54 protein-coding genes and 1 tRNA gene (2 of these 55 only partly in view) are annotated in these 57,671 nt (G+C 59.4%); 23 read left to right on the top strand and 32 right to left on the bottom strand.

Annotation, left to right across the window (positions count from 1 at the left end; translation table 11 throughout):
- The 9 genes from ugpC to edd form a co-directional block, all read right to left on the bottom strand.
- Positions 1–614 carry the 5' portion of a sn-glycerol-3-phosphate ABC transporter ATP-binding protein UgpC gene (gene ugpC / locus KHO07_RS06320; RefSeq protein ID WP_212626725.1) on the bottom strand. Its footprint begins 547 nt before the window's first position, so 614 of the gene's 1,161 nt are visible here — the first part of the coding sequence; the start codon lies at positions 612–614; the stop codon falls past the left edge of the window.
- Between the two features lie 2 nt (positions 615–616).
- On the bottom strand, positions 617–1,462 hold the full coding sequence (locus tag KHO07_RS06315; RefSeq protein WP_056852625.1) for a carbohydrate ABC transporter permease: 846 nt from the start codon (positions 1,460–1,462) through the stop codon (positions 617–619).
- Positions 1,455–2,363 (bottom strand): sugar ABC transporter permease, encoded by a 909-nt coding sequence (locus KHO07_RS06310; protein WP_034149180.1) that lies wholly within the window; start codon positions 2,361–2,363, stop codon positions 1,455–1,457. The genes KHO07_RS06315 and KHO07_RS06310 overlap by 8 nt, the downstream gene beginning before the upstream one ends.
- A 157-nt stretch (positions 2,364–2,520) precedes the next feature.
- Entirely contained in the window at positions 2,521–3,822 is a 1,302-nt protein-coding gene (locus tag KHO07_RS06305; protein WP_212626724.1) for an ABC transporter substrate-binding protein, read from the bottom strand.
- Between the two features lie 118 nt (positions 3,823–3,940).
- Positions 3,941–5,200 carry an AGE family epimerase/isomerase gene (locus tag KHO07_RS06300; RefSeq protein ID WP_212626723.1) on the bottom strand — a complete coding sequence of 420 codons (1,260 nt, stop codon included), beginning with the start codon at positions 5,198–5,200 and terminating at the stop codon, positions 3,941–3,943.
- Positions 5,201–5,431: 231 nt separating this feature from the next.
- Positions 5,432–6,901 carry an ATP-binding protein gene (locus KHO07_RS06295; RefSeq protein ID WP_150733667.1) on the bottom strand — a complete coding sequence of 490 codons (1,470 nt, stop codon included), beginning with the start codon at positions 6,899–6,901 and terminating at the stop codon, positions 5,432–5,434.
- On the bottom strand, positions 6,891–7,622 hold the full coding sequence (locus KHO07_RS06290; protein WP_212626722.1) for a response regulator transcription factor: 732 nt from the start codon (positions 7,620–7,622) through the stop codon (positions 6,891–6,893). The genes KHO07_RS06295 and KHO07_RS06290 overlap by 11 nt, the downstream gene beginning before the upstream one ends.
- A gap of 164 nt (positions 7,623–7,786) precedes the next feature.
- A complete protein-coding gene (locus KHO07_RS06285; RefSeq protein ID WP_150733669.1) occupies positions 7,787–8,737 on the bottom strand; it encodes a glucokinase in 951 nt (316 codons plus the stop codon).
- A complete protein-coding gene (gene edd, locus KHO07_RS06280; protein ID WP_212626721.1) occupies positions 8,734–10,560 on the bottom strand; it encodes a phosphogluconate dehydratase in 1,827 nt (608 codons plus the stop codon). Before edd ends, KHO07_RS06285 begins: the two co-directional genes overlap by 4 nt.
- 220 nt (positions 10,561–10,780) lie before the next feature.
- Here edd and gap point away from each other — a divergent pair, with 220 nt between their 5' ends.
- The 9 genes from gap to KHO07_RS06235 all read left to right on the top strand — a co-directional run bounded on the left by gap (position 10,781) and on the right by KHO07_RS06235 (position 21,815).
- Positions 10,781–11,782, top strand: a complete 1,002-nt coding sequence (gap, locus tag KHO07_RS06275) for a type I glyceraldehyde-3-phosphate dehydrogenase (protein WP_150733671.1) — start codon at positions 10,781–10,783, stop codon at positions 11,780–11,782.
- 122 nt (positions 11,783–11,904) lie between these two features.
- Positions 11,905–12,369, top strand: coding sequence for a methylglyoxal synthase (locus KHO07_RS06270; protein WP_212626720.1), 465 nt, complete (start codon positions 11,905–11,907; stop codon positions 12,367–12,369).
- Positions 12,370–12,446: 77 nt separating this feature from the next.
- Positions 12,447–12,965 (top strand): RNA polymerase sigma factor, encoded by a 519-nt coding sequence (locus tag KHO07_RS06265; protein WP_212626719.1) that lies wholly within the window; start codon positions 12,447–12,449, stop codon positions 12,963–12,965.
- Positions 12,966–13,067: 102 nt separating this feature from the next.
- Positions 13,068–14,033 (top strand): FecR domain-containing protein, encoded by a 966-nt coding sequence (locus KHO07_RS06260; RefSeq protein WP_150733674.1) that lies wholly within the window; start codon positions 13,068–13,070, stop codon positions 14,031–14,033.
- A 122-nt stretch (positions 14,034–14,155) separates the two neighbouring features.
- Positions 14,156–16,747, top strand: coding sequence for a TonB-dependent receptor (locus KHO07_RS06255; protein WP_150733675.1), 2,592 nt, complete (start codon positions 14,156–14,158; stop codon positions 16,745–16,747).
- 116 nt (positions 16,748–16,863) lie between these two features.
- Positions 16,864–17,472 (top strand): biliverdin-producing heme oxygenase, encoded by a 609-nt coding sequence (locus KHO07_RS06250; RefSeq protein WP_212626718.1) that lies wholly within the window; start codon positions 16,864–16,866, stop codon positions 17,470–17,472.
- A 160-nt stretch (positions 17,473–17,632) separates the two neighbouring features.
- Positions 17,633–18,022, top strand: a complete 390-nt coding sequence (locus KHO07_RS06245; RefSeq protein WP_212626717.1) for a YbaN family protein — start codon at positions 17,633–17,635, stop codon at positions 18,020–18,022.
- A gap of 188 nt (positions 18,023–18,210) precedes the next feature.
- The gene (locus KHO07_RS06240) at positions 18,211–20,349 is read left to right on the top strand and encodes a methyl-accepting chemotaxis protein (protein ID WP_212626716.1); all 2,139 of its coding nucleotides are present in this window, start codon (positions 18,211–18,213) and stop codon (positions 20,347–20,349) included.
- Positions 20,350–20,465: 116 nt separating this feature from the next.
- Entirely contained in the window at positions 20,466–21,815 is a 1,350-nt protein-coding gene (locus KHO07_RS06235; RefSeq protein WP_212626715.1) for a CoA transferase, read from the top strand.
- A gap of 119 nt (positions 21,816–21,934) precedes the next feature.
- Here KHO07_RS06235 and arcD (KHO07_RS06230) read toward each other — a convergent pair whose 3' ends face one another.
- Positions 21,935–23,362, bottom strand: a complete 1,428-nt coding sequence (gene arcD, locus KHO07_RS06230) for an arginine-ornithine antiporter (RefSeq protein ID WP_212626714.1) — start codon at positions 23,360–23,362, stop codon at positions 21,935–21,937.
- A gap of 422 nt (positions 23,363–23,784) precedes the next feature.
- Here arcD (KHO07_RS06230) and arcD (KHO07_RS06225) point away from each other — a divergent pair, with 422 nt between their 5' ends.
- The 12 genes from arcD (KHO07_RS06225) (at position 23,785) to KHO07_RS06170 (ending at position 38,369) form a co-directional block, all read left to right on the top strand.
- Positions 23,785–25,212, top strand: coding sequence for an arginine-ornithine antiporter (gene arcD / locus KHO07_RS06225; RefSeq protein WP_075945426.1), 1,428 nt, complete (start codon positions 23,785–23,787; stop codon positions 25,210–25,212).
- A 33-nt stretch (positions 25,213–25,245) separates the two neighbouring features.
- Positions 25,246–26,502: an arginine deiminase gene (arcA, locus tag KHO07_RS06220; RefSeq protein ID WP_150733681.1), complete on the top strand. Its 1,257-nt coding sequence runs from the start codon at positions 25,246–25,248 to the stop codon at positions 26,500–26,502.
- Between the two features lie 69 nt (positions 26,503–26,571).
- Positions 26,572–27,582, top strand: coding sequence for an ornithine carbamoyltransferase (locus KHO07_RS06215; protein ID WP_150733682.1), 1,011 nt, complete (start codon positions 26,572–26,574; stop codon positions 27,580–27,582).
- Positions 27,583–27,772: 190 nt separating this feature from the next.
- On the top strand, positions 27,773–28,702 hold the full coding sequence (arcC, locus tag KHO07_RS06210) for a carbamate kinase (RefSeq protein WP_150733683.1): 930 nt from the start codon (positions 27,773–27,775) through the stop codon (positions 28,700–28,702).
- Positions 28,703–28,714: 12 nt separating this feature from the next.
- Positions 28,715–29,077, top strand: a complete 363-nt coding sequence (locus KHO07_RS06205; protein ID WP_150733684.1) for a DUF5064 family protein — start codon at positions 28,715–28,717, stop codon at positions 29,075–29,077.
- 163 nt (positions 29,078–29,240) lie between these two features.
- The gene (locus KHO07_RS06200) at positions 29,241–30,749 is read left to right on the top strand and encodes a sigma-54-dependent transcriptional regulator (RefSeq protein WP_150733685.1); all 1,509 of its coding nucleotides are present in this window, start codon (positions 29,241–29,243) and stop codon (positions 30,747–30,749) included.
- A 416-nt stretch (positions 30,750–31,165) separates the two neighbouring features.
- The gene (gcvH, locus tag KHO07_RS06195) at positions 31,166–31,549 is read left to right on the top strand and encodes a glycine cleavage system protein GcvH (protein ID WP_046819590.1); all 384 of its coding nucleotides are present in this window, start codon (positions 31,166–31,168) and stop codon (positions 31,547–31,549) included.
- 11 nt (positions 31,550–31,560) lie between these two features.
- Complete coding sequence (gene gcvP, locus KHO07_RS06190) at positions 31,561–34,428, top strand: aminomethyl-transferring glycine dehydrogenase (RefSeq protein ID WP_212626713.1); 2,868 nt, start codon at positions 31,561–31,563, stop codon at positions 34,426–34,428.
- 202 nt (positions 34,429–34,630) lie between these two features.
- Positions 34,631–36,007: an L-serine ammonia-lyase gene (locus KHO07_RS06185; protein ID WP_212626712.1), complete on the top strand. Its 1,377-nt coding sequence runs from the start codon at positions 34,631–34,633 to the stop codon at positions 36,005–36,007.
- 36 nt (positions 36,008–36,043) lie between these two features.
- Positions 36,044–37,168 (top strand): glycine cleavage system aminomethyltransferase GcvT, encoded by a 1,125-nt coding sequence (gcvT, locus tag KHO07_RS06180; protein ID WP_212626711.1) that lies wholly within the window; start codon positions 36,044–36,046, stop codon positions 37,166–37,168.
- A gap of 403 nt (positions 37,169–37,571) precedes the next feature.
- Positions 37,572–37,784, top strand: coding sequence for a cold shock domain-containing protein (locus KHO07_RS06175; protein ID WP_003175786.1), 213 nt, complete (start codon positions 37,572–37,574; stop codon positions 37,782–37,784).
- 96 nt (positions 37,785–37,880) lie between these two features.
- Positions 37,881–38,369 (top strand): RDD family protein, encoded by a 489-nt coding sequence (locus tag KHO07_RS06170; RefSeq protein WP_212626710.1) that lies wholly within the window; start codon positions 37,881–37,883, stop codon positions 38,367–38,369.
- A 76-nt stretch (positions 38,370–38,445) separates the two neighbouring features.
- Here KHO07_RS06170 and nadA read toward each other — a convergent pair whose 3' ends face one another.
- The 19 genes from nadA to KHO07_RS06075 all read right to left on the bottom strand — a co-directional run bounded on the left by nadA (position 38,446) and on the right by KHO07_RS06075 (position 53,588).
- The gene (nadA, locus tag KHO07_RS06165) at positions 38,446–39,504 is read right to left on the bottom strand and encodes a quinolinate synthase NadA (RefSeq protein WP_150733690.1); all 1,059 of its coding nucleotides are present in this window, start codon (positions 39,502–39,504) and stop codon (positions 38,446–38,448) included.
- A gap of 272 nt (positions 39,505–39,776) precedes the next feature.
- A tRNA-Lys gene (locus KHO07_RS06160) sits at positions 39,777–39,852 on the bottom strand.
- Between the two features lie 63 nt (positions 39,853–39,915).
- The gene (gene queC / locus KHO07_RS06155; protein ID WP_150733691.1) at positions 39,916–40,608 is read right to left on the bottom strand and encodes a 7-cyano-7-deazaguanine synthase QueC; all 693 of its coding nucleotides are present in this window, start codon (positions 40,606–40,608) and stop codon (positions 39,916–39,918) included.
- Between the two features lies 1 nt (position 40,609).
- Positions 40,610–41,257 (bottom strand): 7-carboxy-7-deazaguanine synthase QueE, encoded by a 648-nt coding sequence (gene queE / locus KHO07_RS06150; protein ID WP_212626709.1) that lies wholly within the window; start codon positions 41,255–41,257, stop codon positions 40,610–40,612.
- A gap of 166 nt (positions 41,258–41,423) precedes the next feature.
- Entirely contained in the window at positions 41,424–42,257 is an 834-nt protein-coding gene (gene ybgF, locus KHO07_RS06145) for a tol-pal system protein YbgF (protein ID WP_150733692.1), read from the bottom strand.
- Positions 42,258–42,263: 6 nt separating this feature from the next.
- Positions 42,264–42,761, bottom strand: a complete 498-nt coding sequence (gene pal / locus KHO07_RS06140; protein ID WP_003178634.1) for a peptidoglycan-associated lipoprotein Pal — start codon at positions 42,759–42,761, stop codon at positions 42,264–42,266.
- A 52-nt stretch (positions 42,762–42,813) separates the two neighbouring features.
- On the bottom strand, positions 42,814–44,115 hold the full coding sequence (gene tolB / locus KHO07_RS06135; RefSeq protein WP_075945440.1) for a Tol-Pal system beta propeller repeat protein TolB: 1,302 nt from the start codon (positions 44,113–44,115) through the stop codon (positions 42,814–42,816).
- Complete coding sequence (gene tolA / locus KHO07_RS06130; RefSeq protein ID WP_075945441.1) at positions 44,112–45,191, bottom strand: cell envelope integrity protein TolA; 1,080 nt, start codon at positions 45,189–45,191, stop codon at positions 44,112–44,114. The genes tolB and tolA overlap by 4 nt, the downstream gene beginning before the upstream one ends.
- Positions 45,191–45,643, bottom strand: a complete 453-nt coding sequence (gene tolR / locus KHO07_RS06125) for a protein TolR (RefSeq protein ID WP_162279067.1) — start codon at positions 45,641–45,643, stop codon at positions 45,191–45,193. Before tolR ends, tolA begins: the two co-directional genes overlap by 1 nt.
- A 24-nt stretch (positions 45,644–45,667) precedes the next feature.
- Entirely contained in the window at positions 45,668–46,363 is a 696-nt protein-coding gene (gene tolQ / locus KHO07_RS06120; protein WP_034149144.1) for a protein TolQ, read from the bottom strand.
- A complete protein-coding gene (gene ybgC, locus KHO07_RS06115; protein WP_150733694.1) occupies positions 46,353–46,820 on the bottom strand; it encodes a tol-pal system-associated acyl-CoA thioesterase in 468 nt (155 codons plus the stop codon). The genes tolQ and ybgC overlap by 11 nt, the downstream gene beginning before the upstream one ends.
- 126 nt (positions 46,821–46,946) lie before the next feature.
- Positions 46,947–48,008, bottom strand: a complete 1,062-nt coding sequence (gene ruvB / locus KHO07_RS06110) for a Holliday junction branch migration DNA helicase RuvB (RefSeq protein WP_056852660.1) — start codon at positions 48,006–48,008, stop codon at positions 46,947–46,949.
- A complete protein-coding gene (ruvA, locus tag KHO07_RS06105; protein WP_075945444.1) occupies positions 48,009–48,617 on the bottom strand; it encodes a Holliday junction branch migration protein RuvA in 609 nt (202 codons plus the stop codon).
- Positions 48,618–48,730: 113 nt separating this feature from the next.
- Positions 48,731–49,255, bottom strand: a complete 525-nt coding sequence (ruvC, locus tag KHO07_RS06100; RefSeq protein ID WP_150733695.1) for a crossover junction endodeoxyribonuclease RuvC — start codon at positions 49,253–49,255, stop codon at positions 48,731–48,733.
- A gap of 157 nt (positions 49,256–49,412) precedes the next feature.
- Positions 49,413–50,159: a YebC/PmpR family DNA-binding transcriptional regulator gene (locus KHO07_RS06095; protein WP_046042206.1), complete on the bottom strand. Its 747-nt coding sequence runs from the start codon at positions 50,157–50,159 to the stop codon at positions 49,413–49,415.
- 123 nt (positions 50,160–50,282) lie between these two features.
- Positions 50,283–52,058 carry an aspartate--tRNA ligase gene (gene aspS / locus KHO07_RS06090; protein WP_150733696.1) on the bottom strand — a complete coding sequence of 592 codons (1,776 nt, stop codon included), beginning with the start codon at positions 52,056–52,058 and terminating at the stop codon, positions 50,283–50,285.
- A gap of 98 nt (positions 52,059–52,156) precedes the next feature.
- Entirely contained in the window at positions 52,157–52,378 is a 222-nt protein-coding gene (locus KHO07_RS06085) for a zinc ribbon domain-containing protein (protein WP_075945722.1), read from the bottom strand.
- Positions 52,379–52,513: 135 nt separating this feature from the next.
- Positions 52,514–52,852 carry a ribbon-helix-helix domain-containing protein gene (locus KHO07_RS06080; RefSeq protein WP_150733697.1) on the bottom strand — a complete coding sequence of 113 codons (339 nt, stop codon included), beginning with the start codon at positions 52,850–52,852 and terminating at the stop codon, positions 52,514–52,516.
- A 265-nt stretch (positions 52,853–53,117) separates the two neighbouring features.
- A complete protein-coding gene (locus KHO07_RS06075) occupies positions 53,118–53,588 on the bottom strand; it encodes a Dps family protein (RefSeq protein WP_075945449.1) in 471 nt (156 codons plus the stop codon).
- A gap of 308 nt (positions 53,589–53,896) precedes the next feature.
- Here KHO07_RS06075 and KHO07_RS29350 point away from each other — a divergent pair, with 308 nt between their 5' ends.
- Entirely contained in the window at positions 53,897–54,499 is a 603-nt protein-coding gene (locus tag KHO07_RS29350; protein WP_056852666.1) for a cold-shock protein, read from the top strand.
- A gap of 60 nt (positions 54,500–54,559) precedes the next feature.
- Here the strand turns inward: KHO07_RS29350 and KHO07_RS06065 are convergent, their stop codons facing one another.
- Together KHO07_RS06065 and KHO07_RS06060 are read right to left on the bottom strand one after the other, a co-directional pair.
- Positions 54,560–54,766, bottom strand: a complete 207-nt coding sequence (locus KHO07_RS06065) for a SlyX family protein (protein ID WP_075945450.1) — start codon at positions 54,764–54,766, stop codon at positions 54,560–54,562.
- Between the two features lie 3 nt (positions 54,767–54,769).
- Positions 54,770–55,195 carry an HIT domain-containing protein gene (locus KHO07_RS06060; RefSeq protein ID WP_075945723.1) on the bottom strand — a complete coding sequence of 142 codons (426 nt, stop codon included), beginning with the start codon at positions 55,193–55,195 and terminating at the stop codon, positions 54,770–54,772.
- A gap of 916 nt (positions 55,196–56,111) precedes the next feature.
- Here KHO07_RS06060 and KHO07_RS06055 point away from each other — a divergent pair.
- Positions 56,112–57,428, top strand: a complete 1,317-nt coding sequence (locus KHO07_RS06055; protein WP_075945452.1) for an OprD family porin — start codon at positions 56,112–56,114, stop codon at positions 57,426–57,428.
- Positions 57,429–57,640: 212 nt separating this feature from the next.
- Here the strand turns inward: KHO07_RS06055 and KHO07_RS06050 are convergent, their stop codons facing one another.
- Positions 57,641–57,671 carry the final stretch of a mechanosensitive ion channel family protein gene (locus KHO07_RS06050; RefSeq protein ID WP_212626708.1) on the bottom strand. It continues 812 nt past the right edge of the window, so only the last 31 of its 843 coding nucleotides appear in the window; its start codon lies off the right edge, out of view — the gene reads right to left on this strand; it ends in the stop codon at positions 57,641–57,643.

Genomic DNA, 57,671 nt, shown 5'->3' with positions numbered 1-57,671 from the left:
TTGTCGCCCAGGGTCATCGCTTCGATCTGGTCGTGGGTCACATAGACCGTGGTGGTTTTCAGGCGCTGGTGCATCAGTTTCATTTCGGTGCGCATCTCGACCCGCAGCTTGGCGTCGAGGTTGGACAGCGGTTCATCGAACAGATAAATCTTCGGCCGACGCGCCAGGGCCCGGCCCATCGCCACACGTTGTTGTTGGCCACCGGAGAGCTGGCCGGGCTTGCGATTGAGCAAGTGTTCAATCTGCAGCAACTTGGCCACGCGAGTGACTTCCTCATCGATAGCCGACTGGCTCATCTTGCGGATTTTCAGGCCGAACTCGATGTTCTCGCGCACGCTCATGGTCGGGTACAGCGCGTAGGACTGGAACACCATGGCGATGTCGCGATCCTTGGGGCTCATGCCGCTGACGTCCTGGTCGCCGATCATGATCGCGCCGCCGGTGATGGTCTCGAGGCCGGCGATGCAGTTCATCAGGGTCGACTTGCCGCAGCCCGATGGGCCGACAAGGATCAGGAACTCACCGTCCTTGATCGACAGTTCGATGTTCTTCAGGGTGTCCGGCAGGCCGGCGCCATAGGTCTTGTTTACATTGCGAAGTTCGAGCGTAGCCATGATTACCCCTTGACTGCGCCGGCCGTCAGCCCGCGCACGAAATACTTGCCTGCGACCACATAGACCAGCAGGGTCGGCAGCCCGGCGATCATCGCCGCTGCCATATCAACGTTGTATTCCTTGGCCCCGGTACTGGTGTTGACCAAGTTGTTCAGCGCCACCGTGATCGGTTGCGAATCACCGCTGGAGAACACCACCCCGAACAGGAAGTCGTTCCAGATCTGCGTGAACTGCCAGATCAGGCAGACCATGATGATCGGCGTCGACATCGGCAGGATGATCCGGCGGAAGATGGTGAAGAAACCCGCACCGTCGAGGCGCGCCGCTTTCACCAGTGCATCGGGAATGCTGATGTAGTAGTTACGGAAGAACAGCGTGGTGAACGCCAGGCCGTAGACCACGTGCACGAACACCAGGCCGGTGGTGGTGCTCGCCAGGCCCATCTTGCCGAGGGTGAACGAGGCCGGCAGCAGCACGGTCTGGAACGGCAGGAAGCAGCCGAACAGCAGCAGGCCGAAGAACAGCTGCGAACCACGGAACCGCCACATCGACAACACGTAGCCGTTCAAGGCCCCGATGGCCGTGGAGATCAGCACCGCCGGAACGGTGATCTTGATCGAGTTCCAGAAGTAACCGTCAACCGTGGCCCAGGCCTTGACCCAGCCGATGCCGCTGACCACGGTCGGCCAGCTCAACAGGTTGCCGGTGCTGATATCTTCCGGGGTCTTGAAGCTGGTCAACAGCATCACCACCAGCGGAATCAGGTAAAGCAGTACGGCGAGGATCAGCACCGCGTAGATCGCGATACGGCTCAGGCTGATCGCAGGTTTGGCAGCGAGACTAGTCATGACGCTTGGTCCTCAGCTCGGAGTACAGGTAAGGCACGATGATTGCGAGAATCGCACCGAGCATCAGAATCGCACTGGCCGAGCCCATACCCATCTGGCCGCGACTGAAGGTGAAGGAATACATGAACATCGCTGGCAGGTCCGAGGAGTAACCCGGGCCACCGGCGGTCATCGCCGCCACCAGGTCGAAGCTCTTGATCGCGATGTGCGCCAGAATCATCACTGCACTGAAGAACACCGGACGCAGGCTTGGCAGCACCACTTTCCAGTAGATGCGCGGCATGCTCGCGCCATCGATCTGTGCGGCACGGATGATCGATTGATCAACGCCGCGCAGGCCGGCGAGGAACATCGCCATGATGAAACCGGAGGCTTGCCAGACGGCAGCGATGACCAGGCAATAGACCACGCGATCCGGGTCGATCAGCCAGTCCAGGCGGAAGCCTTCCCAACCCCAGTCACGCAACAATTTGTCCAGGCCCATGCCCGGGTTGAGCAGCCATTTCCACGCGGTACCGGTCACGATCATCGAGAGCGCCATCGGGTACAGGTAAATGGTGCGGATGAAGCCTTCGCGACGGATGCGCTGGTCGAGAAACACCGCCAGCAGTACGCCGATCACCAGGGTGATGCCGATGAACATGCCGCCGAACAGCGCCAGGTTCTTGCTCGCCACCCACCAGCGGTCGTTGTCGAACAGCCGTGCGTATTGCGCCAGGCCTGCCCACTTGTAGTTCGGCAGGAAGGTCGAGGTGGTGAACGACAGAACGAACGTCCACAGGATGTAGCCATAGAAGCCCACCAGAACGATGAACATGCTCGGCGCCAGCACCAGTTTTGGGAGCCAGCGCTGCAATGCATCGAACGGCGAGGCCTTGCTGAACACAGCAACAGAACTCATGGGGAAATCCAGTACGAGGGAATAAAAACTACAGGCAGATCCCTTGGCAGGAGCCGGCTTGCTGGCGATAGCGGAAGATCAGTCGATGAATCCGTTGACTGACACTCAGCCATCGCCAGCAAGCCGGCGCCTACACAGGGGCCGGCGTTGCTTGCGGTTATTTGGCCGACTGAACCGCCGCGCCCAGTTTCTTGGCCGCATCGGCCGGGTCGGCTTTCGGGTCGTTGATGTAGTTGGTCACGACGTCGAAGAACGCACCCTGTACCGCCAGCGTGGTCGCCATGTTGTGCGCCATGCTTGGTTGCAGGCCGCCGGACTTGGCGTCAGCCAGGAAGTCCTTGGCGGCGGTCTGGGCGCAGGAGTCGAAACCGAGTTTCTCCATGTCGTTCAACATGTCGTTGCGTACCGGAATCGAACCTTTGTTGATGCTGAAGACTTTCTGGAAGTTTTCACCCAGCACGACTTTGGCGATGTCCTGCTGACCGGCCGCAGTGCCTTTGTCTTTCTGCTTGAACACCGCCAGGGAGTCGATGTTGTAGGTGAACGCCTTGTCGGTACCCGGGAACGCTACGCACTCGTAGTCCTTGCCGGCGACTTTCTTGGCGGCGGTCCATTCGGACTTGGCCCAGTCACCCATGATCTGCATGCCGGCCTTGCCGTTGATGACTTTGGCCGCTTCCAGGTTCCAGTCCTGGCCTTTGCCGTCGGCGTCCATGTAGGTCGCGACTTTCTTCAGTTCGGTCAGCGCCTTGACCATTTCCGGACCGGTAAGCGCTTTGTTGTCCAGGTCGACCAGGGCTTTCTTGTAGCCATCGACACCCATGACCGACAGCACGACGGCTTCGAACACGGTGCTGTCCTGCCAAGGCTGGCCGCCGTGGGCGAGCGCAATGAAACCGGCAGCCTTGAGCTTGTCGCCCGCGGCGTAGAATTCTTCGAGGGTGGTCGGGTTCTTGGTGATACCGGCTTTCTTGAAGACTTCCGGGTTGATCCACAGCCAGTTCACACGGTGAATGTTCACCGGCACGGCCACGTAATCACCTTCGTACTTCACGGTATCGGAGACTTTCTTGTCGAGCAGGCTGTCCCACTTCTCTTCTTTGGCAACGTCCTTGAGGGCGTCGGTATCGAGCAGACCGGTCGACGCCCATTCCTGGATGTCCGGGCCCTTGATTTGCGCAACGCCTGGCGGGTTACCCGCTACCGCGCGGCTTTTCAGCACGGTCATGGCCGTCGCACCGCCACCGCCAGCCACGGCGCCGTCTTTCCAGGTGAAACCGTCTTTTTCGACTTGGGCCTTGAGTACATCAACGGCAGCCTTTTCACCACCAGACGTCCACCAGTGCACGACTTCCACCGAACCTTTGGAATCGGCAGCGGAAACACTGAGAGGCAGAATTGCGAGCGGGAACAGGGAGGCGACAGAAATGACAGTAGCGAGGCGAGAAATCGCATTCATCTGAGATGTACCTTTCTTGTTGTTATGCATGCAAGTCTGGTGCTTGCGCTGCATAGGAGTTTAAACAGGGGATGTCCCTTCGCAGGTAACGAAGGGACGCGTGAATGTCACCACATGGTTACACAGGTTCGGCCCGGGACGATTGCGCCAGAGCCGTTGCCATGCTGGGTGACAAGGGCAGACGAGGGATCAGTACGGCTTGCCAGGCGTGATAAAGGTCCGGTTTGCCGGCCCAGATATCGGCGCTTGGGCGGTTCAGCGGATCGAGTTCGTGGTGCCAGCTGCCGCCTTCACGGTCGATGAAATGAATGTCACAGAATTCCCAGAACAGTCGGTACCAGCGTTCGAATTGCTCGTCACCGGTACGCTGCAGCAGCGCACTGGCGGCGGCACTGGCTTCGCAATGAGTCCAGTGCAAGCGATGGCGGACCACGGCTTTGTTGTCCCAGTCGAGGGTGTAGACGATGCCCGGCGCGCCGTCGACGTCCCAGCCGTGGAGGCAGTTTTGCTCGAAGAGTTTTTGTGCGTCGGAGGCCACCCATCCGGGTGTCAGCATGCCCGCCTGAACCCGCGCCGCTTCCAGATGCAGCAGTAACCGTGCCCATTCAAAACCATGGCCCGGGGTGGTGCCGTAAGGGCGGAAACCGTCAGCCGGATTGTCGTGGTTGTACTCGCGCAGGGGCTGCCAGTCGCGGTCGAAATGTTCGATCACCAGGTAGTTGTTGCTGGCGGCGTGGCCGTGGATCACGCGCTCGACGATGCGCTGTGCACGGCTCAGCCAACGGTTGTCGTCGGTGACATCGGCAAGGGCGAGGAAAGCCTCGGTGGCGTGCATGTTGCTGTTGGCGCCGCGATAGGCCTCCTCTTCACTCCAGTCGCGATTGAAGGATTCGCGCATGGCGCCCTCATTCTCGCTCCAGAAGTAGGTGTCGATAATGTCGATGGCATCATCGAGCAAGGCTTGCGCGCCGGGCCGTTGCGCAACCACGGCGGAACTGGCGGCCAGCGCGACGAAGGCATGCAGGTAGGCGTTCTTGCCGGTGTTGCCGTCGCGATGTTCAGCCACCGCAAACCAGCCACCGTGCACGGCATCACGCAGCGGGCCGCGCAGGGCCTCGACGCCATGATCGACCAATTCGGCAAACCCCGGCAGGCCTTGAATGTGGGCCATGGCGAAGCTGTGGGTCATGCGCGCGGTGTTCATGGTTTCGGCTTGTGCGTCGGCGGGCAGATGACCGCGCTCGTCGAGATTGCCGAAGCCTTCAGACAGCTTCGAAGCCTTGGCGAACGCCAGCAGGCGCAGGCCTTCGGCGGCAAGCCATTGCTGGTGAGCAGGTGCGTTCAGCCAACTGCTGAAGGCAGGTTGGAAGGTGTGCATGGGCGACCTTTTTTGTTGTTATGACTGAGGGGCAGCATAAACAACGCAAGGGCCGTGACTTGTAACGAAGCGGGCGAGTTATGTCACCAGGTTGTGACATTCGCGCAGATATTGCGTCGTGTGATCACCTGTGGCGAGGGAGCTTGCTCCCGCTGGACTGCGCAGCAGTCCTTCTTTGGCGGGCCGCTTCGCGCCCCAGCGGGAGCAAGCTCCCTCGCCACAGGGTCAGCATCAATCAAGCGATCGCGGCAACTGCAAAGTCACCCGCAACCCGCCTTCACGCAAATTCTGCAGGCTGACTTCGCCGCCATGACTATGAGCAATGTTTCGGGCGATCCCCAGCCCCAACCCATAACCCTGCTGCTGCCCGGCCAACCGGAAGTGCGGCTCGAACACCTGCTCCAGCCGCTGCTCCGGAACACCCGGTCCTTCATCGTCAACGTGCAGCACGAATGCGCTGTCGTCATCGTCGATGTGCAGGTGCGCGTTCTGCCCGTACTTGAGTGCGTTGTCGATCAGGTTGCCGATGCAGCGCTTGAGCGCCAGCGGTTTGCCGGGATACGCCGCCAACGCCCGCCCCTGCTGGGTCACGCGACCATTGCCGTTCGGCGCCAGGTACGGTTCCACCAGGCAGTCGAGCACGTGATTGAGATCCACCGGTTCGATGTTCTCGTGGATGTCGGTGTCCTTCACGCATTGCAGCGCGCCTTTGACCAGCAACTCCAGCTCATCCAGATCGCGGCCGAACTTGGCTTGCAGGGTTTCGTCCTCGAGCAGTTCGACCCGCAGGCGCAAGCGCGTGATCGGTGTGCGCAGGTCGTGGGAAATCGCGCTGAACAACTGGCTGCGCTCGGTCAGGTAACGGCTGATGCGCTCGCGCATGGTGTTGAAGGCGCGCCCCACCTCGACCACTTCGCTGCCACCGCCCTCGGCCACCGGTTCGACGTCGGCCCCCAGCGACAGATCCCGCGCCGCCCGCGCCAGACGCTTGAGTGGGCGGCTCTGCCAATGCACCAGCAAGCCGATGAACAACAGCAGGAAACCGCTGGTGAGGACGATGAACCACACCTGCTGCGATGGCAGGCCTTGCTCTTCAAGACTGGTGTAGGGCTCGGGCAACAACGAGGCGATGTACAGCCATTCGCCCGGCGCCATCTGGATCTGGGTCACCAGTACAGGCGGGTTGACCGGTTCCAGGGTCAGCGCGTAATGCGCCCAGGAGCGTGGCAGCTCATCGAGCTTCAAGCCAGCATTGAAAATCCGCAGGTCTTCGGGGCTGACAAAAGACACCGAAATATCGGTGTCATGGCCCAATGATTGGCGCAACACTTCGTCCACTGCCTTCATCACCGCCGCTTTGCGCGGGGTGACCGGCAGCACTTCCATGCCGAGGGGTTTGTCGTTGAGCGTGACCACGAACCGCGTCCCGCCCATGCTGCGCAGTTGATCGAGCACCAGCGGTCGATAGGCCACCGGTAACGAGCGGAAATAACTGACGCTGGCGGTCATCGAATGGGCGAGGCTGCGGGCACTGGTGACCAGGCCTTCAAGCTGGGTGGCACGCAGTTGCGAGACCCAGATCACGCTCGACAATGTCTGGGCGAACAACACCGCCAGCAGTGTCAGCAGCAACATGCGCCCCAGCAACGAACGCGGCACCGGCACGCGCTCTGCGAGTTTGCGCAGGAACTCAGTGACCATTGCTGGCAATCACATTGGCTGCCAGTTGATAGCCGCTGCCGCGCACGGTACGGATCAGCCGCGGCGGTTTTTCCGTGTCGCGCAGGCGCTGGCGCAATCGGCTCACCGCCATGTCGACAATACGATCGAGCGGCATCAGTTCACGACCGCGGGTGGCGTTGCCGATGGTGTCGCGGTCGAGGATTTCCTGTGGATGATCGAGGAACAGTTTCAGCAAGGCGAAATCGGCGCCGGACAGAATCACCTCTTCGCCGTCGATGTGAAACAACCGGTGGCTGACCATGTCCAGCCGCCAGTCATCGAAGGACAGCACTTCACCACCGGAACGCTCCTGACCGAACTGTGCCCGGCGCAGCAACGCTTTGATGCGTGCCTGCAATTCACGGGGGCTGAAAGGTTTGCCGAGGTAGTCGTCCGCGCCCAACTCCAGGCCGATGACCCTGTCGGCCTCGTCGGAGCTGGCAGTGAGCATGATGATCGGCACCTGAGCCCGGCGCGGGTGCTGACGAATCCAGCGACACAAACTGAAACCGTCTTCGTCCGGCAGCATCACATCAAGGATCACCAGGTCACTCGGCTCGTCGCTCAAAGCCTGGCGAAAACCGGCGCCGTCGGGCGTAGTACGCACCTGAAACCCGGCGCGTGTCAGGTAGGTGTCCAGCAACTCGCGTATCTCTTGATCGTCATCGACCAACAAAATCGACTTGTTGACTGAGCTCACAGGAAGGCGTCCTTGTTGTTTGAATTGGGCGGATTATGCCTGATGAACCTTGGGTATTTGTTGCCTGTTCTGGCCTCATCGCTGGCAAACCAGCGCCTACAAGGGTCTGTGTCGTTCACAAAACCTGTGGGAGCTGGCTTGCCAGCGATGAAGGCGAGGCGATCTCAAGCCTGGTCGAGTGCCACTCCCGCCCCCATCAACCCCGAATACGGCGCCGTCACCAGCCACACCGGAATCCCCTTGAAGTAATCGCTCATGCAACCCTTGTCGGCGAAGCACCTTGCGAAACCGCTTTCGAGGAAGAAATCGGCAAAGCGTGGAATCACGCCGCCAACGATATACACGCCACCGCGCCCACCCGTGGTCAGCACGTTGTTGCCCGCCACACGGCCGAGCCAGCAACTGAACTGCTCCAGCACTTCCAGGGCAATCGGGTCACCCGCCAGCCCGGCAGCGGTAATCGCTTCCGGCGTCTCAAGCACAGGTTCATGCCCATCTACTGCACAGATCGCCCGGTAAACCCGAGGCAAGCCGCCACCGCTCAACGCCGTCTCAGCGCTGACATGGCCGATCTCATTGAAAATGTGTTGCCACAGTTGAGTCTCGCGTGGACTGCTCAGCGGCAAGTCGACATGACCGCCCTCCCCCGGCAACGCGGCAAACCGGCCTTCGCCCAGATCGAGCAGCGTACCGACGCCCAACCCCGTGCCCGGGCCGATCACCACAGCCGGGCGCAAGGGCTCCGGCGTGCCTTCGCAAACCACGCGAAATTCGCCGGGCTGCAAACGGGTCATGCCCAACGCCATGGCCGAGAAATCGTTGACCAGTAACAGCCGATCCACCTGCAAGGTCTGGCAGAAACCCTTGCGGCTAAGGCGCCAGTGATTGTTGGTGAACTTGAATTCGTCGCCGCTCACCGGGCCGGCCACCGACAGGCACACCGAACCGATAGCCCCCGGCGCCAGACCGAGCCCGCTCAGGTAGAGACTGATCGCCTCCTCCGGGCTGGCATGGTCGGCCGTCGCCAGCACCTGGACCGATTCCAGCTGCTGGTTTTTCCACAACGCAAACCGTGCGTTGGTCCCACCGATGTCACCGACCAAAGCCAGTTTCAATTAAGCGTCTCCAGGGCAGAAGTAAAGGCGCTGGCGCCCTGCTCTGCGGAGCTGAAGGCCATGCGCATGAAACCAAACAGTTCGCGACCGGTACCGATGTTGTTGCCCAACAGGCCTTTCGCCGGCTCGCGCGCTGCGAATTCTTCGGCGTCCACCTTAAGCTCCAGGGTGCCTTTGACGCCATCGACGCGGATGATATCGCCCTCTTGCACCCGCGCCAAAGCGCCACCGACATAAGCTTCGGGGCTGACGTGAATAGCCGCCGGGATTTTCCCCGAGGCACCGGACATACGCCCGTCAGTCACCAGTGCGACTTTGAAGCCACGATCCTGCAGCACACCGAGGAACGGCGTCATCTTGTGCAGTTCCGGCATGCCGTTGGAGCGCGGGCCCTGGAAGCGCATCACCGCCACGAAATCTTTCTCCAGCAAACCGGCCTTGAACGCATCGGCCAGGTCTTGCTGATCCTGGAACACCATGGCCGGCGCTTCGACGATCTGGTTTTCCAAAGCGACGGCGGACACCTTCATCACGCCGCGACCGAGATTACCTTCCATCACCCGCAAGCCGCCCTCCGGCGAGAATGCACGAGAGACCGGGCGCAGGATGCTTTCGTCGAGGCTTTCGGTCACGCCTTCACGCCACACCAGTTCGCCGTTATCGAGGAACGGCTCCATGGTGTAGCGGCTCAGGCCATGGCCCAGCACGGTGTTGACGTTTTCGTGGAGCAGCCCGGCGTCCAGCAGTTCGCGGATCAGGAACGACATGCCGCCCGCCGCCTGGAAGTGGTTGATGTCGGCTTTGCCGTTCGGGTAGACGTGGCTCAGGGTCGGCACGACTTCGGAGAGGTCGGCCATGTCTTGCCAGGTCAGTTGAATGCCCGCCGCCATGGCGATGGCCGGCATGTGCAGGGTGTGGTTGGTCGAGCCGCCGGTGGCATGCAGCGCCACGATGGAGTTGACCAGCGAGCGCTCGTCGACGATTTCGCCGATCGGCAGGTAGTCGCCATTCTGCTTGGTAATGCGCGTCACCTGATGCGCCGCTTCGCGGGTCAGGGCGTCACGCAACGGCGTATTCGGGTTGACGAAGGATGCGCCCGGCAAGTGCAGGCCCATGACTTCCATCAGCAACTGGTTGGTGTTGGCGGTGCCGTAGAAGGTGCAGGTGCCGGGGCTGTGATACGAGTTCATTTCCGATTCCAGCAGCTCTTCGCGACTGGCCTTGCCTTCGGCGTAACGCTGGCGCACGTCGGCTTTTTGCTTGTTGGAAATGCCCGAGACCATCGGTCCACCCGGCACAAAAATCATCGGCAGATGACCGAAACGCAACGCGCCCATCATCAGGCCCGGGACAATCTTGTCGCAGATGCCGAGCATCAGCGCGCCGTCGAACATGTTGTGGGACAGCGCCACCGCCGTGGACAGCGCGATCACTTCACGGCTCGGCAGGCTCAGTTCCATACCCGGCTCGCCCTGGGTCACGCCATCGCACATGGCCGGTGTACCGCCGGCGAACTGGCCGACGGAACCGATCTCGCGCAGGGCTTTCTTGATCAGCTCAGGGAAAACTTCGTACGGCTGGTGCGCCGAGAGCATGTCGTTATATGACGAAACAATTGCAATGTTTGCGGAGTTCATCATCCGCAGGCTGTTCTTGTCGTCGCTGCCGCAACCGGCCACGCCGTGGGCGAAGTTGGCGCATTGCAGCTTGCCGCGCATCGGACCGTCGCTGGCCGCACCGCGAATCAGTGCAAGGTAAGCCTCACGCGTGGCGCGACTGCGGGCGATAAGCCGTTCGGTGACCTCAAGGACGCGGGGATGCATGTGTAGAACTCCAGGCTAACGGATGTGGCGACCTGATTGTCTATGCGGATCAAAGGCCGGTGTCGATGGGATGACAGACGGTTTTCTTGATCGGTTGGACCAGTTGATTCAGGTCACTCGTTGTAGATTGAACAAAATATTGCCATCAAAAAGGCTTGTTTTCTATTTTTTTGCGAATAATCTTGTAATTCCAACAACAAAACGACGGTAGCGCTGATAAATGACTCTTCGAATCGCAATCAATGGTTTTGGCCGGATCGGCCGTAACGTCCTGCGCGCACTCTATACCCAGGGCTACCGTCAGGATCTGCAGATCGTCGCCATCAACGATCTGGGAGACAGCGCAATCAACGCGCACTTGCTCAAGTACGACACCGTTCATGGCACGTTCGACGCCGATGTCCAGCACGATCAGGAAAGCCTGACCGTCAATGGTGACCGCATTGCTGTCAGTGCGATTCGCAATCCGGCCGACCTGCCATGGGCCGCGGAAAAGATTGATGTGGTGTTCGAATGCACCGGTCTGTTCACCGACCGTGCCAAAGCCGCCGCGCATATTACGGCCGGCGCACGCAAAGTCATCATCTCGGCCCCGGCCAAAGGCGCCGACGCGACGGTGGTGTATGGCGTCAACCACGACATTCTGCGCCAGTCGCACCAGATTATTTCCAACGCGTCGTGCACCACCAACTGCCTGGCCCCGGTGGCCCAGGTGCTGCACCGCGAGTTGGGCATCGAAAGCGGCTTGATGACTACCATTCACGCCTACACCAACGACCAGAACCTGACGGACGTTTACCACACCGACCCGTACCGCGCCCGTTCGGCTACCCAGAACATGATCCCGAGCAAGACCGGCGCCGCTGAAGCGGTAGGCCTGGTGTTGCCGGAACTGGCCGGCAAACTGACCGGCATGGCCGTGCGCGTACCGGTGATCAACGTATCGCTGGTGGACCTGACCGTGCAGCTGAAAAAAGAAGCCAGTGCCGAAGAAGTCAACGCACTGCTCAAGCAAGCCAGCCAGCATTCGAAGATTCTCGGCTACAACACCCTGCCGCTGGTCTCCAGCGACTTCAACCACAATCCGCTGTCGTCGATCTTCGACGCCAACCACACCAAGTCCAGCGGCAAGCTGCTCAAGGTACTGGCCTGGTACGACAACGAGTGGGGCTTCTCCAACCGCATGCTCGATAACTGCCTGGCGTTGTGCAACGCCGAATAAGTGTGCGGACATAAGATCGCTATAGCGAGCACGCCGGCCCCTACAGGATTTGCATACGACGCATTCTTGTAGACGCCGGCTTGCTGGTGATGGCGTCCTCGGAATCGCCTGTGGAACACCCCATGATCGGTATCAGCTTTACGCAAAAAACCCTGGACGCGCGCAAGCGTATCGCCCTGGTCGCCCATGACCACTGCAAGATGTTTCTGCTGGACTGGGCCGAGCGGCAGAAAGACCGCCTCGCCCGGCATGAGCTCGTCGCCACTGGCACCACGGGTTTGTTATTGCAACAACGTCTCGACCTGCCGGTAGAAAGCATGATCAGCGGCCCACTGGGCGGTGACCAACAGCTCGGCGGGCGAATCGCCGAGCAACGGGTCGACATGCTGGTGTTCTTCTGGGACCCGTTCGAACCGCAGCCACACGACCCGGACATCAAGGCGCTGCTGCGGGTCGCGGCGGTGTGGAACATTCCGGTTGCGTGCAACGAATGCAGCGCCGACTACCTGCTCAGCAGCCCGATGATGGAGCAGGCGCACTCGCACCGTATTCCCGATTACGCGACCTACTTGCAGGGTCGCGCATAACCCTTCACAAATCAGTACTTGACCATACGAGCGGATGATAAGCATTATCATTCGCTCAAAATGGATCAGGGCCTCCCGTGAGTCAATCGCGCTTCAACGACGTCTTCATCACCCAGCGGGTCTCTCTGCTGCGCACGCTGGAGCGGATGGTCAACAATCACAGCACCGCCGAAGACCTCTTGCAGGAGACCTACTTGCGAGTAACGCGCGCGCTGAGTGAACGGGCTATCGATCATCTTGAACCCTTTGTCTTCCAGACCGCCCGCAATCTGGCACTGGACCATTTGCGTGCGCGCCGCATCCATGCGCGGACCATGGTCGAGGACGTGCCGGTGGACGTGGTGCAAAGTGTCGCCGCGCCAGCCAGCAGCGCCGAAGACGCCGCCCATGCCGAACAACTGCTCGAGCGTCTGAACGTGCGCCTCAGTCAACTCAGCTCCCGCCAGCAGCAGATTTTCATCCTCAGCCGCCTGCACGGTCACAGCTATCTTGAGATCGCCGAAAAACTCGGCGTTTCGCTGAGCACAGTGCAGAAGGAGCTGAAACTGATCATGACGATTTGTATCGGCGTAGCCGAGCGGTCAAACGGCCGCTGAGTCGGCCGCGGCTCGACGGTTTTGCTCATCAGGGCTACCCTTGCCGCTCTTTTTAGCTTCACTAAAAAAACAGCCGTGCGTAGACACTGCCGAGGAAACACCGTGACGGACACCCACCGCTCCCCTTCGCCCTCACCGGCGCAGGCTGCTGCAGACGCGATGGACCAGGCCCTGGACTGGCTGATCGTGCTGGACAGCCCGAGCGAAGAACAAACGCGCCAGTTCCATGCATGGCTCGCGGCGGACCCGGCGCATGCCGACGCATTCGCCAAGGCCCAGGCGATCTGGAACGGCCCGCAAGTCACGCAATGCGCGCAAAGCCTGGCGGCCCGCCCGGCCAAAGTCAGCGTACTGTCACGTCTGCGCCCGCACTGGAAACCGTTGGCCACCGCCGCCGTGCTGATCCTTGGCCTGTTCAGCTTCAGCAATCTGCCCATGCGCCTGCAAGCCGACCACCTGACCGTGGTGGGCGAACGCCAGCGCCTGCAACTGGAGGACGGCTCGAAAGTCCTGCTCAACACCAACTCGGCGTTCTCCAGCACCATCAACGACAAGCAACGCGTAGCGCGTCTGTATCAGGGCGAGGCGTTCTTCGAGGTGCAGCCCCATCGTGGTCAACCGCTGGAAATCAACGCGGGCCTGGTCACCGCCAGCGTTCGCGATACGGCATTTGCCGTGCGTTATCTTGATGGCGTGACGCAGGTTCGCGTGCAGCGCGGCGATGTCGACCTGCGCGCCACCCGTGACGACGCACGAGTCCGCCTGACCGCCGGGGAAAGTATCCGTATCGGCCCCAACGGCTTCGACCGCCCGGCCAAACTGGATGCCGCCACCGACCTGGCCTGGGTCCAGGGTCGCCTGGTGTTTGAAAACTGCCCGCTGAGCCAGGTGCTCGCGGAACTGGGTCGTTACTATCCGGGCTGGATCATCAATAACAACGAACAGTTGGCCGATGTTGCCGTGACCGGCAATTACCGGCTCGATCAGCCGCTGGACGTGGTTCGCTCGCTGGCTCACATCACTTCCGCACGGGTGAAGGAATTCCCGGCGCTGGTGATCTTGAACTGAATGAGAATTATTTTTACTCGATAACCGTTTCCCGTTCGTCTCGTTATAGCCAATGCAATTGATTCGCATCTAAACCTGCCAATCAGCACCTATAAAGATTCGTGCGACACGGAGCGCTATCGATGTCCTCTCGCCTTACCCGCCAGTCCTCTTCACCTTCCCGCGTGCTGTCGCTGCTGACCGCTGCCATCCTCATGGCCGGTGCTGCACCCCTGATGGCGGCTAGCGCCGCCGAACAGCAGACCCGCAAAATGGGTGACTACGCGTTCACCATCGCGCCTCAGCCGCTGGTCTCGGCACTTAATGCCTTTACCGCCGTGACAGGCTGGCAGGTCGGCTTGCCGGCAGAGCTCGCGCAAGGCGTCGCCTCGCCGGGTGTAAGCGGGTCATTGCCTGCGGAAAAAGCCCTGGATCGCCTGTTGGTGGGGACCAACCTGAGCTATCGCAAACTGGGTAACAACAACATCGTGCTCGAACGTCGCCTCACCGGCAGCGCGCTCAACCTGCAACAGACCACCATCAGCGCCACCCGCCAGGAACAATCGGTGGACAGCGTGCCCAGCACCGTCACCGTCCACACACGCGAAGAACTGGACCGCAACAACGTCAATACCATCAAGGATCTGGTGCGTTACGAGCCGGGCGTTTCCGTGGGCGGTGCCGGGACCCGCGGTGGAATCAGCGGCTACAACATCCGCGGCATCGACGGTAACCGGGTATTGACCCAGATTGACGGGGTGGAGATCCCCAACGGTTTCTTCAACGGCCCGTATGCCAAGACCCAGCGCAACTACGTCGACCCGGAAATCATCAAACGCGTGGAAATCCTCCGTGGCCCGGCTTCCGTGCTCTACGGCAGCAACGCCATCGGTGGCGCGGTCAGCTATTTCACGCTCGACCCGGACGACATCATCAAACCTGGCCAGGACGTCGGTGCACGCCTGAAAACCGGTTACAGCTCCGCTGACGAAAGCTGGCTCAAATCCGCCACCGTCGCCGGTCGTGCCGATCAGTTCGACGGCCTGCTGCATTACAGCCAGCGCGACGGTCACGAAACCGAATCCTACGGCAGCAACAACAGCACCGGCCTGACCCGCACCGCCGCCAACCCGGAAGACGTGCGCACCAGCAACGTGCTGGCCAAGGTCGGCTGGAACTACAAGGACGACGCCCGCCTGGGCCTGACCTACGAGAAGTACAAGGACGATCGCGATACCGATCAGAAAAGTGCCTATGGCGGACCTTACTTCGCGGGCGCCCCGACCATCCCCGACAGCATCCTGCCCGGCGGCATGTACCAGTCGCGTACCGGTAACGACACCATTACCCGTGAACGCTTCGGCCTGGAACACAGCTTCGCCCTCGACAGCCTGCTGGCAGATAACGTCAAGTGGAGCCTCAACCACCAGGTCGCCAAGACCGATCAGAGCACCGAAGAAGTCTACTTCCCGATCACCCGCAAGGTATTGCGGACCCGGGACACGATCTACGAAGAGAAACAGTGGGTCTTCGACGCACAACTGGATAAAGCCTTCAGCATTGCCGATACCGAGCACCTGCTGACGTACGGCACCACCCTCAAGCAACAGAAAGTCACCGGTTCGCGCAGCGGCAACGGCACCTGCCTGGCAATCGGTCGCGGCTGCACCGCCATCGGTGCCACCAGCGCAGCGGACGTGCTGAAAAAGTCCTCTGACTTCCCGGACCCGACCATCAACACCTACAGCGTCTTCGCCCAGGACCAGATCAGCTGGAACGACTGGACCTTCGTGCCGGGTCTGCGCTACGACTACACCCAACTCAAACCTGACGTCACCGAGGAATTCCTCAACACCGTCTCGGCCGATGGTCGTGGCACCGTCAGCGACGAGAACAAGACCTGGCACAAAGTCTCGCCCAAGTTCGGCCTGACCTACGCCCTGACCGAAAACTACACCTGGTATGGCCAGTACGCCGAAGGCTTCCGCACCCCGACCGCGAAGGCGTTGTACGGGCGTTTCGATAACACCGCCGCCGGCTACAGTGTGGAACCGAACCCGGACCTGGAACCGGAAAAAAGCCAAAGCTACGAGACTGGCCTGCGCGGCAACTTCGAGCAGGGCTCATTCGAGATGGCGGTGTTCTACAACAAGTACCGCGACTTCATTAACGAAGACGCTGTCACCCCGGGCTATGACCAACCGACCTTCCAGAGCGCCAACATCAAGCACGCCACCATCAAGGGCGCGGAAATCAAGGGTCGTCTGAACCTCGATGCCTTCGGCGCTCCGCAAGGCCTCTACACCCAGGGCTCGGTGGCCTATGCCTACGGTCGCAACAACGACAACGGCGAGCCGATCAATAGCGTCAACCCGCTGACCGGCGTGTTTGGTCTCGGTTACGACCAGGATAACTACGGCAGTTTGCTCAGCTGGACGCTGGTGAAAAAGAAGGACCGCGTCGACGACAGCAACTTCAAGTCGCCGGACGGCGTCAGCAGCCAGTTCAAGACGCCTGGCTTCGGCATCCTCGACCTGACCGGGTTCTACAAGGTAACCAACGACGTCACCCTCAGCGGCGGCATCTACAACCTGACCGACAAGAAGTACTGGCTGTGGGATGACGTGCGCGGCTACGACAACGTCGGCGAAGCCTCGGTGACGCAACCGGCCAACCTTGATCGCCTGACCCAGCCGGGTCGCAACTTCGCGGTCAACCTGATCTGGGATATCTGACCGGACGCACCTCACTGCGCGGCTTGATACAGCGGCGCAGTGAGGTTTTTTTACTGTCCGCCCCGTGCTGATTCGTCTCGTTACCAAGTGCCTCTTTTTCCTCCAAAGGATTTGTCATGACTACTCAGGACACCGCTCAACGCCCAAGCCTGCGTTCACAACGCTTGAACCAGGTCACCAACGAGCCACACACCCAACTCGATGCCCTGGTCAAAGCCCACGCGCCATTTGAAACCCAAGCCAACTTCGCCCGCTTCGTCGTAGCGCAATACCTGTTCCAGTCGGAACTGGTGTCGCTGTACAACGATGCAGAACTGATCGCCATCGTCCCGGACTTGCCTGCTCGCTGCCGTGCCGAAGCGGCCAAAGCCGACCTGGCGGACCTGGACACTGAAGTTCCAGCGCCGGTTGCAGGTGCTGTGAACAACCCGAGCAAGGCCCAAGCGTTGGGCTGGCTGTTCGTTTCCGAGGGCTCGAAGCTGGGTGCGGCGTTCCTGATCAAGCGTGCGACAGGCCTGGGCTTGAGCGAAACCTTCGGCGCCCGTCACCTGGGCGAACCGGCCGGCGGTCGTGCGCAAGGCTGGAAAAGCTTCGTCAAAACCCTCGATGAGCTGGAGCTCAGCGCAGAGGAAGAAACCGAGCTGGATAAAGCCGCCGTCGACGCCTTCAACCGGTTTACGGTGTTGTTGGAGCAGGCTTACGCCACCGCCCCGGAAGTCGCCTGATTGAATGCAATCCCTGTAGGAGCGGGCTTGCCCGCGATGACGGTAGCCCAGACAACATTGATGGCGACTGATACACCGCTATCGCGGGCAAGCCCGCTCCTACAGGGACCGTGCCAATTGGCAAGATCCCGATCAAGTCTCAAAGCCATTCCCTGAGCCCATGCCCGCCGCCTCCAAACTCTCCCGCCTCCTCTTCGGCCTGCTGGCCTACGTCAGCCTCGGCATCGGCCTGATCGCCATCGTGATCCCCGGTCTGCCGACCACCGAATTCATCCTGCTGGCCGCCTGGGCTGCGACCAAGAGTTCGCTACGCTTGAGTGCCTGGCTGGAAAACCATCGGCTGTTCGGTCCCATCCTCAGTAACTGGCGCAACGGCAGAATCATCGCGCGCCGGGCAAAAATCAGCGCCACTGTCAGCATGCTGTTATGTGCCGGTCTCATGCTGGTGATGCTCGACCACGGCTGGCCGATTTATCTGGCGATTGTCGGGATGGGAATGGGCAACGTGTGGATCTGGTCGCGCCCGGAATCACTGCGGCAACACCCGTAACTTCCCCGTTTTTACACGCCTTTGCGGCACATTTCCCCGCGCAAACGTTTAACCATTACCGTTCGTCGGCATGCCCCTCATGCAAACTCGCCCCCACGCCGATGTGGATTGAATGGCGCTAAATGGATTTGGCGAATCGAGCCGCTGCGGCTCACAGCCAACCTTTCATCCATTCGCGAGTTCGCCCCATGTTCGACTCACTCTCCATCCGCCTGAAAGTCGTTCTGCTCTCCGGCCTGTGCCTGCTCGGCGTCGTCACGTTGATCGTAGGCGTGAACGTCTACCAGACCAATCAGAACGATGCGCTGGTCAGCGACTCCAGCAGCAGAATGCTCACCGACAGTGTGCAGAACCTGCTCCAGGCCAAAGCCGCCGAACAAGCCGTGCGGGTGCAGAAGACATTCGGCGAAACCCAGACCGTGGTGACCGCCCTCGCGGACCAAATCCTCGACATGCGCATCCAGGCCACCAAGCGTTCGCTTGAAGCCGGCGCGTTACGCGAGGATCTGAACCAGACTCTGAAAACCGCTTTCGAGCGCAACAGCAAAGTGCTGGGGATCTGGCTGGCGTTCGAACCCGATGGCCTGGACGGCAAGGACAGTGAGTTCGCCAATGACGCGGCCCGTCAGTCCAACGAGTCGGGTCGCTTCGCCACGTACTGGAGCCGTGCCGGGGGTGAAGCGCTGAACACGATCATGGTCGAAGAGGACCTGACCAAAACCACCCAGAACCTCAGCGGTACGCCCTACAACGTCTGGTACACCTGCCCTCGCGACAGCAAGCGTACCTGCCTGCTCGATCCGTACGCCGATACCGTCGGCAACAAGGAAATGTTGATGACCACCATTTCCGTACCACTGCTGGTGGATGGCAAATCCATCGGTGTGGTCGGTATCGACATCGCGCTCGACGCCCTGCAAGCGGCAGCGGTCGACTCCCAGCGTGAACTGTTCAACAGCGCCGGGCACATGCTGATCGTCTCCGGCACGGGCGTGTTGGCGGCCTACAGCGTCGACGCCAGCAAAGTGGGCAAAAACATCGGCGATACCCTGGGCGCGGATGGCAAGGATGTGCTGCAACTGCTCGGCACCGGCGCACCGAAAATTCTCCAGCAGGGCGACCTGATCCGCGCGGTGTACCCGGTCAGCCCGATCGCCGATTCCAAGGCCTGGGGCGTGGTGATCGACTTGCCCAAGCAAGTGTTGCTGGCGGACTCGGTGAAGCTGCAATCGGTGCTCGACGACGCCCAGCAAACCGGCACGATCAAAGCCGTGGTGGTGGCGATCATTGCCGGCCTGGTCGGCTTGCTGCTGATGTGGCTCACCGCTTCGGGCGTGACCCGGCCGATCAACAGCGTGGCCGACATGCTCAAGGCAATTGCCAGTGGCGACGGCGATCTGACTCAGCGTCTGCACTACAGCAAGAAGGATGAACTGGGCGAGTTGGTGAGCTGGTTCAACCGCTTCCTCGACAAGCTGCAACCGACCATCGCGCAGATCAAGCAAAGCATCACCGACGCACGCGGCACCGCTGACCAGTCTTCGGAAATCGCCCGTCAGACCAGCGAAGGCATGCAGGTGCAGTTCCGAGAAATCGACCAGGTCGCCACTGCCTCCAACGAGATGAGCGCCACCGCCCACGACGTCGCCAACAGCGCATCGAACGCGGCAAACGCCGCCAAAGGTGCCGATCAGTCGGCCCGCGATGGCATGCAGATCATCGAACGCAGCACCCGCGACATCAATCAACTGGCCGACGAAGTCAGCAAGGCCGTGACCGAGGTTGAGGCCTTGGCGGTCAACAGCGAGCAGATCGGTTCGGTGCTGGAAGTGATCCGCAGCATCGCCGAACAAACCAACCTCCTAGCGCTCAACGCAGCGATTGAAGCTGCGCGCGCTGGCGAGAGCGGTCGTGGCTTTGCGGTGGTGGCTGACGAAGTGCGTAACCTGGCCAAGCGCACCCAGGACTCTGTGGAAGAAATTCGCCTGGTGATCGAACGCATCCAGAGCGGCACCCGCGGCGTGGTCGCCACCATGCATTCAAGCCAGACTCAGGCCCACAGTAACGCCGGACAGATCCAGCAGGCGGTGCAGGCCTTGAGCAAAATCAGCGACGCGGTCACCGTGATCAGCGACATGAACCTGCAAATCGCCAGCGCCGCCGAACAGCAAAGTGCCGTGGCCGAAGAGGTCAACCGCAACGTTTCGGCGATCCGCACCGTCACCGAAACCCTGACCGGGCAGGCGACTGAATCGGCGCAGATCAGCAGCCAGCTCAACTCGCTGACGACCCATCAAATGAAGTTGATGGATCAGTTCCGGGTCTGACGCTTAAAAGATCGCAGCCTGCGGCAGCGCCTGCACCAATCAATGTAGGGGCTGCCGCAGGCTGCGATCTTTTGCTCTTATGCTCTATGCTGCCCTCTCGTTCCGGAGGGCCTTCAATGACTGATTTACTCACGTCCATTCAAGCCGCACTCGGCTTGCCACACACGCCAATCCCGCTCACCGCCACCGGCGACCTGCCCTCGGCGTTTGCTGTCACCGACCTGGCCTGCGCCAGCATCGCGGCTGCCGGACAGGCTGTCAGCGAATTGCTCAATCAACAAACCGGCCGCCTGCCCGCCATTGAAGTCGACCGACGCCTGGCCTCGTTCTGGTTCTCCGGTTCAATCCGCCCGGTCGGCTGGAGCGTTCCGCCGCTGTGGGACCCGATTGCCGGTGATTACGCGGCCAAGGATGGCTGGATCCGTCTGCACACCAATGCTCCTCATCACCGTGCCGCGGCGCAATCCGTGCTTGGCGCCAGCTCCGACCGTGCGGCGATAGAGAGCAAAGTCGCGCAATGGGCCAAGCACGATCTGGAACAAGCCGTGGTCGATGCCGGTGGTTGTGCCGCCGAAATGCGCACTTGGGAACAGTGGCAGGCACATCCCCAAGGCCGGGCAGTCAACGCAGAACCGCTGATTCAGTTCGGCCATCACGGCAGCCATGACGGCACAGTGTGGCAAGGCTCGGTCGCGCAACCCCTGGCCGGGATCAAGGTGCTGGACTTGACCCGCGTGCTCGCCGGCCCCGTCGCCAGCCGGTTTCTCGCCGGTCTGGGTGCCGACGTTTTGCGCATCGACCCGCCAACCTGGAACGAGCCGGGCGTGGTGCCGGAGATGACCCTGGGCAAACGCTGCGCTCGCCTGGACCTGCACGATAAAGCGGACCGTACGCTGTTCGAAAGCCTGCTCAAGGACGCCGACATCGTCCTTCACGGCTACCGCGCCGATGCCCTCGAACGGCTGGGCTACGGTCTCAGCGAACGGCAAACACTGGCCCCCGGCCTGATCGACGTGAGCCTCAATGCCTATGGCTGGAGCGGCCCGTGGCAGCATCGTCGCGGCTTCGACAGCCTGGTGCAGATGAGCAGCGGAATTGCCGAGGCCGGCATGCGCTGGAAACTGACGGATAAACCGACGCCATTGCCAGTTCAGGCGCTCGATCACGCCACCGGGTATTTGATGGCAGCCAGTGCGATCAAACTGCTGATGGGGCGCTTGAGCAGCGGCCAGGGTGGATCGGCGCGACTGTCCTTGGCGGGCACCGCGAAGCTGTTGATCGAGAAGGGTCGCGGCAGTGACGAACCGTTACGAGCGGAGGATGAACGCGATCAGGGAATGCTGGTTGAGCAAACGCCCTGGGGGCCTGCGCATCGCTTGCATGTGCCGCTGAAAATCACCGGGACGCCGTTGCAGTGGACGCTGGCGGCCGCTGAATTGGGTTCACATCGCGCGCAGTGGCGGTAGCCGGGCCATTGCCATCGCGAGCAAGCTCGCTCCTATAGGTTATGCGCATGCCCTGCAGGAGTGAGCGTGCTCGCGATGACGCCAGACCTACCAACAAAAGTTCTCGATCAGCAACAACCTCACAACCTCAGCACCCCACTATACAACCCATACGCCGCCAACCCGGCACCGCTGATGACACAAGTAAAAATGCCCTTCTCGATGGGCGTGAACACAGGCTTGCCTTGTTCTTGCCGGGCCTTGGCAAACAGGATCACCCCCGGCGCGTACAGCAATGCCGAGAGCAGCAAATATTTCAATCCGCCGGCGTACAGCAACCACACCGCGTAACTCAGGGCAACGCCGCCGATCAGCAGATCCTTGGTCCGCTCTGCCGAGGCGTGTTCATAGGTTTCACCCCGCCCGCTCAACAGCACCGCGTAGGCCGCCGACCACAGGTACGGCACCAGAATCATCGACGAAGCCAGGTAGATCAGGCTGGTGTAGGTGCCGGCGGAAAACAGCGTGATCAGCAGGAAAAGCTGGATCATCACGTTGGTCAGCCACAGCGCATTGACCGGCACATGGTTGGCGTTTTCCTTGGTCAGGAACGCTGGCATGGTCTTGTCTTTCGCCGTGGCGAACAGGATCTCGGCACACAGTAGCGCCCACGAGAGCAGAGCGCCCAGCAGAGAAATTGCCAGGCCCACGCTGATCAGTACCGCGCCCCACGGGCCGACGATATGCTCCAGCACCGCCGCCAGCGACGGGTTCTGCAAGGTGGCCAATTCCGGTTGGCTCATGATGCCCAGCGACAGCACGTTGACCAGCACCAGCAACGCCAACACACCGAGAAAACCGATGACCGTGGCGCGGCCCACATCCGAACGTTTCTCCGCCCGCGCCGAATAAACACTGGCGCCTTCGATACCGATAAACACAAAGACCGTCACCAGCATCATGTTGCGCACCTGGTCCATCACGCTACCGAAACTCGGGTTGCTGCGCCCCCAGATGTCCCGGGTGAACACATCGGCCTTGAACGCCACCGCGGCAATCACGATAAACATGATCAAGGGCACGATCTTCGCCACCGTGGTCAGCAGGTTGATGAACGCCGCCTCCTTGATCCCGCGCATCACCACAAAATGCACCGTCCACAACAGCACCGACGCACAGGCAATGGCGATCGGCGTGTTGCCTTCGCCGAAAACCGGAAAGAAAAACCCCAGCGTACTGAACAGCAACACGAAGTAGCCGACGTTGCCCAGCCAGGCGCTGATCCAGTAGCCCCAAGCCGAGGAAAACCCCATGTAATCGCCGAAGCCAGCCTTGGCATAGGCATACACCCCGGAGTCCAGTTCCGGTTTGCGATTGGCCAGGGTCTGGAACACGAAAGCCAGGGTCAGCATGCCGACGGCGGTGATCCCCCAGCCGATCAATATCGCACCGGCATCGGCCTGGGCGGCCATGTTCTGTGGCAGGGAAAAGATCCCACCGCCAATCATTGAACCCACCACCAGCGCGATCAGCGCGCTCAGGCGAAGCTTTTGCGGGGTTTGCGACATCGATGCGCCTCCAATGGCTCGGCCTGTACCGGGTTAGTTACCAATGAACTAAACAGGTAAAGCGTAATAACGAATAGTCGATATCGCCAATTTAAGGCCATGTATTTACGGATCATGAAAAACCGCCGTCCATATAATCATTAGTTTTAAACAGCGTCGTCAATAAAACAATTTGCTTTATCTAATCGAGCGGGAAAGTTTGCGTCTCTAGGAAAACGAACTAGCGTCATAAAGCCACCCAATAGGATCCATTCGCAGTAAAAACAGAGAGCCTCTAGGACGGGCCTTTCAGGAAACAGACCGGTGCGTGGCTTACAGCCCGAAGCCTCTTTGTAAAAAGGCATGTACTGATCTGTGTCAGCTGATTGAGTTGTAAACAGAACTACGCTGTTAACCCTCTTCACCTGTAATGGAGTAATGGAATGTCGGAAGCTCCCGGAAAACTTCGACTAGGTGCATTGGTTGCCCTGGTAGTTGGCTCAATGATCGGTGGAGGGATTTTTTCTTTGCCACAGAACATGGCTGCCAGTGCCGACGTCGGCGCCATTTTGATTGGCTGGGCCATCACCGCCGTCGGCATGCTGACCCTCGCGTTTGTGTTCCAGACCCTCGCCAACCGCAAGCCTGACCTCGATGGTGGTGTCTACGCCTACGCCAAGGCCGGCTTCGGCGACTACATGGGCTTCTCTTCAGCCTGGGGCTACTGGATCAGTGCCTGGCTGGGCAACGTCGGCTATTTCGTCTTGCTGTTCAGCACCCTGGGTTACTTCTTCCCGATTTTCGGGGAGGGCAACACGGTGGCTGCGGTGATCGGCGCATCCGTCCTGCTCTGGGCGGTTCACCTGTTGGTGCTGCGCGGGATCAAGGAAGCCGCGTTCATCAACCTGGTCACCACGGTTGCCAAGATCGTGCCGTTGGTGCTGTTCATCTTGATTGCCGTGTTCGCCTTCAAACTGGACATCTTCACCGCCGATATCTGGGGCCTGAAAAACCCCGATCTGGGCAGCGTGATGGACCAGGTGCGCAACATGATGCTGGTCACCGTATGGGTGTTCATCGGCATCGAAGGCGCGAGCATTTTCTCGGCACGTGCGGAAAAACGCAGTGATGTGGGTAAAGCCACGGTGATCGGATTTATCTCCGTGCTGCTCATTCTGGTGCTGGTGAACGTGCTGTCGCTGGGCATCCTGACCCAACCGGAACTGGCCAAGCTGCAGAACCCGTCAATGGCTGCCGTGCTGGAGCACGTGGTGGGCAAGTGGGGAGCGGTGCTGATCAGCGTCGGCCTGATCATCTCGCTGCTCGGCGCACTGTTGTCGTGGGTGTTGCTGTGCGCGGAGATCATGTTCGCCGCCGCGAAGGACCACACCATGCCAGCGTTCCTGCGCAAGGAAAACGCCAACCAGGTACCGGTCAATGCACTGTGGCTGACCAACGCCATGGTCCAGATTTTCCTGATCATTACGCTGTTTTCGGCCAGTACTTACCTGTCGCTGATCTATCTCGCCACCTCGATGATCCTGGTCCCTTACCTGTGGTCGGCAGCCTATGCCCTGCTGCTGGCGGTACGCGGGGAAACCTATGAAGGTGCGGCGAGTGACCGGCAGAAGGATCTGATCATCGGTGCCATCGCGTTGATCTACGCGATCTGGCTGCTCTATGCCGGCGGCATCAAGTACTTGCTGCTCTCGGCCCTGCTTTATGCCCCCGGCGCGATCCTGTTCGCCAAGGCCAAGCTGGAACTCAACAAACCGGTTTTCACCAACGTCGAGAAGCTGATTTTCGTAGCGGTGATCGTGTGCGCACTGGTGGCGGCCTACGGTCTCTATGACGGCTTCCTGACCCTGTAATTTGATTGTGTTGTCCTCTGGAGGATCACTGAAATGACCAAGGAAAAAGTTAAGTACGGCGTGCATTCCGAAGCCGGCAAACTGCGCAAAGTCATGGTTTGCTCCCCCGGCTTGGCCCATCAGCGGCTGACCCCGAACAACTGCGACGAATTGCTGTTTGATGACGTGCTGTGGGTGGCCCAGGCCAAGCGCGACCATTTCGATTTCGTCACCAAGATGCGCGAACGCAATGTCGATGTGCTGGAAATGCACAACCTGCTGACCGACATCGTCGCCATTCCCGAAGCGCTCGACTGGATTCTGGAGCGCAAGATCACCGCCGACTCGGTCGGCCTCGGCCTGATCAATGAAACAGGTTCCTGGCTGCGCAGCCTGGAGCCGCGCAAGATCGCCGAATTCCTGATTGGCGGTGTCTCTGCCGATGATCTGCCGGACACTTTCGGCGGCAAGACCATTCAGATGTTCCGCGAGTTTCTCGGCCACTCCAGCTTCATCCTGCCGCCACTGCCCAACACCCAGTTCACCCGCGACACCACTTGCTGGATCTACGGCGGCGTCACGCTCAACCCGATGTACTGGCCGGCACGTCGCCAGGAAACCCTGCTGACCACCGCGATCTATAAATTCCACCCCGAATTCACCAATGCCGACTTCCAAATCTGGTACGGCGACCCGGACAAAGATCACGGCAACTCCACCCTCGAAGGCGGCGATGTGATGCCGATCGGCAATGGCGTGGTGTTGATCGGCATGGGCGAGCGTTCATCGCGCCAGGCCATCGGCCAACTGGCGGTCAACCTGTTCAAGAACAAAGCGGTGGAAAAAGTCATCGTCGCCGGTCTGCCGAAATCCCGTGCAGCCATGCACCTGGACACCGTGTTCAGCTTCTGCGACCGCGACGTGGTGACGATTTTCCCGGAAGTGGTGAACCAGATTGTCGCCTTCACCCTGCGTCCGGACGAAAGCAAACCCGGTGGCATCGACATCCGCCGCGAAGACACCAACTTCCTCGACACCGTGGCCCAGGCCCTCAATCTCAAGGCCTTGCGGGTCGTCGAAACCGGCGGTAACAGCTTCGCCGCCGAACGCGAGCAATGGGATGACGGCAACAACGTGGTGGCCGTGGAACCGGGCGTGGTCATCGGCTACGACCGCAACACCTACACCAATACCCTGCTGCGCAAGGCCGGGGTCGAGGTCATCACCATCAGCGCCGGCGAACTCGGACGCGGTCGCGGCGGCGGCCACTGCATGACCTGCCCGATCATCCGCGATCCGATTGACTACTAACCTATTAACTTCGGCCCGCCCTTACCGAGTGCGGGCCGAAGGGATAACCGACACCTTAGGAGATCCAAAATGGCGTTCAATATTCATAACCGCAATCTGCTGAGCCTGGAACACCACACCCCTCGCGAATTGCGCTACCTGCTCGACCTCTCCCGCGACCTCAAACGCGCCAAATACACCGGCACCGAACAGCAGCACCTCAAGGGCAACAACATCGCCCTGATCTTCGAAAAAACCTCGACCCGCACCCGTTGTGCGTTCGAAGTCGCGGCCTATGACCAAGGCGCCAACGTCACCTACATCGATCCCAACTCTTCGCAGATCGGCCACAAGGAAAGCATGAAGGACACCGCCCGCGTGCTCGGGCGCATGTACGACGCCATCGAGTACCGTGGTTTCAAACAGGAGATCGTCGAAGAACTGGCCAAGTTTGCCGGCGTGCCGGTGTTCAACGGTTTGACCGATGAATACCACCCGACGCAAATGATCGCCGACGTGTTGACCATGCGTGAGCATGCCGACAAACCGATCCACGAAATCAGCTACGCCTACCTCGGCGATGCGCGTAACAACATGGGCAACTCGTTGCTGCTGATCGGTGCCAAGCTCGGCATGGATGTGCGCATCTGCGCGCCGAAAGCCCTGTGGCCCCTGGACGACCTGGTGGCGCGCTGCAAACAATACGGTGAAGAAAGCGGCGCGCGCATCACGCTGACCGAAGACCCGAAAGCCGCCGTCAAAGGCGTGGACTTCATCCACACCGACGTCTGGGTATCCATGGGTGAACCGGTGGAAGCCTGGGCCGAGCGCATCCAGCAATTGCTGCCGTACCAGGTCAATGCCGAACTGATGAAAGCCACCGGCAACCCGCGCACCAAGTTCATGCACTGCCTGCCGGCGTTCCACAACAGCGACACCAAAATCGGCAAGCAGATTGCCGAGCAGTACCCGAACCTGAAGAACGGCATCGAAGTGACCGATGACGTCTTCGAGTCGCCGGCCTGCATTGCCTTCGAGCAAGCGGAAAACCGCATGCACACCATCAAGGCGATTCTGGTGTCGACGCTGGCTGACCTGTAACGGCTGACCTGGCTCTCACTGACTGAACATGGTCAATGTGGGAGCTGGCCTGCCAGCGATTGCAATGTGTCAGTCACCATCATCATGGATTGATCGATCGCAATCGCTAGCAGGCTAGCTCCCACAAGGGGCCAGTTCCGACAGTGCGATCAAGTCGTTTGCCTTTTCTCTGTTTAGAAGGACATGCACCATGCGTATCGTCGTTGCACTGGGCGGTAACGCCCTGCTCCGCCGGGGTGAGCCGATGACCGCTGACAACCAGCGGGCCAACATCCGGATCGCCACCGAACAGATCGCCAAGATCCACGCCGGCAATCAACTGGTCATCGCCCACGGCAATGGCCCGCAGGTCGGCCTGCTGTCGTTGCAGGCTGCTGCCTACACCTCGGTTTCGCCCTATCCGCTGGACGTGCTCGGCGCCGAAACCGAAGGCATGATCGGCTACATCATCGAACAGGAACTGGGCAACCTGCTGGACTTCGAAGTGCCGTTCGCGACCTTGCTGACCCAGGTCGAAGTCGATGCCAATGACCCGGCGTTCCAGAATCCCACCAAACCCATCGGCCCGGTTTACACCAAGGCCGAAGCTGAAAAACTCGCTGCCGAAAAGGGCTGGGCCATCGCCCCGGACGGCGACAAATATCGTCGCGTGGTCGCCAGCCCCAAACCGAAACGCATCTTCGAAATCCGCCCGATCAAGTGGCTGCTGGAAAAAGGCAGCATCGTGATTTGCGCCGGCGGTGGCGGCATTCCGACCCTGTACACATCCCCGGGCAAGCTCGAAGGTGTCGAGGCGGTGATCGACAAGGACCTGTGCTCGGCGCTGCTGGCCGAACAACTTGAAGCCGATCTGCTGGTGATCGCCACCGACGTCAACGCCGCGTACATCGACTTTGGCAAACCCACCCAGAAATCCATCACCCAGGCACACCCGGACGAAATGGAAAAACTCGGCTTTGCCGCGGGCTCCATGGGACCGAAGGTGCAGGCAGCCTGCGAATTCGCGCGCCATACTGGGAAAGTCGCGGTGATCGGTTCACTCGCCGACATCGAAGCGATCGTCCAGGGCAAGGCTGGCACGCGCATCAGCACCGCGACACCTGGCATTACTTACTCATAAGGAGCGACGTCTATGGCACAGTTTGATCCAGGTCACTTGCACATCGAACGTCATGCGCTGACCCCGGATGATGTCAGCTACAACATTCACCTGGACTATGAAGTCAGCAAGAATGACAAAGGTGAAAAAGGCATTCAGTTCACCATGCATGGCAACATTCAGGGCAAGGACATGTCAGAACCCTTCTTCCTGCCCAAGGAGGAGGCCTACAACTTCGCCAGGGATGTCACAAGAATTGCCGAGAAGTACGGAATACCGAAAACGCACAGCCAGATCGGCTCCGTGCACAAGCATTACGATTTGATGTTTGAAGACATACGGCAGCAGTTGAATATGAAATCCGGCGACCCGGTAAACCCCGAGCATTTCGAATAACCCGAACACACAGGCTGTGCTCGACCACAATCCACTGCGGGAGCGAGCCTGCTCGCTCCCACAGGGATCATCGTTGGCCTGAAGTCCTGCGCCGGATTTCACCTTACCCCCTGCTCCAAGGCATACTTGCCACCCTCCGCACTCCAGAATCCGAAAGCGCCCCATGCGTATCCACGTCAGCTTCATCGACCGCGTCGGCATCACCCAGGAAGTCCTGGCCTTGCTCGGTGGGCGCAATCTCAATCTGGATGCGGTGGAAATGGTCCCGCCCAACGTCTACATCGACGCCCCGACCCTGAGCCCGGAAGTTCTCGAAGAGCTGCGTGATGCGCTGTTCAGCGTGCGCGGTGTGCAAGCGGTGACGGTGGTCGACATCCTGCCCGGTCAGCGCCGGCACTTGCAGCTCGATGCATTGCTGGCGGCCATGACCGACCCGGTGCTGGCACTGGACAGCGCCGGCAAAGTGCTGCTGGCCAATCCGGCATTGATCGCCCTGTACGGTCGCGAGCCGGCCGGCGAAAGCATCGCCGAGCTGTTTGCCGACCCGGCGTTGCTCGACGCCTTGCTCGAACACGGCTTTCGATTGCCGCTGCGGGAAATCACGGTCAACGGCCAGACCCTGTTGCTGGACGCCACGCCAATCACCGACGCCGGCGCCTTGCTCACGCTGTATCAACCCAATCGCATTGGCGAACGACTGTCGGCCCTGCACCACGACCACGCCGAAGGTTTCGATGCGCTGCTCGGCGAATCGCCGGTGATCCGCACGCTCAAGGTCCGCGCCCAACGGGTGGCGGCCCTCGATGCACCGCTGTTGATCCAGGGCGAAACCGGCACCGGCAAGGAGCTGGTGGCCCGGGCCTGCCACGCCATCAGTGCGCGGCACAGCTCGCCGTTTCTGGCCTTGAACTGCGCGGCACTGCCGGAAAACCTCGCCGAAAGCGAACTGTTCGGCTATGCCCCCGGGGCCTTCACCGGTGCGCAACGCGGTGGCAAGCCGGGGCTGATGGAACTGGCCAACCAGGGCACGGTGTTTCTCGACGAAATCGGTGAGATGTCGCCGTACTTGCAGGCCAAGTTGTTGCGTTTTCTCAACGACGGCAGCTTCCGTCGCGTGGGCGGTGATCGCGAGGTGAAGGTCAACGTACGGATTCTCAGCGCGACCCACCGCGACCTGGAAAAAATGGTCAGCGAAGGCTTGTTTCGCGAAGACCTGTTCTATCGATTGAACGTGCTCAATGTCGAAGTGCCGCCGCTGCGCGAACGCGGTCAGGACATTCTGCTGCTGGCCCGCTATTTCATGCAGCAGGCCTGTGCGCAGATCCAGCGCCCGGTCTGTCGCCTGGCGCCGGGCACCTATCCGGCCTTGCTCGGCAACCGTTGGCCGGGCAACGTACGGCAACTGCAGAACGTGATCTTTCGCGCCGCAGCGATTTGCGAAAGCAGCCTCGTGGACATCGGCGACCTCGACATCGCCGGCACCTCGGTCGCGCGTCAGGGCGATCACGACGTCGACAGCCTGGAGCAGGCCATGGACGACTTCGAGAAAACCCTGCTGGAAAAACTCTACGTCAGCTACCCCTCGACCCGCCAACTGGCCAACCGCCTGCAAACCTCCCACACGGCGATAGCCCATCGACTGCGCAAGTACGGCATTCCCAACAAGCCGTGACCGCCTCCAGACAAACACCCCCGCCCCGTAGCAGCCGGCTTGCTGGCGATGGCGTCTTCGAAATCGCCATTGCCAGCAAGCCGGCTCCTACAAGGTCGGGTATCAAATCCGGAAGCGATTCAAAAACGACCTCCACCTGTACTGAAAGCGCTACAGCGGAACGATATCGCTACACCCCTCTCTGATCAGCGCTGTGCAAGGCTTTGATCCACCTCAGCTTTTTTCTTCTCTCCTTGCTGTAGCGATTTCGCTACAGCCAGCCCTTCTCAGCTTTCCGAAAAAACAAATAACCAATTGATTTATAAAGAAAAAATAACATTGGCCGCGATTTTGCTAAGTAACCCCTCATAAATCAGGGCATCGCCCAAGCATTCAATCGCGTCCACCAGACGAGTCTGGCCCCTTTAGGAGTTTCCATGAGCGAGTTGCGTTTTACTGAAGATCACGAATGGCTGCGCACCGAAGCTGACGGCAGCGTCACAGTCGGTATCACCGCTTTCGCACAAAACGCCTTGGGCGACGTGGTTTTCGTACAACTGCCTGAACTGCAGTCCTACGACAAAGGCGCTGAAGCCGCCACCGTGGAGTCGGTAAAAGCCGCCAGCGGCGTGTACATGCCGCTCGACGGCGAAGTGCTGGAAGTGAACCCGGCACTGGACAGCAGCCCTGAACTGGTCAACGAAGATCCGCTGGGCGAAGGCTGGTTCTTCCGCTTCAAGCCTGCCGATGCCGCCGCTGTCGGCCAACTGCTGGATCAAGACGCCTACGACCGCCTGATCAAAGCCCAAGCCGAAGCCTGAGGAGCACTGACATGACCCAGATTAATCCTGCCGCTGTAAACATAAGTACCGCCAACGAATTCATCGCCCGTCACATCGGCCCGCGCGCCGGCGACGAGCAAGCCATGCTCAACAGCCTGGGCTTCGACTCGCTGGAAGCCCTGAGCGCCAGCGTGATTCCGGACAGCATCAAGGGCACCAGCGTACTGGGCCTGGAAGACGGCCTCAGCGAAGCTGAAGCCCTGGCGCTGATCAAGTCCATCGCCGGCAAAAACCAGCTGTTCAAGACCTTCATCGGCCAGGGTTACTACGGCACCCACACGCCGTCGCCGATCCTGCGCAACCTGCTGGAAAACCCGGCCTGGTACACCGCCTACACCCCGTATCAGCCAGAAATTTCCCAAGGCCGTCTCGAAGCGCTGCTGAACTTCCAGACCCTGATCAGCGACCTCACCGGCCTGCCGATCGCCAACGCCTCCTTGCTCGACGAAGCCACTGCCGCTGCCGAAGCCATGACCTTCTGCAAACGCCTGAGCAAGAACAAGGGCAGCCACCAGTTCTTCGCCTCCGTGCATTGCCACCCGCAAACCCTCGACGTCCTGCGCACCCGTGCCGAGCCACTGGGCATCGACGTTGTGGTCGGCGACGAGCGCGAACTGAGCGACGTGACGCCGTTCTTCGGCGCGCTGCTGCAATACCCGGCGAGCAACGGTGATGTGTTCGACTACCGCGAACTGACCGAACGCTTCCACGCCGCCAACGCGCTGGTGGCCGTGGCCGCCGACCTGCTGGCCCTGACCGTACTGACCCCGCCGGGCGAATTCGGTGCCGACGTGGCCATCGGCAGTGCGCAACGCTTCGGCGTGCCACTGGGCTTCGGTGGCCCGCACGCGGCTTACTTCTCCACCAAGGACGCGTTCAAACGTGACATGCCGGGCCGCCTGGTCGGTGTCTCCGTGGACCGTTTCGGCAAGCCGGCCCTGCGCCTGGCGATGCAGACCCGCGAGCAACACATCCGCCGCGAGAAGGCCACGTCCAACATCTGCACCGCGCAAGTGCTGCTGGCCAACATCGCCAGCATGTACGCCGTGTACCACGGCCCTAAAGGCCTGACCCAGATCGCCAACCGCGTGCATCACCTGACCGCGATCCTGGCCAACGGCCTGACCGCTCTGGGCCTGAACGTCGAACAGGAAAACTTCTTCGACACCCTGACCGTGGCCACCGGCACCGACACCGCCAAATTGCATGAGCAGGCACGCGCCCAACAGATCAACCTGCGCGTGGTCGACGCTGAGCGTCTGGGCCTGTCCCTCGACGAAACCAGCACCCAGGCCGACGTTGAAACCTTGTGGGCCTTGCTGTCCAACGGCAAAACCCTGCCGGACTTCGCTGCCCTCGCCGCTTCGGCCGTCAGCACGATCCCGGCTGCGCTGGTACGCCAGTCGCCAATCCTCAGCCACCCGGTGTTCAACCGTTACCACTCGGAAACCGAGCTGATGCGCTACCTGCGCAAGCTCGCCGACAAGGACCTGGCCCTGGACCGCACCATGATCCCGCTGGGTTCGTGCACCATGAAGCTCAACGCTGCCAGCGAGATGATTCCGGTGACCTGGGCTGAGTTCGGCGCCCTGCACCCGTTCGCCCCGGCCGAGCAAAGCGCCGGTTACCAGCAACTGACCGATGAACTGGAAGCGATGCTCTGCGCTGCCACCGGTTACGACTCGATCTCGCTGCAACCGAACGCCGGTTCCCAAGGGGAATATGCGGGTCTGCTGGCGATTCGCGCCTACCATCAGAGCCGTGGCGAAGACCGTCGCGACATCTGCCTGATCCCGTCGTCGGCCCACGGCACCAACCCGGCCACCGCACAAATGGCTGGCATGCGTGTCGTCGTCACCGCGTGCGATGCCCGTGGCAACGTCGACATCGAAGACCTGCGCGCCAAGGCCATCGAGCACCGCGAACACCTTGCCGCGCTGATGATCACCTACCCGTCGACCCACGGCGTGTTCGAAGAAGGCATCCGCGAGATCTGCGGCATCATTCACGACAACGGCGGCCAGGTGTACATCGACGGCGCCAACATGAACGCCATGGTCGGCCTCTGCGCACCGGGCAAGTTCGGCGGCGACGTTTCGCACCTGAACCTGCACAAAACCTTCTGCATCCCGCACGGCGGTGGCGGCCCGGGCGTTGGCCCGATCGGCGTGAAATCGCACCTGACTCCGTTCCTGCCGGGCCACGCCCAGATGGAGCGCAAGGAAGGCGCGGTCTGCGCGGCACCGTTCGGCAGCGCAAGTATTTTGCCGATCACTTGGATGTACATTCGCATGATGGGCGGCGCAGGCTTGAAGCGCGCTTCGCAGCTGGCGATCCTCAATGCCAACTACATTTCCCGTCGTCTCGAAGAGCACTACCCAGTGCTGTACACCGGCAGCAACGGCCTGGTGGCGCACGAGTGCATCCTCGACCTGCGTCCGCTGAAAGACAGCAGCGGCATCAGCGTCGATGACGTCGCCAAGCGCCTGATCGACTTCGGTTTCCACGCGCCGACCATGTCGTTCCCGGTAGCGGGCACGCTGATGATCGAGCCGACCGAAAGTGAATCCAAGGAAGAACTGGACCGCTTCTGCGACGCCATGATCCGCATCCGCGAAGAAATCCGCGCAGTGGAAAACGGCACCCTGGACAAGGACGACAACCCACTGAAAAACGCCCCGCACACCGCGGCGGAGCTGGTCGGCGAGTGGTCGCACCCGTACAGCCGCGAGCAAGCGGTGTACCCGGTTGCCTCGCTGATCGAAGGCAAGTACTGGCCACCGGTCGGTCGTGTCGACAACGTGTTCGGCGATCGCAACCTGGTCTGCGCCTGCCCGTCGATCGAAAGCTACGCTTAAACGAATGAGGGGGCGGACTCATCCGCCCCCCCTCAACGTCGCCACACCCCCCTGTAGGAGCTGGCTTGCCAGCGATTGCGGAGGATCAGCCGACACACATGTTGCCTGACACACCGCCATCGCTGGCAAGCCAGCTCCTACAGGATCGAGGCCGATTCAGGATTGCTGTCGATCCTCTAATAACAAGAAACCGGAGAACCTCATGTCGTTAAGCGTGTTCGACCTGTTCAAGATTGGTATCGGCCCCTCCAGCTCCCACACCGTCGGCCCGATGCGCGCCGCCGCGCGCTTCGTCGAAGGCTTACGCCGAGAAGAACTGCTGACCGCGACCGCCTGCGTCAAAGTCGAGTTGTACGGCTCGCTGGGCGCCACCGGTAAAGGCCACGGCAGCGATAAAGCCGTGCTGCTCGGCCTGGAAGGCGAGCACCCGGACACGGTCGATACCGAAACCGTCGCCGCACGCTTGCAAGCCATTCGCGGCAGCGGACACTTGAACCTGCTTGGCGAACACAGCATTGCGTTCAACGAGAAAGAACACCTGGCGATGATTCGCAAACCGTTGCCTTACCACCCCAACGGCATGATTTTCCGTGCATTCGACGCAGCGGGCCTGCAAATTCGCAGCCGCGAGTACTACTCGGTCGGCGGTGGTTTTGTCGTCGATGAAGACGCCGCCGGCGCTGACCGCATTGTCGAAGACGCCACGCCCCTGACCTTTCCCTTCAAAACCGCCAAGGAACTGCTTGGGCATTGCGCCACCTACGGCTTGTCCATCAGCCAGGTGATGCTGACCAACGAAAGCGCCTGGCGCCCCGAAGCGGAAACCCGCGCCGGCCTGTTGAAGATCTGGCAGGTCATGCAGGACTGCGTCGCCGCTGGCTGCCGCAACGAAGGCATCCTGCCCGGTGGCTTGAAGGTCAAACGCCGGGCCGCGGCGCTGTATCGGCAGTTGTGCAAGAACCCGGAATCGTCCTTGCGCGACCCGCTGTCGGTGCTCGATTGGGTCAACCTCTACGCCTTGGCCGTCAACGAAGAAAACGCCAACGGCGGGCGCGTCGTGACGGCGCCCACCAATGGTGCAGCGGGAATCGTTCCCGCGGTGCTCCACTACTACATGCGCTTCATCCCGGCCTCGAACGACGACGGCGTTGTGCGCTTTCTGCTGACCGCAGCAGCGATCGGCATTTTGTACAAGGAAAACGCCTCGATCTCGGGCGCCGAAGTCGGCTGTCAGGGTGAGGTCGGCGTAGCCTGCTCCATGGCCGCCGGTGCCTTGTGCGAAGTCCTCGGCGGCACCGTGCAGCAAGTGGAAAACGCCGCCGAAATCGGCATGGAACACAACCTCGGCCTGACCTGCGATCCGATTGGCGGGCTGGTGCAGGTGCCCTGCATCGAGCGCAATGCAATGGGTTCGGTCAAGGCGATCAATGCCGTGCGCATGGCCATGCGGGGTGACGGGCAACACTTCGTCTCCCTCGACAAAGTCATTCGCACCATGCGCCAGACCGGCGCCGACATGAAAAGCAAATACAAGGAAACCGCCCGTGGCGGTTTGGCGGTCAACATTATCGAGTGCTGATGCACGCTCATCTGCACCCTTCTTCAGGAGCTGAATATGTCCACCGAACAACTGTTGAAAACCCCATTGCATGCGCTACACATCGAGCTCGGCGCGCGCATGGTGCCGTTCGCCGGCTACGACATGCCTGTGCAATACCCGCTGGGCGTGATGAAGGAGCACCAGCACACCCGCGACCAGGCCGGCCTGTTCGATGTGTCGCACATGGGCCAGATTCGCCTGACCGGCGCCAATGCGGCCAAGGCCCTGGAAACCCTGGTACCGGTGGACATCATCGACCTGCCTGTGGGCATGCAGCGCTACGCGATGTTCACCAATGAGACCGGAGGCATCCTCGACGACCTGATGGTCGCCAACCTGGGTAACGACGAACTGTTCCTGGTGGTCAACGCGGCGTGCAAGGATCAGGACCTGGCGCACCTGCGCAAGCACATTGGCGAGTTGTGCACCATCGAGCCGCTGTTCGAAGAACGCGCCCTGCTCGCCCTGCAAGGGCCGGCGGCAGTGACTGTACTGGCACGTCTGGCGCCAGAAGTGGCCAAAATGACCTTCATGCAGTTCGCCCGCGTGAAACTGCTGGGCGTGGACTGTTTTGTCAGCCGCTCGGGTTACACCGGTGAAGACGGTTTCGAAATCTCCGTGCCGGCCGACAACGCCGAAACCCTGGCCCGCGCCCTGCTGGCAGAACCGGAAGTCGAAGCCATCGGCCTCGGCGCACGTGACTCCCTGCGCCTGGAAGCCGGCCTGTGCCTGTACGGCCACGACATGAACACCGACACCACCCCGATCGAAGCCAGCCTGTTGTGGGCCATTTCCAAGCCGCGTCGCGCCGATGGCGCGCGTGCCGGTGGTTTTCCTGGCGCTGAAAGCGTATTTGCCCAGCAACAAGGCGGTGTCAGCCGCAAACGTGTTGGCTTGCTGCCGCAAGAACGCACCCCGGTGCGCGAAGGCGCTGAGATCGTCAACGAAGCCGGCGAGATCATCGGCAGCGTCTGCAGCGGTGGTTTCGGGCCAACCTTGGGCGCACCGCTGGCCATGGGTTACGTCGACAGCGCGTATGTCGCTCTCGACACACCGGTGTGGGCGATCGTTCGTGGGAAAAAGGTGGCTTTGCTTGTAAGCAAAATGCCATTTGTTCCACAACGCTACTATCGCGGCTGATCAACTGTTCCTATAAGTAACGCAGTTGCGTTTACAACGCACTAATGTGTAACGCAACCGCCATAAAATAGTGCATCGTTTGGCTCTAAGCTTCGATTATGAACTTTGCTTATAACGATCGAAAACAATTGAACAGGGCGATCGCATAAGCCAGCACTAGTTGGCCTGTCTATGCCAGCAACGCGAGCAAATCCGGGCCTTTCACAGGGCTTGTTTTTTCTCCCGTAGTTGGCGTAGAGTTTGTTCACTGTGTTTGCATGGGTCGCTTGGAATCGTGACCTGGGCAGTAGCCTACAAGTTAGCTACATCCCGTTCGACGTCTTCTTACTCTCCTGCAACCAGCCCCAGTACTCTTTCATGAGAAGGAGACTGTCATTAATTTTTGCGTCAAAGGAAATAAGAAATGTCCCAACGTCAGAGCGGTACCGTCAAGTGGTTTAACGACGAGAAAGGTTTTGGTTTTATCACTCCTGAAAGCGGTCCGGATCTGTTCGTGCATTTCCGCGCCATCCAGGGCAACGGCTTCAAAAGCCTGAAAGAAGGCCAGAAAGTGACTTTCGTTGCTGTGCAAGGCCAGAAAGGCATGCAGGCTGACGAAGTACAAGCAGAAGCTTAATCTTCTGTAACGAAAAAGCCCCTGATGCTGACATCAGGGGCTTTTTTGTGCGCGCAAATCCGTAAAATGGCTTCTCTTTTCCGCCGAGAACACCCCATGTCGAAACACCTGCTTACCCCCCAGGGCGAATTTCCTGCCGCTGGCCTGGGTCGTCGTCTGGCAGCGATGTTCTATGACTTTCTTCTATGCACCGCCCTGCTGATCGTCACCAGCGGCGTTTACAAGATGATCCAGATGGCGATCATCGGCGAAGAGAACATGCGCACCCTGACCGAAGCAGGCGCACTGGACGGTGACCCGCTGCTGTCGACGGTGTTGCTGTTTGTGCTGTTCGGCTTCTTTGCCAAATTCTGGACTTACTCGGGCCAGACCCTCGGCATGCAGGTCTGGTGTATCCGCGTACAGAATGCCGACGGCTCATCCATCAGCCTGTGGCAGGCGCTGCTGCGCTTTATCGTGTCGATCGCGTCGCTGCTATGTGTAGGCATGGGGTTCATCTGGTCGCTGTTCGACAAACAGAAACGCAGCTGGCATGACATGTATTCCAATACACAGCTGGTGCGCATTCCAAAGAAGACCAAATAGTCCCGCCATACGCAAACCAGTGTGGGAGCGAGCCTGCTCGCTCCCACACTTTTTTTGCGACTTACCCTGAGAGACTTTAAGCGTTACCGGCCAATTTCATCCGCGCAGCCTGGGTGAAATCGAGCATCCGTTTCAACGGGCGAATCGCTTGGGGAATCAGCGCCGGGTCGACAAAGATCTCGTTCGTCCCCTCCTTCAAGCTCTTCAGCGTGCGCTCAAGGGTATTCATCGCCATCCAGGGGCAGTGCGCGCAACTGCGGCATGCGGCGCCGTTACCGGCCGTAGGCGCTTCGATAAAGACTTTGTCCGGGCACAGCTGCTGCATCTTGTAGAAAATGCCGCGATCGGTCGCGACAATCAGCGTCTTGTTCGGCAGGGACTGGGCCGCTGCGATCAACTGACTGGTGGACCCGACGGCGTCTGCCAGCTCGATCACCGAGGTCGGCGATTCGGGATGCACCAGGATTGCCGCATCCGGGTACAGCGCCTTCATGTCTTCAAGCTGCTTGGACTTGAACTCTTCGTGAACGATGCACGCACCGTCCCACAGCAGCATGTCGGCCCCGGTCTGGCGCTGAATGTAAGTGCCCAGGTGTTTGTCCGGGCCCCAGATGATGGTTTCACCGTTATCCATCAGGCTTTCGACGATTTCCAGCGCGCAGCTGGAAGTCACAACCCAGTCGGCCCGGGCTTTGACCGCCGCCGAGGTATTGGCGTAAACCACGACCGTGCGCTCTGGATGCTGATCACAGAACGCGGAAAACTCATCAACCGGGCAACCCAGGTCCAGCGAGCAAGTCGCTTCCAGGGTCGGCATCAGGATGCGTTTTTCGGGATTGAGGATTTTGGCCGTCTCGCCCATGAATTTCACACCGGCGACGACGACGGTCTTGGCCGGGTGAGCATTGCCGAAACGGGCCATCTCCAGCGAGTCGGAGACACAGCCACCGGTTTCTTCGGCCAGGGCCTGAATGATCGGGTCGCAATAGAAGTGAGCCACCAGCACGGCGTCCTGAGCCTTGAGCTCGGCAGCGATGGCAGCACGGTAATGAGCTTCCTCATCGGCGGTCAGCGGCTTGGGCTGCTTGGCGTCGAGGTGGGCTTGTACCAGAAGGCGTTCGGAAATCTGCGTCATGTTCGCAAGACCTGCAGGCGCATTCGCGCGAAAGTCGAGTATACACCCGGCTCCGGCCCCTTCAGGGTACCGCCGGGAAAGTGAGTATTCATCAGGCACGGACAGCGTTGAAGCTGCGCAAGGCTACAGAATATCCGATGGATGCAAAAGATGATTCTGACCTGCGTCATGCGGTGCGACCCCAGGATTGGGCAAACACAAATCGCGGGCAAAAAAAAATCCGGAAATCCTCACTTTCGTGGGCCTTCCAGATTTTTAAAACTGCTAGAAAATGGTGGGTCGTGTGGGATTCGAACCTACGACCAATTGGTTAAAAGCCAACTGCTCTACCAACTGAGCTAACGACCCGCTGTGTGGTGGCGCGTATAATACTGATTTTTAAGGACTATTCAACACCTATTTTGAAATAAATTAAAAATAAGGTGTAGGGTCGCTAATTCCGGCCGCCGCAAAGCCTTCCGCACGCAGTCGGCAGCTGTCGCATTTGCCGCAAGCACGACCGTCATCGTCAGCCTGATAGCAGGAAACAGTCAGCCCGTAATTCACGCCAAGCCTGGTGCCCGCCTGGACGATCTGCGCCTTGCTGAGGTTTTGCAGTGGCGCCTGAATGCGGAAACCGTTGCCCTCTACTCCGGCTTTGGTCGCCAGATTGGCCATGCGCTCGAAAGACTCGATGAACTCGGGACGGCAGTCCGGGTAGCCAGAGTAATCCACCGCGTTGACACCGATGAAGATATCGCGTGCGCCGAGCACTTCAGCCCAGCCCAGCGCCAGGGACAAGAAGACCGTGTTGCGCGCCGGTACGTAAGTCACCGGAATGCCTTCTCCCAGTTCCTCAGGGATATCGATACTGCTGTCAGTCAGCGCCGAGCCACCCATGCCATTGAAGTTGAGCCCGATGACCTTGTGCTCGACCACACCCAAATCACGGGCGACGCGCTCGGCAGCGTACAGCTCAGCGTGAGAGCGCTGACCGTAATCGAAACTCATGGTGTAGCAGCTGTAACCTTCGGCGCGAGCCATGGCCACGACGGTTGCCGAGTCCAGGCCACCGGAGAGCAGGATGACCGCACGTTTTTCCGCAGTGTTCAGTTGTTCAGTCATTTCAGCGCCCCGGCTCGTCATTCCATAGATATTTATGCAGTTGCAATTGCAAGCGCACTGGCAGGTTATCCGCCACTACCCAGTCCGCCAGATCCCGAGCATTCAGATCATGGTGACTTGGCGAGAACAGGACTTCACCGGCGCGCTGGTCCAGACCGTACTGGATCAGTTTGGACACGGACCAGTCGTAGTCTTCCCGCGAACAGATAACAAATTTCACCTGATCGTTGGGCGTAAGCAGCTCAATGTTTTCGTAGCGATTGCGATGTGCTTCCTTCGAACCCGGGGTTTTCAGGTCGACAACGCGACTGACCCGGGAATCTACCGCCGAGATATCGATAGAGCCACTGGTTTCCAGTGACACTTCGTAACCGGCCTCGCACAAGCGCTTGAGCAATGGGATGGCGTTGGGTTGCGCCAGGGGCTCGCCGCCCGTGACACAGACATAACGCGGACGGTAACCGGCAACCTGCTCGAGGATATCGTCGAGGGTGCGGATGGTGCCGCCAGTGAATGCGTAGGCGCTGTCACAGTATTGGCAACGCAGAGGGCAACCGGTCAGGCGCACAAAAACAGTGGGCAGGCCAGCAGTCCGCGTTTCACCCTGCAACGAGTAAAAAACTTCGGTAATTCTCAATGTGTCTTGCATAGTCGCCACGGGCGTAACAGCTAAACAGGCTGTCCGCCTCCGTCAGGCACTTCAAGGAACCCCGGCAATGCGCAGATCCCAAAAAGCGTGTTTCATAAAAAGGGCGTGAATTCTAACGAAAAAACCCGCGACAAGCGCGGGTTTCTTCGAAACGGTGCAAACAGGCTTACATTTTCTGCAGATCGCGTTGAGCCAACTGAGCGGCTGAAGTGCCCGGAAATTGGGACACAACCTGCTGCAGAATGCCTTTTACCCGGTCGGTATGACCCAGGCGGCGCTCCACATCAGCGAGCTTGTACAGCGAATCAGGCACTTTTGCATGCTTTGGGTAAAGCTGCGAAACCTTGGCAAATGCCTGGCCTGCGCCCTGCAGGTCACCCTTTGCCAGGTTCACTTCACCCAACCAGTACTGGGCATTGCCCGCGTATTGGCTGTTCGGGTATTTACGCAGGAATGCGGCGAAGGCCTGACTGGCCTTGTCGAAATCCTTGGCCTTGATCAGGTCGAAGGCAGCATCGTAATAGAGCTTTTCCTTCGCCGGATCTGGCGGTTCGCTACCTGCGGCGGGTGCCTGGGCGGCAGCTGCCCCTGCACCTGCTGCAGCACCGGGGGCGTTCAAATCACCACCGGTGGAAGAATTTTCAGGAGTCGCGGCTGGTGCAACGCCGGTTCCTATGCGCCGATCAAGATCCTGATATCGCTCCAGGTTTTCCTGCTTCATGCGCGCTACATCATTTTGCAGAACTTCAATCGCACCTTGTTGGCGCTCGATCTGTTGCTGCATTGATTGCAGTTGGTTGAACAGCTCGCCCTGTGCCGAGACAGGGGCCGAAACCCCTCCCCCGGCATAGGCGCCGTTCGTACCGTAACCTGCAGGCGGATAACTGCTCCCGCTATTGTTATAGCCGGAGTCATTATCGACCACAGGAACCGCAGCCCACGCCGCAAGCGGCGCGAGACTGAGAGCCAGAACAGTTACAGCACGACGGCACGTTCGCATGACGAATTACTTACGCAGTTCGACGCGACGGTTTTGAGCCCAGGACTGCTCGTCGTTGCCGGTAGCAACTGGACGCTCTTCGCCGTAGGAAACCAGTTCCAGCTGAGCTGGGGAAACACCTTGCAGTACCAGGTAGCGCTGAACGGCTTTCGCACGACGCTCGCCCAGTGCCATGTTGTACTCACGAGTACCACGTTCGTCGGTGTTGCCTTCCAGAACAACGCGAGCGCCGTTTGCTTTCAGGTCTTTGGCGTGAACGTCCAGAGCGCGCATGGCTTCTGGCTTCAGGTCCGAGCTGTCGTATTCGAAGTAGAAAGTGGTGATAGCGCGCAGAGCAGCTTCTTCGCTCAGGGAGCCGTCAACTGCACCAGTGTTTGCGCCGTAACCAGCGTTTGGATCTACAGCGCCTTCACCGGCATTGTCGCCGCCTTTGGACGAGCAACCTACAGCTACAGCCATGGCCAGAGCCAGCGCAGCAAATTTACCAAACTTCAGCATTTCCATCGTGAAACTCCTAATGAACCCCAGTGTGTTAAGTAAAACGTATAGCGCCGCGTCAGTTCAGGTAAGGGGACCAGGAAGGTTCTCTGACTTCGCCTTGTGCGGTAGGAAGCGGGAGCCTTACGCGTCCATTGATGGACACGAGCATCAAGACTCCCCGGCCCTGCTGGCGGGTGGCGTAGATTACCATGGTGCCGTTGGGCGCAACAGTAGGCGACTCGTCCAGAGTGCTATCAGTGAGGATTTTTACGCTACCGCGCTGCAAATCCTGAGCCGCCACTTTGAAATTGGTGAAACCATCCTGACGGTGAATCATCACCAGGGTCTTTTCATCAGCCGACAGTTTAGGGTTGGCGTTGTAGTTACCCACGAACGTCACACGCTCCGCACCGCCACCACCCACGCTGGTTTTGTAGATCTGCGGTTTGCCGCCACGGTCGGAAGTGAAGTAGATGGTCGAGCCATCCTTGCCCCAGAACGGTTCGGTGTTGATGCCCGGGCCGTTGGTGACGCGGGTGATCTGACGCGAACCGAGGTTCATCACGTAGATGTCCGGGTTGCCGTCCTTGGACAGCACGAACGCCAGGCGATTGCCATCCGGCGACCAGGCAGGCGCACCGTTCAGGCCTTCGAAGTTGGTGATCTGCTCACGACGACCGGTATCGATGTTCTGCATGAAGATACGCGGACGCTTCTGCTCGAACGACACATAAGCGATGCGCTTGCCGTCCGGTGCGAAACGCGGCGACAGGATCGGCTCGCGCGATTGCAGCAGGGTTACGGCACGGGCACCGTCATAGTCCGAACGTTGCAGCGTGTAGCGAGTGTTCTTCTCGGAGAAACGCTCGGCTGTCACGTACAACAGACGTGTCGAGAAAGCACCTTTGATGCCGGTGAGTTTCTCGAACGACTGGTCGGCAATGTAGTGGGACATGTCGCGCAGTTGATCGACACCACCCGACACGCTGCCGGTCAGCACTTGCTGTTCGGTGGCGACGTTGAACAGTGCGTATTGCACCTGCAGGCGACCGCCTGCGGGGGCAATGCTGCCGACCATGACGTACTGGGCGCCCAGCGCCTTGAAGTCACGGAAGATGATTTCGCTGGCCTGGCTAGGCTGGCTGATCATGTTCTGCTTTGGAATCGGCGAGTAGTAACCCGAGTTACGCAGGTCGTTACCGATGATTTCAGCCATGTCGTCCGGCAGCACGCTGCCGCCCTGGTTGCCGAACGGCACGACGGCGATCGGTGTTGCCCGATCACTGCCGCTGGTAACCAGAATGTTTTTCTCATCTGCCATCGCCATTCCTGCCATGCAGCAGATAGCGATCAGCATTCCTCGAAGAAGGTTTCTCACGGGGCTAAATCCTCAGGCGTGAATGTCATCTTGAATGAACGATACGGAGCGAAATCACTCGGCTTCATTCCCTGCATTTCTGTCAAACGTCCAATATTCTTGACCGCTGCCACAGCCGATGCGTCAAACGGACCGTCGCCACTGGACTTGATCACGCTGACCGTGGTCACCGTACCGTCCGGCAACATGCCGATTCGCAACTCGACCGTCATGCCTTTGCGTGCCGAAGGTGGACGAGCCCACCCTTCTGCCGCTCGAAGACGAATCAGGTCATCGAAACTGCCGGCGACTTCGTCACCCTGCTCATCGGCCAAGGCCTGCTGACGCTGCGGCGTGTCGGAAAGCAAATCTGCCAAGGCCTGAGCCTTTTTGTCTTCGGTAGATTTACGTGCCGCTTCCTGCGCCTTCTTCTTCGCAGCATCGGCAGCAGCTTTCTTCTTCGCTTCGTCGGCGACTTTCTTCTTCGCCTCTTCAGCTTCAGCTTTCTTCTTGGCGTCTTCCGCGGCTTTCTTCTTCGCGTCTTCGACGATCTTTTTCTTCGCTTCTTCAGCGGCCGCTTTCTTGGCCTCTTCTTCAGCAGCCTTCTTGGCTTCCTCTTCCGCTTTCTTCTTGGCTATATCAGCCAATTGTTTCTCTTCTGCCTTCTTGGCTTCGGCGGTCTTCTTCGCTTCATCGGCTTTCTTGGCTTCATCAGCCTTTTTCGCCTCTTCCGCTTTCTTCGACTCGTCGGCCTTCTTGGCTTCCTCGGCCTTTTGAGCCGCTTCTTCTTTCTTTTGTTCCGCAGCTTTCACCGCTTCCTGCTCGACCTTTTTCTGCTCCAACTGCTCGACTTCGGTCTGGCGCGCGGCGGTTTTCTTCGCCTCACCCGCAATCTTCTGATTGGTCTGGGTGGTTGCCTGACTTTTCGACTTCAGCTGGTACAGGGTCGCCTGGACAATCGGCTTGGCCGGCGGCAACTCCGGGGTAAAGGCAAAACTGACGAACAGCATGCCGAACACCAGCACGTGCAAGCCAATCGCCCAGACACTAGGCCAGAAGTAGCTTTCCGAGGCGGACGGCTCTCGCATTTGCTGCATCAGGGTGCCTCGGTAATCAAGCCGACATTACCGACGCCGGCCTTCTGCAACCCGCCCATGGCGCCCATGACGGAGCCGTAGTCGACAGTCTTGTCGCCGCGAATGAAGACCTGGGTGCGTTTGCCGTTATCGTTACCGGCGGCAATGATCTTGGTCACTGCACTGGTCATTTGCGGCAGGGTCATGGCCCTGTCCTGTTGCTTCTCGGTGTCGACTTCGCTGCCAAGGTTCCAGTAATAGGTCTTGTCAGCCTTGATCGAAATGGTCAGGACCTGGGTGTTGTTGTCCTGCGGCAAGGCTTCGCTGGAAACCTTGGGCAGATCAACTTTCACGCCCTGATTGAGCATCGGCGCGGTCACCATGAAGATGACCAGCAGTACCAGCATCACGTCGATGTAAGGCACTACGTTCATCTCGGCAACCGGCTTGCGCTTTTTGCGAGCTCGAGCGATTAAAGCCATCTGGAAATTACCTGCTTATTCTTCGCTGGTGTGCACTTTGCGGTGCAGGATCGCCTGGAATTCATCGGCGAAGGTGTAGTAGCGGCTGATCAGCGTTTCGCTGCGAGCGGCAAAACGGTTGTAGGCGATAACGGCAGGGATTGCAGCGAACAGGCCGATCGCGGTGGCGATCAGTGCTTCAGCAATACCCGGTGCAACAGTCGCCAGCGTCGCTTGCTGGGCAGTCGCCAGGCCGCGGAAGGAGTTCATGATGCCCCAGACCGTACCGAACAGGCCGATGTAAGGGCTCACGGAACCGACGGTGGCCAGGAATGGCAGGCTTTGTTCGAGCTTTTCTTCTTCGCGGGAAATCGCAACGCGCATGGCACGGGCCACGCCTTCCATGACCGCTTCAGGATCAACGCCTGGCTGCTGGCGCAGACGGGAGAATTCCTTGAAACCGGCGCGGAAGATCTGCTCGACACCCGAATCCGGATCCGGGTTGCTGCCGGCCTGGCGGTAGAGTTTGGACAGGTCGATACCCGACCAGAAGCGCTCTTCAAAGCTCTCCAGGGCACGTCGACCGGCGCGCAGCAGATTGCTGCGCTGAAAGATCATGATCCATGAGGTCACCGATGCGGCTACCAGGGTCAGCATTACCAGTTGCACCACGATACTGGCATTGCTGACCAGGCTCCACATGGAGGAATGGTCGACGACGTTAGCTTCCACGCTTTATCTCCTGCTTTGAGTGTTTACCCGCGCCGCTCACGTCGGCAAAGGCCGCTCGTAGAGCTTCGGGAATGGCCCGGGGTTTCAAACTGTCAGTGCGCACACAGGCCACCAAAAACTGCCCTTCACAGAGCAGCGCATCATCCGTCGCCCGCCTGACCTGCTGTTTGAATCTCAGGCTGGCACGGTTCAATTCGATTACTTCAGCGCTTACCAGAAGCTCGTCGTCCAGTCGCGCCGGCGCGTGGTAGCGCGCTTCGCTGGAATGCACGACGAACAACAGGTCCTCACCTGCCAGCTGCGATTGGGCAAAGCCCAGCTCTCGTAGCCGCTCGGTTCGAGCCCGTTCCATAAACTTGAGGTAATTAACGTAATACACGATGCCGCCCGCATCGGTGTCCTCGTAATAAACGCGACAACGATGTGCGAAAGGCCCAAGCCCGTTTTGCGCGCGCATACTCTAGTGCTTACTCCTCAGGTTGCCAATCGGCCAGGCAACTGTTTTTCATTGTTCTGCGGCTTTCTCGCGAAAGTACGGTCCTAGGACAGCACAATGCCCGAAAATTCTGCCCGCAAATGTTAATTAATCGTCCACGGCATCGAGGAATTCGTCTACCACGGGCATCTCGCCCAATCGTGACGGAATGTTTAAGCCGAAATGCAGGTAGGCATGGCGCGTCACCACCCGCCCGCGTGGCGTGCGCATGATGTAGCCCTGCTGGATCAGGTACGGCTCCAGCACGTCCTCAATGGTGTGGCGTTCTTCACTGATCGCGGCGGCCAGGCTATCAACGCCGACCGGTCCGCCATCGAACTTCTCGATCATGGTCAGCAACAGACGTCGGTCCTGGTGATCGAAGCCACGTTCATCGACATCCAGCAGGTTCAAAGCGAGATCGGCAATCGGCTTGGTGATGTGCCCCTTGGCGCGAACTTCGGCGAAGTCGCGCACCCGGCGCAGCAAACGGTTGGCGATTCGCGGGGTGCCGCGGGCACGCCGGGCGATTTCGAAGGCGCCTTCCGGGTCCAGTGGCAAACCGAGGATGCTCGCCGAACGACTGACAATCGTCGACAGGTCGGCGTTGTTGTAGAACTCCAGGCGCTGGACGATCCCGAAACGGTCTCGCAACGGATTGGTCAGCATCCCCGCCCGCGTCGTTGCGCCAACCAGGGTGAATGGCGGCAGATCAAGTTTGATCGAACGCGCGGCCGGACCTTCGCCGATCATGATGTCGAGCTGGAAATCTTCCATCGCCGGATACAGCACTTCTTCGACGATCGGTGACAACCGATGGATCTCGTCGATAAACAGCACGTCGTGGGGTTCAAGATTGGTCAGCAGCGCCGCGAGATCGCCCGGACGCTCGAGGACCGGGCCCGAGGTACTTTTGATCGAGACGCCCATTTCCTGGGCGATGATGTTGGCCAAGGTGGTTTTACCCAGTCCCGGCGGACCGAAGATCAGTGTGTGATCCAGGGATTCGTTACGGCCACGGGCAGCCTGGATGAACAACTCCATTTGCTCGCGAACGGTCGGCTGGCCAATGTATTCGGCCAGGCTGACGGGACGAATCGCCCGGTCCTGGACCTCTTCGCGGTCACGGGGACCACCCGTGGCGGCGATCAGACGATCAGCTTCAATCACTTAGATCATTCCCTTCAGGGCACGACGAATCATGTCTTCACTGCTCAAGTCTTTCTCCTTGATCGCGGAAATCGCCTTGCTGGCTTCCTGCGGCTTGTAGCCCAGGGAGATCAGCGCGCTGACCGCGTCGTTTTCCGCCGTATTGACCGGTGCAGGGCCGTCCGGCTGGTTCGGCACCAGGGCAAACATCGCCGGCACGGTTTCCCAGGCCTTGAAGCGATCCTTGAGTTCGACCAACAGGCGTTCTGCGGTTTTTTTGCCCACACCCGGCACCTTGGTCAACGCCGAAGTGTCCTGTGACTGCACGCAACGAACCAGTTCGTCGACTTCCAGACTCGACATCAGTGCCAGGGCCAGTTTCGGCCCCACACCATTGAGACGGATCAACTCGCGAAAAAAGTCTCGCTCACGTTTGCCAACGAAGCCATAGAGTAACTGCGCGTCTTCGCGCACGACCAAATGGGTGTGCAAGGTCAGTGGCTCACCGACCGACGGCAGGCGATACAGCGTGGTCATGGGCACTTCCAGCTCATAGCCCAGACCATTTACATCCAGAATCAGGTGCGGTGGCTGTTTTTCAGCCAGAGTGCCGCGCAAGCGTCCAATCACGTTACAGATCCTTGAGCGTTGGCCAGCCTGAGGCCAGCGACTGACAGAGCAAGGGATTCAGCCGACAACACAGGCGCGAAACCCTCATTCCGGAAAAATGATTGCTGATGCTATCAGAGACGCAGGCGCCCGCCACGACTGCGTGCCGCCCCCAAGCCATGGGGCAAGAGACTGGAGCGGGTATGTGCGTGGCAAATGGCGATGGCCAGGGCATCCGAGGCATCGATTTGTGGCTTGCTGGTCAGTTTAAGCATATGCATGACCATCATTTGAACTTGCTCTTTATTGGCGGCGCCAGTGCCGACGACGGCCTGTTTGACCTGGGTCGCGGAGTACTCGGCGATCTCCAGGTTTTCTTCCGCGCCCGCCACGATGGCGGCGCCCCGAGCCTGCCCCAGCTTCAGGGCGGAATCGGCATTGCGGGCCATGAAGACCTTTTCGATGCCCATGGTCACCGGCTTGTACATCTGGATAATCTCCCGCACGCCGCGGTAGACAATCTGCAGACGCTCATGCAGTTCACCGGCGCCGGTACGGATACAGCCGGAGGCCACGTACTCGCAGCCACGTCCGGTATCACGAACCACGCCATAACCGGTAATGCGCGAACCGGGGTCGATACCAAGAATTAAAGTCATAACGCCTGCGGTTAAGTAAAAGCACGATATTCAATACAGCGAATAACAAATGTGGGAGCGGGCCTGCTCGCGATAGCGGAGTCATATTCAGCAACGATGTTGCCTGAAAATCCGCATTCGCGAGCAGGCTCGCTCCCACAATGAATCCTGGCCGCCCTTAACCGAGCTGCGCGGCGACCGATTCCGGGATATCCGCGTTGGAATAGACGTTCTGCACGTCATCAAGGTCTTCGAGCATGTCGATCAGCTTGAGGACTTTCTCGGCGCCTTCCAGATCCAGTTCGGCACTGGTGGTCGGCAGCATGACGATTTCGGCGTCATCCCCCTTGAACCCCGCCGCTTCCAGCGCGTTACGCACGGAATAGAACCCGGCAAACGAGGTGAACACATCGATCGAACCGTCTTCGTTGGTCACCACGTCATCGGCGTCTGCTTCCATCGCGGCTTCCATCAGTGCGTCTTCGTCGACACCGGCGGCGAAGGAAATCTGCCCCTTGCGCTCGAACAGATACGCCACTGAACCGTCGGTCCCGAGGTTGCCGCCGCACTTGCTGAACGCATGGCGAACAGCGGCTGCGGTGCGGTTGCGGTTGTCGGTCATGCACTCGACCATCACCGCTACGCCGCCCGGGCCGTAACCTTCGTAGGTCAGTTCGACCATGTCATCGGTGTCCGCTGCGCCGGCACCGCGGGCCACCGCGCGATCGATGATATCGCGACTCATGTTCGCACCCAGGGCCTTGTCCAGGGCCAGGCGCAAACGTGGGTTGGAACCAGGATCACCACCACCCTGACGGGCAGCAACGGTCAGTTCACGAATCCACTTGGTGAAAATCTTGCCCTTCTTGGCATCCTGACGTTCTTTGCGGTGCTTGATGTTCGCCCACTTGGAATGACCTGCCATAACTCGCTCCGAATTCTCTTTGAAACATTGCCCGCCACGCAGTATCGCGTCGGCCGGCAAACAAAAAATTTCGACCCCTATAAAGAAAAGGCGCATCCGAAGATGCGCCCCTTCAGGTCAGCCTTACTCAGCTTTTGGCGTTTCGCGCAGACGAATGTGCAATTCGCGCAATGCCTTGGCATCTACCTGGCCCGGTGCCTGAGTCATGACGTCTGCCGCGCTCTGGGTTTTCGGGAAGGCGATCACTTCACGGATCGACTGGGCGCCGGTCATCAGCATGACCAGACGGTCCAGACCGAAGGCCAGGCCACCGTGCGGTGGTGCGCCGTACTTCAGGGCGTCGAGCAGGAAGCCGAACTTCTCTTCCTGTTCCGCTTCGTTGATGCCCAGCAGACGGAATACCGATTGCTGCATTTCCTTACGGTGGATACGGATCGAACCGCCACCCAGCTCGGTACCGTTCAACACCATGTCGTAGGCACGGGACAGAGCGCCAGCCGGGTTGGCTTCGAGCTCGGCCGGGGTGCACTTCGGCGCGGTGAACGGGTGGTGCAAGGCGGTGAAGCTGCCGTCGTCGTTTTCTTCGAACATCGGGAAGTCGACGACCCACATTGGCGCCCACTTGCAGGTCAACAGGTCCAGGTCGTGGCCAAGCTTGATACGCAGGGCACCCAGGGCTTCGCTGACGATCTTGGCTTTGTCGGCACCGAAGAACACGATGTCGCCGTCGACCGCGCCGACGCGATCGAGGATCACGTTGAGGTTGGCTTCAGGGATGTTCTTGACGATTGGCGACTGCAGGCCTTCAACGCCTTTGGCGCGCTCGTTGACCTTGATGTACGCCAGGCCCTTGGCACCGTAGATGCCGACGAACTTGGTGTAATCGTCGATCTGCTTGCGCGGCATGCTCGCGCCGCCAGGCACGCGCAGGGCGGCGATGCGGCATTTCGGGTCGTTGGCCGGGCCGCTGAACACCTTGAAATCAACTTCTTTGAGCTGATCGGCAACGTCAACCAGTTCCAGCGGGTTACGCAGGTCCGGCTTGTCGGAACCGTAGCGACGCATGGCTTCTTCGAAGGTCATGTGCGGGAAATCACCGAACTCCAGATCCAGCACTTCCTTGAACAGGTTGCGGATCATTTGCTCGGTCAGGCCCATGATCTCTTTTTCATCGAGGAAACTGGTCTCGATGTCGATCTGGGTGAATTCCGGCTGACGGTCGGCACGCAGGTCTTCGTCGCGGAAGCACTTGGCGATCTGGTAGTAACGGTCGAAGCCGGCCACCATCAGCAGTTGCTTGAACAACTGTGGCGATTGCGGCAAGGCGAAGAACGAACCGGCGTGAGTACGGCTCGGCACCAGGTAGTCACGGGCGCCTTCCGGGGTAGCACGGGTCAGGATCGGCGTCTCGACGTCGAGGAAGCCGTTCTCGTCCAGGAAGCGACGGATGCTGGTGGTCATGCGCGAACGCAGACGCAGCTTCTCGGCCATTTCCGGGCGACGCAGGTCGAGGAAGCGGTAGCGCAGACGGGTTTCTTCGCCGACGTCGGAGAACTCGTTCAGCGGGAACGGCGGGGTTTCCGATTCGTTCAGCACTTCCAGTTCGTAACCCAGGACTTCGATCATGCCCGACGCCATGTTGGCGTTGGTGGCACCGGCCGGACGCAGGCGGACCTTACCGGTGATCTTCACAACGTATTCGCTGCGCACGCGGTCAGCGGCGGCGAAGCTCTCAGCGCGGTCCGGATCGAACACCACCTGGGCCAGACCGTCACGATCACGGATATCGAGGAAAATCACCCCACCGTGGTCACGGCGACGATGAACCCATCCGCAAAGGGTAATTTCCTGGCCTTCCAGGCTTTCGTTCAGTTGGCCGCAATAATGGCTGCGCATCATGGTAGTGGTTTCACTTCTCGTAATTCGAAATTCGGTTGCAGACCTCGCGTACATCAGGTGCAAGGGCTCGCGCGTGTCGTTCAAGTCAGGCTCTAAACCTAGTCAGCTTTATCGCCGCCAGCCAGATTCTTCTTGGAACCGGTCTTGAAATCAGTCTCGTACCAGCCATTGCCGCTCAAGCGGAAACCCGGCATGGACAGCATCTTTTTCAGCTCTGGCGCCTGGCAGGCAGGGCAGTCGACCAGCGGTGCATCGCTGATCTTTTGAATGGCTTCCAACTGATGACCACAGGAAGCACATTGATAATCGTACATCGGCATGGGGGTTGTCTCGGCGATCAGATTGCTACCGCGCACCCTGGGTTTTGCGGCAAAGAGCGGGATTATATCCATTAAATGCTGCCTGTGCAGCCGTAAGACTGCACAGATCGACACTCTGTCTTTTCCGCGCCACGGCTAAGCCATGACCATGCAATTACCTTCCTTGAGACTGTGCACGACACAGACCACCCGCACCAACCCGCTGAAGTTCTTCACCCCGCCATGGCGCAAATGCACCTCGCGGTCCAGGTAGGACAACAGCGCGCTGACCGAACAACAGTTGACCCTGGCCATCTCGGTCAAAATATCCCAGTACACCTGCTCAAGCCGCAAACAGGTGGCAAAACCATTCAAACGCACCGAGCGGGATAACGGTTGAACCAACCCCATATCGAATTCACTGACAAACGGATCAATCCTGATATCTGTTACCAGACCGCTCCGCCCCCCGTTTCGCTTCTCTCCATGAACCATAACGCTGACACTCCTTTGTCATCCGTGGTTTCCATAAGCGCAATCTGTCTGCTTATAAAACCGCGAGGACAACGTTATATCCAGATGACTTTTTGACCATCCGCGTAGGAGAAGCCAACAGCTGAAGGGAGATCATGGAGCGCGTCCTACTCCGGAGCGTTTCCTACATCTAGTAGAGAAAGCTCATTCAACAAGCAGGTACTTTTCGAGGGAAAAAAGATAAACGCGCGAACGGCACTAATATGTCATTCGCGCGCCTGGGGCATTACTGGTCCAGCAGTGCGCGCAACATCCACGCGGTTTTCTCGTGAACCTGCATGCGCTGGGTCAGCAAATCAGCAGTGGGCTCGTCGCTGACTTTATCCAGCAGCGGAAAGATGCCCCGTGCGGTGCGCGTTACGGCTTCCTGGCCTTCGACCAACTGCTTGATCATGTCTTCGGCAGCAGGCACCCCCTCCTCTTCCTTGATAGAAGACAGCCGCGCGTAGACAGCATAGGCACCGGGCGCCGGAAATCCGAGTGCGCGAATCCGCTCGGCAATCGAATCGACCGCCAGGGCCAACTCGTTGTATTGCTCCTCGAACATCAGGTGCAAAGTCCGGAACATCGGCCCGGTGACGTTCCAGTGGAAGTTATGGGTTTTCAAATAAAGCACGTAAGTGTCCGACAACAGACGGGAGAGTCCGTCGACGATGGACTTGCGATCCTCTTCACTGATACCGATATCAATTGCCATGTTTTTCCCCTAAAGGTGATGAAATTCATCCAACAGGTGCAGGACCACTCTAGCAAGCCTGTCGTCGCATCGCAGCCCTGGATCGCCCATGGGCCCGCGACAAATCGTCCCCGGCACACCGCTGGACGCCCTGATTTGAGTAGCCTGCGGCTTTGCTGTTAAATAGACAGCGTGTCGTGGGTGCCTATTTTTTCCGGGTGCCGCGCATAGGCTGATATCCGTACGTGTCCAACGCCTCCTATTGTTCTGAAGCGAACCGTGCCTCGTCAGCTCTTCCTTGTGAGCCGTCTTAACGTGAGCCAATCAAAATGTTGAAAATCGTCCACCTGCTAATAGGTGCAGCGGCCTTGCTGCTGTCCTTCATCCCTAGCCTGCGATCCGAAGCTGTCCCTTACCTGCAACAACCCGATGCACTGTACCTGGCCTTTTTCGGCCTGCTCAACCTCACCCTCGCGCCCGTCATCCCTTACTGGAACAAAGGCCCGCGTCATCAACTGCAAAACCTGGTCAGCGCCCTGCTGGTACTGGCTGTCGTTCTGCAAACGCTGACGCTGATCGCGCCGATGCCTGTCATCGCCGGTCAACCTGCCGTTCTGTTCAGCCTGGTCGCCGCTCTGGTCGCTGTTTTTCTGCACCTGGCCATCAGCTTCTACAAATCGTCACCGGCCGCCGCCTCGCCAAGCTACGACATGAGCAACCGCGATACCGGCACCGTCAAGTGGTTCAACACCTCCAAAGGCTTCGGCTTTATTTCCCGCGACTCCGGTGACGATATTTTCGTGCACTTCCGGGCTATTCGCGGTGAAGGCCATCGCGTCCTGGTCGAAGGCCAGCGCGTGGAGTTCTCTGTCATGAATCGTGACAAGGGCCTGCAAGCCGAAGATGTGATCGCTGCTCTGCCTCGACGCTGATTCAAGGCGTAAAAAAACCGCGACCAGCCTGGCTGGACGCGGTTTTTTATTGCCTGCCTTTCAGTAATGCGGCGGCGGTGCCTCTTCTTCGAAACTCTCGAACTGGCCGGCCATTTCTTCCTGGCGCTTGAGCAGGGCAGCCATCTGCAACTGCAGACGCTCGACCGCCCGCTGCTGCGCCGCCAGCACATCATTCAACGCCTGGATGGTGTCATCCTGAAACGCCAATTGACTCTCCAGATCGGTAACGCGATCTTCCAGGCTCATGTTTCAACCCTCCACGAACGTGAAATCGTCGGTCAACACCAGACGCAGGCGCTCACGAATCACCGCGACCTGCTCTGCACTGTACGGCTTGGCCGGGTGTTTGCCCCAGACCGGAGCGGGCCAGGCGGCGTCCTCTCGCTTGCGCACGATCACATGCATGTGCAACTGGCTGACCACGTTGCCCAGCGCCGCGACGTTGAGTTTATCGGCGTCGAACGAATCCTTGAGCAGCTCGGCCAGCGCGGTGGTTTCCTGCCACAGTTGCAGCTGATCGGCGACATCCAACTGAAATATCTCGCTGATATCGTCGCGACGAGGCACCAGGATGAACCAGGGATAGTTCGAGTCGTTGGACAACAGCAGCCGGCACAGCGGGAAATCACCGATCGGTAGCGTGTCTTGTTGAAGTCGTGGATCTAAAGCGAACACAGCGCGCACTCCCGCCAGGTCATCAATTTTCAGCTTAGCGCCCATCCCGAGGGAGTGTGCGCCAAGCGACAGGACGGCAGCATACCTGCGAACGTCGCCAGCTTCACGACGAACCATGATGCAAGTCCGTTGAGGTTCTAATAATGGCCGCTCCTACGCCCCGAGATGAAACACTTCCCGGCAAAACGCACCATTACCGAACCGGCAACCCCGAAAAATGCGCTGAAATGACCGAAAAGCCCCGGCGCGCTCATGCCCGGAGAGTCGCCAGGCTGTATGGATTCAGTACAGCGAATAAAATTTTTTGCACCAAAACCGCACAGTGTGTCTACGCTGAGTACTTCGCACATCCGCCATTTACTCAACAGCGGGGTGAACCGGTAACGTTTTTGGTTGTCACGCAGCGGTAACAGGTTGGTCAACACCATGCGATGGACGGCGTCAAGCCCACCCCTCAGCAGGATGAGACCCCCGGTTTTATGAGGTTTTTACGGCATCAGGCAGCACTTCAGAAAAAAATATTCAGGGTTTTCTGGTTTGTGCACGCTTGTTGCATTCACACCCACATCGTCTATAAGGCACCGCTGGAAGCGAGGCCCTTAAAGACTCAATAAAACAGTGGCAGGGTAGCCCGATGGAGATTCAAACGTTTCACCAGGGACTCTTTTTACCGATGCTCAACCCCAGCAAAACAGCGCTTAAGTTGTGTCTCCGGTTGCATCGGGGTTGTAAATTTGCGACATCTAGCAAGCTGTTAGCGACAGGGTCGTAAAGAAGCTGAAAGGTTAGATGCGCAAGTATCGCCAACATTGTCGGCGTGATATAAGTTTGCGCCGACACAAAAAGAAAGAGCCGCCCAGATAATAAAACAGGTGGGACGGCAGTACTCTTCTAAAAACCAAAGGAGCAAATCACGATGCGCGTGATGAAGTGGAGCATGATCGCACTGGCTGTTGCAGCAGGCACCTCGCAGTTCGCAATGGCGTCCTCGCAGGACGAATCCAAGGGTTTCATCGATGATTCGAGCCTGAAACTCAAAACCCGTTTTGAGTACATGAACCGCGACTTCAAAAACGGTGCACGCAACAACGCAGACTCCGGCTATCGTCAGGACTCCGGTCTGAGCCAGTTGCTCACTTACGAGTCGGGCTTCACTCAAGGTACTGTTGGTTTCGGTCTCGATGCCATGGCAATGGGCTCGGTAAAACTGGACGGCGGTTCGGGCCGCCGTGGTAACGGCCTGTTCGCTAACGACAGCGACAATAATCCTGAAAAATCCCAGGGCAAGGTAGGCGGTGCGGTTAAACTGCGTCTGTCCGACACCGTCCTGAAATACGGCCAGCAATTCGTTGCCAGCCCAGTGTTCGCTACCGACGACAGCCGTCTGCTGCCAGAAGTCGCTACCGGTACCCTGCTGACCTCCAACGAAATCAAGGGTCTGGAACTGAGCGCCGGTCGTTTTACCTCCCTGAGCAAGCAAACCGGTATGGCGCGTGACAGCATCGGCGGCATCTCCGAGACTGGCGGCAGCGAAAAAGGCCTGACCAACATCAACATCTTCGGTGCAAGCTACGCTTTCACTGATAACTTCACCGGTGCCCTGGCTGCATCCGATGCAGACGACTACTTCAAAAAGTACTACGTCAACCTGAACTACACCTTGCCGATCAATGACGAGCAGTCCCTGAACTTCGACTTCAACGGTTATAAAACCAAAGGTGAAGATCGCGGTGATCTGTACGATGCCCTGGGTGACGGCAACACCGGTGTAGACAACAACCTGTGGTCCCTGGCAGCTGCGTACAGCCTGGGCGCTCACAAGTTCACCGTTGCGTACCAGCGTTCCAGCGGCGACAACATGTACTACTATGGTGTTGACGGTGGCAGCGCCATCTTCGTTTCCAACTCCATTCAAATCTCCGACTTCGTGGGCCGCGAAGAAAAATCCTGGCAGGCTCGCTACGACCTGAACATGGCCACCTACGGCGTACCTGGTCTGAGCTTCATGACTCGTTACGTAATGGGTGACAACATCAAGACCGAAGGTCTGGGTGAAGGTAAGGAAAACGAGTGGAACCTGGAGTCCAAGTACGTAGTACAGGAAGGTCCAGCTAAAGATCTGTCGTTCCGCGTACGTTTCGCCAACTACCGTGCAAACGGTGCATATCAGGCTTACGCCAACGACAACTACGACACCCGTGTAATCATCGAGTACCCGCTGAGCATCCTGTAATCAGGGTGTAACCCCGGCAGTACTGTAAACATAAAAACCGCCCACCTTTTCAGGTGGGCGGTTTTTTATGCCCGCCACAAACCGAATGCAACGACAAACAACTTAGACTCCTGACATTAGTACTTTTTGAATTGACCCAATCAAAAGTCACAAAAAAGCCCAAGCGACTATTAATCCCTTGGGCCCAATGTAAGTAACTATTGAAAGCGCGCTTACTGCACCGATGCTTCCTGAACCACACGA

This window comes from Pseudomonas sp. PP3, assembly GCF_905336995.1.
In the GTDB taxonomy this organism is placed as follows: domain Bacteria; phylum Pseudomonadota; class Gammaproteobacteria; order Pseudomonadales; family Pseudomonadaceae; genus Aquipseudomonas; species Aquipseudomonas reinekei.
The sequence above is the reverse complement of the archived record's forward strand: the minus strand, read 5'-3'. Positions and strand labels throughout refer to the sequence as shown.

Excerpts from the sequence above, each read along its gene's own strand:
- KHO07_RS06315 (WP_056852625.1), bottom strand. The coding sequence starts at position 1,462 with ATGACTAGTCTCGCTGCCAAACCTGCGATCAGCCTGAGCCGTATCGCG.
- KHO07_RS06310 (WP_034149180.1), bottom strand. The coding sequence starts at position 2,363 with ATGAGTTCTGTTGCTGTGTTCAGCAAGGCCTCGCCGTTCGATGCATTG.
- KHO07_RS06305 (WP_212626724.1), bottom strand. The coding sequence starts at position 3,822 with ATGAATGCGATTTCTCGCCTCGCTACTGTCATTTCTGTCGCCTCCCTG.
- KHO07_RS06300 (WP_212626723.1), bottom strand. The coding sequence starts at position 5,200 with ATGCACACCTTCCAACCTGCCTTCAGCAGTTGGCTGAACGCACCTGCT.
- KHO07_RS06295 (WP_150733667.1), bottom strand. The coding sequence starts at position 6,901 with ATGGTCACTGAGTTCCTGCGCAAACTCGCAGAGCGCGTGCCGGTGCCG.
- edd (WP_212626721.1), bottom strand. The coding sequence starts at position 10,560 with ATGCATCCCCGCGTCCTTGAGGTCACCGAACGGCTTATCGCCCGCAGT.
- gap (WP_150733671.1), top strand. The coding sequence starts at position 10,781 with ATGACTCTTCGAATCGCAATCAATGGTTTTGGCCGGATCGGCCGTAAC.
- KHO07_RS06270 (WP_212626720.1), top strand. The coding sequence starts at position 11,905 with ATGATCGGTATCAGCTTTACGCAAAAAACCCTGGACGCGCGCAAGCGT.
- KHO07_RS06255 (WP_150733675.1), top strand. The coding sequence starts at position 14,156 with ATGTCCTCTCGCCTTACCCGCCAGTCCTCTTCACCTTCCCGCGTGCTG.
- KHO07_RS06250 (WP_212626718.1), top strand. The coding sequence starts at position 16,864 with ATGACTACTCAGGACACCGCTCAACGCCCAAGCCTGCGTTCACAACGC.
- KHO07_RS06245 (WP_212626717.1), top strand. The coding sequence starts at position 17,633 with ATGCCCGCCGCCTCCAAACTCTCCCGCCTCCTCTTCGGCCTGCTGGCC.
- KHO07_RS06240 (WP_212626716.1), top strand. The coding sequence starts at position 18,211 with ATGTTCGACTCACTCTCCATCCGCCTGAAAGTCGTTCTGCTCTCCGGC.
- KHO07_RS06235 (WP_212626715.1), top strand. The coding sequence starts at position 20,466 with ATGACTGATTTACTCACGTCCATTCAAGCCGCACTCGGCTTGCCACAC.
- arcD (WP_212626714.1), bottom strand. The coding sequence starts at position 23,362 with ATGTCGCAAACCCCGCAAAAGCTTCGCCTGAGCGCGCTGATCGCGCTG.
- arcD (WP_075945426.1), top strand. The coding sequence starts at position 23,785 with ATGTCGGAAGCTCCCGGAAAACTTCGACTAGGTGCATTGGTTGCCCTG.
- arcA (WP_150733681.1), top strand. The coding sequence starts at position 25,246 with ATGACCAAGGAAAAAGTTAAGTACGGCGTGCATTCCGAAGCCGGCAAA.
- KHO07_RS06215 (WP_150733682.1), top strand. The coding sequence starts at position 26,572 with ATGGCGTTCAATATTCATAACCGCAATCTGCTGAGCCTGGAACACCAC.
- arcC (WP_150733683.1), top strand. The coding sequence starts at position 27,773 with ATGCGTATCGTCGTTGCACTGGGCGGTAACGCCCTGCTCCGCCGGGGT.
- KHO07_RS06205 (WP_150733684.1), top strand. The coding sequence starts at position 28,715 with ATGGCACAGTTTGATCCAGGTCACTTGCACATCGAACGTCATGCGCTG.
- KHO07_RS06200 (WP_150733685.1), top strand. The coding sequence starts at position 29,241 with ATGCGTATCCACGTCAGCTTCATCGACCGCGTCGGCATCACCCAGGAA.
- gcvH (WP_046819590.1), top strand. The coding sequence starts at position 31,166 with ATGAGCGAGTTGCGTTTTACTGAAGATCACGAATGGCTGCGCACCGAA.
- gcvP (WP_212626713.1), top strand. The coding sequence starts at position 31,561 with ATGACCCAGATTAATCCTGCCGCTGTAAACATAAGTACCGCCAACGAA.
- KHO07_RS06185 (WP_212626712.1), top strand. The coding sequence starts at position 34,631 with ATGTCGTTAAGCGTGTTCGACCTGTTCAAGATTGGTATCGGCCCCTCC.
- gcvT (WP_212626711.1), top strand. The coding sequence starts at position 36,044 with ATGTCCACCGAACAACTGTTGAAAACCCCATTGCATGCGCTACACATC.
- KHO07_RS06175 (WP_003175786.1), top strand. The coding sequence starts at position 37,572 with ATGTCCCAACGTCAGAGCGGTACCGTCAAGTGGTTTAACGACGAGAAA.
- KHO07_RS06170 (WP_212626710.1), top strand. The coding sequence starts at position 37,881 with ATGTCGAAACACCTGCTTACCCCCCAGGGCGAATTTCCTGCCGCTGGC.
- nadA (WP_150733690.1), bottom strand. The coding sequence starts at position 39,504 with ATGACGCAGATTTCCGAACGCCTTCTGGTACAAGCCCACCTCGACGCC.
- queC (WP_150733691.1), bottom strand. The coding sequence starts at position 40,608 with ATGACTGAACAACTGAACACTGCGGAAAAACGTGCGGTCATCCTGCTC.
- queE (WP_212626709.1), bottom strand. The coding sequence starts at position 41,257 with ATGCAAGACACATTGAGAATTACCGAAGTTTTTTACTCGTTGCAGGGT.
- ybgF (WP_150733692.1), bottom strand. The coding sequence starts at position 42,257 with ATGCGAACGTGCCGTCGTGCTGTAACTGTTCTGGCTCTCAGTCTCGCG.
- pal (WP_003178634.1), bottom strand. The coding sequence starts at position 42,761 with ATGGAAATGCTGAAGTTTGGTAAATTTGCTGCGCTGGCTCTGGCCATG.
- tolA (WP_075945441.1), bottom strand. The coding sequence starts at position 45,191 with ATGCAGCAAATGCGAGAGCCGTCCGCCTCGGAAAGCTACTTCTGGCCT.
- ybgC (WP_150733694.1), bottom strand. The coding sequence starts at position 46,820 with ATGCGCGCGCAAAACGGGCTTGGGCCTTTCGCACATCGTTGTCGCGTT.
- ruvC (WP_150733695.1), bottom strand. The coding sequence starts at position 49,255 with ATGACTTTAATTCTTGGTATCGACCCCGGTTCGCGCATTACCGGTTAT.
- KHO07_RS06095 (WP_046042206.1), bottom strand. The coding sequence starts at position 50,159 with ATGGCAGGTCATTCCAAGTGGGCGAACATCAAGCACCGCAAAGAACGT.
- aspS (WP_150733696.1), bottom strand. The coding sequence starts at position 52,058 with ATGATGCGCAGCCATTATTGCGGCCAACTGAACGAAAGCCTGGAAGGC.
- KHO07_RS06085 (WP_075945722.1), bottom strand. The coding sequence starts at position 52,378 with ATGCCGATGTACGATTATCAATGTGCTTCCTGTGGTCATCAGTTGGAA.
- KHO07_RS06080 (WP_150733697.1), bottom strand. The coding sequence starts at position 52,852 with ATGGTTCATGGAGAGAAGCGAAACGGGGGGCGGAGCGGTCTGGTAACA.
- KHO07_RS06075 (WP_075945449.1), bottom strand. The coding sequence starts at position 53,588 with ATGGCAATTGATATCGGTATCAGTGAAGAGGATCGCAAGTCCATCGTC.
- KHO07_RS29350 (WP_056852666.1), top strand. The coding sequence starts at position 53,897 with ATGTTGAAAATCGTCCACCTGCTAATAGGTGCAGCGGCCTTGCTGCTG.
- KHO07_RS06065 (WP_075945450.1), bottom strand. The coding sequence starts at position 54,766 with ATGAGCCTGGAAGATCGCGTTACCGATCTGGAGAGTCAATTGGCGTTT.
- KHO07_RS06055 (WP_075945452.1), top strand. The coding sequence starts at position 56,112 with ATGCGCGTGATGAAGTGGAGCATGATCGCACTGGCTGTTGCAGCAGGC.